Origin of the sequence: Flammeovirga agarivorans (assembly GCF_012641475.1) — a bacterium.
In the GTDB taxonomy this organism is placed as follows: Bacteria; Bacteroidota; Bacteroidia; order Cytophagales; family Flammeovirgaceae; genus Flammeovirga; species Flammeovirga agarivorans.
In genome coordinates this window covers 172,371-230,041 of the sequence record NZ_JABAIL010000008.1, presented here as the reverse complement: position 1 = coordinate 230,041, position 57,671 = coordinate 172,371, and the positions used below count along the sequence as shown (strand labels likewise).

Genomic DNA, 57,671 nt, shown 5'->3' with positions numbered 1-57,671 from the left:
TCACAGTTTACGGTCCTTGGGGACGCCCTGATATGGCACCAATGATTTTTTCAAAAGCTGTGATGAAAAATGACACCATTAAAGTATTTAATAATGGTAATCAATCAAGAGATTTCACTTATATTCGTGACATCGTGAACGGAATTGAAAAAGTTTCTGTTCAAAAAATCGATGGAACTAATTTAGTGTTTAATATCGGAAACGGTAAACCAGTTAATCTATTACATTTTATAGAAACTCTTGAATCAGAATTCAACACAGTAATCGATAAAGATTTTGTTGAAGCTCAGCCTGGAGATGTCACAACCACTTATGCAGACACTTCAAAACTAGTTAAGTATACTAACTATAAGGCACAAACAAGTATACAAGAAGGTATTAGTCAATTCGTTAAATGGTATAAAGAATATTATGGAAATTAAAAATAAAAAAATCGCAGTTATTGGTCTTGGTTATGTAGGTCTTCCTTTAGCCGTAGAATTTGGAAAAAATGGTTTTGACATTGTAGGTTTCGATATTAACCAACCAAGAATTGACGAATTAAATGCAGGTACAGATAGTACTTTAGAAGTTACTTCAGAAGAATTAAAAGAAGCATCAGGATTATCGTATACTTCTAATTTAGAAGACATTAAAGATGCTCAGATATATATTGTAACGGTTCCTACCCCAATCGATAAATACAAAACTCCAGATCTTACTCCTTTGAAAAAAGCATCTGAGACGGTTGGAAAAGTATTATCAAAAGGCGATATCGTTATCTATGAATCTACAGTATACCCTGGTTGTACTGAAGAGGAATGTGTACCTGTACTAGAAAAAGTATCTGGTATGACGTTTAATGAAGACTTCTACGCAGGTTACTCTCCAGAAAGAATTAATCCAGGTGACCATGTTCACCGTGTTCATAATATCATGAAAGTAACTTCGGGATCTACTCCTGAAATTGCTGACGAAGTAGATGCTTTATATGCATCAATCGTTACTGTAGGTACTCACAAAGCATCTTGTATTAAGGTTGCTGAAGCTGCAAAAGTGATCGAAAACTCTCAAAGAGACTTAAACATTGCCTTTGTTAATGAGTTATCCAAAATCTTTGATAAAATCGGTATTGATACGATCGATGTATTGGAAGCTGCAGGTACAAAGTGGAACTTCCTTCCTTTCAGACCAGGTTTAGTGGGTGGTCACTGTATTGGTGTAGACCCTTACTACTTAACATATAAAGCTGAATCACTAGGATATCACCCTGAAGTAATTCTTGCAGGACGTAGAATCAACGATTCTATGGGTTCTCATGTTGCTTCTGAAGTAGTTAAGAAAATGCTTCATAACGGACACACTGTAAAGAACTCTAAGGCATTAATCTTGGGTATTACTTTCAAAGAAAACTGTCCAGATATCAGAAATTCAAAAGTTATTGATGTAATTCGTGAATTACAGGATTATGGTCTAACTGTTGATGTATATGATCCAAATGCAGATAAGGAAGAAGTAATGGAAGAATATGGTATCGAATTAATCGATAGCGTAAAAGGTCCATACGAAAGTGTTGTCGCTGCAGTTGCTCATGATCAGTTCCAAGATATGAACTGGAGCTCATTCACTAACAGTAATACTGTAGTTTATGATGTGAAGCATACGCTTCCTAGAGATATCGTTACTTCAAGATTATAATATTAAAAATACTTGATTTAGGAGTTAAGTAGTCAATATTTAACTCCTAAATCTTCATTCATAACTCAACTAATAATGTCAAGGATAATTGAAAATAGTAATGTTTTAGTGTCCGGAGGTGCCGGATTCATTGGTTCTAACTTAGTTGAGGCATTACTTGGACAAAATAACAAAGTTGTTGTTCTGGATAATTTTGCCACAGGTAAAAGAGAAAATATAGAACCCTTCTTATCTGATAAAAACTTTACTCTAATTGAAGGAGATATCAGAAACCTTGAAGACTGTAAAAGAGCTGTGGAAGGAATGGAGTATGTACTTCATCAGGCAGCCTTAGGCTCTGTTCCTAGATCAATTAACGACCCTATTACTTCTAACGATGTTAACGTAAGTGGTTTCCTTAATATGCTTGTTGCTGTACGCGATGCAGGTGTAAAACGTATGGTTTATGCAGCAAGTTCTTCTACTTACGGTGATCATCCAGGATTACCAAAATTAGAAGAGAAAATTGGAAAACCTCTTTCTCCTTATGCTGTTACAAAATATGTCAATGAGTTATATGCTGATGTATTTGCAAAAACATATGGTATGGAGATCATCGGATTGAGATATTTCAATGTTTTTGGTAAACGACAGGATCCTTTTGGTGCTTATGCAGCAGTAATTCCATTATTCGTAAAAGCACTGATCAACCATGAAAGTCCAATGGTCAATGGTGATGGTACTCATTCTAGAGATTTCACCTACATTGACAATGTGGTTCAGATGAATCAATTGGCAGCTACAACGAAGAATCCTGATGCTATTAATACAGTATACAACACAGCACAAGGTCAAAATACGAACCTTAACGAACTAATTACTGCTTTAAAAGAAAATTTACATCAGTTTGATGCAGAGATCAGTACTGTAGATCCCACTTATAGAGAAGAAAGACAAGGTGATGTAAAACACTCACTGGCTGATATCTCTAAAGCTCAAAACTTGATGGATTACCAGCCTACACATAATGTAGAGCAAGGAATTAAAGAAGCTATAGAATGGTATTGGAATTATTTCAATAAGAAATAAGTTAATACTCCCTTGATAAATTAGGTTTATCTTTTCTTCATGTATCTGAAGAAAAGATAAACCTTTTTTGTTAAAAAAATACACTTCACTTCGAATAAAGAACTGATTACCAATTCATGACAAAAGACGGATTCTGAAACTTTATAACCTTTTCATAAAAGCGTCAGCCCCTCCATTAACAGTATTTATATATGTATTTGAAGAAGTACAATCCATGAAAAAAGTACTTCATTTTTTTGTATCACAAAGTATGATACACCTAGATATTTGATCTATTTTTTATATAAACATATTATTCAATCATGAAGAATTTTGCATTAATCGGAGCAGCAGGTTATATCGCACCTCGTCATATGAAAGCAATTAAAGATACAGGTAATACTTTAATGGCAGCATATGATAAGTTTGATAGCGTTGGTATTATAGACAGCTATTTCCCAAATGCTGATTTCTTTGTAGAATCAGAAAGGTTTGATCGTCACTTAGAGAAATTAAAGTACGAGCAAGACATCAACATGGACTATATTTCTATTTGTACTCCAAATTATCTTCATGATTCTCATATTCGTATGGCATTACGTCGTGGATCTGATGCGATCTGTGAAAAACCATTGGTTCTAAATCCATGGAATATCGATGCATTAAGTAATGTCGAAAAAGATACTGGAAAGAAAATATGGAACATTCTTCAATTAAGAGTACACCCTTCTATTATCGCTCTTAAAAAGAAAATTGAAAATGGCCCTAAAGATAAAATTTATGATGTTGACCTTACTTACTTAACATCAAGAGGTAACTGGTATTATACATCATGGAAAGGCGATATGTCTAAATCAGGCGGTATTGCTACAAACATTGGTGTTCATTTCTACGATATGTTATCATGGGTATTTGGTGATGTAAAGAGAAATGAAGTTCATGTTCATACTCACGACAGAGCAGCTGGCTATTTAGAGTTCAATCAAGCAAGGGTAAGATGGTTCTTATCAATCAATGAAGATGTTCTCCCTCAGGAAATAAAAGAAAAAGGCCAAAGAACATTCCGTTCTATTACAATCGAAGGTGAAGAGTTAGAATTTAGTGGAGGATTTACAGACCTACACACTACTTCTTATACAGAGATTATGAATGGCAACGGTTATGGCATTGAAGATGCTCGTCAAGCTATCGAAATTGTTCACGATATCAGACATGCAGGTATTGTAGGTGTAAGAGGTGAATATCACCCACTAGCAAAAGAGAGCTTAACTGATCACCCATTTGATAAGAAAAAATCAAAACTAATTATATCACATGCTTCATAAATTTAGGAAGAATAAGTTCTTTAAGAATTTTGCCTACCTATTTTCAAGCCAAGTGATTTCGCAATTGATTTCACTACTGAATGCATTTTTTATTCCCCGTTTACTTGGTCCAAGTATTTACGGGGAATATCAACTAGTATTAAATTATATTCTCCTATATAAGGCCTTTACAGTGCCAGGGGTAAATAAGACAAATATTAGAGCATTAAGTCAAAACCAAGATGATATAGACCCAAGAATAAGTGATACTCTAAAGATTAGGCTTGTTGTTTCAACAATCGGAATTGTATTAATGCTAGCCTCTCTATTTATTATTGATTATTCCACTAACGCTAAATACGGAATTCTTTTTTTCTGTTCCTATCTATTGATTTTCTCTGCTTTTGATTCACTAAAGAGCTTATTTATAGTCAAGCAAAATTTTAAAGTCTTTTCTAAGATTGATATTTATAAATCCATTTTCCAATCAGGGGTATCCATTATTGCAGTGCTTATTTCAAAAAGCATTTTCCCACTAATAGCCATTTACTTGATTACAGAAATATTTGGATTACTATTTTTATACAAAAGAGCCGTTAAAGACTTTCAGCTTAAAGTTGATTTTGGTAGAAAGCTCAATTTTAAATTAATAAAAGATTCAGTATACTTTTCATTTATTGACTTCCTAAACATGTTAACCTCAAGAATAGATATTTTTGTGATATCCATTCTAGCAGATCCAAAATCTGTAGGTCTATATGCATTAGCCAATACAATAGCTAGAAAAGGTCTAATCATTAGAAGAGCATTAGCTCAACCATTGTTCCCAGTTTATGCTGCAAAAGAAAAGCTTACTGCAGCGACATTAAATAAACACTGTTTAATGTTAGCAATACCTTCTATACCTATTGTGGGGATTATAATTCTTACCTCACAATATGTCATTCCAGGAATTGCTGGAGAAGAGTACTTAGAAAGTGTTCCTATTTTAAATGCACTTGCCTTCTTTTTACTGTTTCATTATCTGGTACTTCCTTATTCAACAGCGTTGGAAAGTAATTATAATGAGAAGCTTTCATTAATCATTGGAATTTTTAGAGCACTATCAAACCTAATTTTAAATGTAGTATTGTTTAAAGTATACGGTTTGATTGGAATTGCTTATGCTTCAGTCTTAGTCTGGGCACTTAATTTTATTCTTTTTGCCATCATAAGTAATGTCAAATTTAAAAGAAAAATATCTGTTCAACCCACAATGTAATGGTCGAACCAATCGTGGATTAACGGTAGAAAATCAGCCTAAATTAAATTGGAAATTTCAAGTTCCTAGTCATCCTGTATATGGTTTTGAATCGATGCCTGTAAAAGATGAAGATGGTAATATTTATGTTGGGAATCATAATGGTAGTTTATATAAGCTTAATCCAGAAGGACGTTTATTAAATACTTTCCAAACAAAATATAAGATTTTCTCTACCCCTATTACCATTGGCAACCGTTGTTATTTTGCTTCAGGTGATGGTTATGTGTACTCGTTAGATGAGAAAGGAAATTTAGCTTGGAAAACCCAGGTTAGTAATGAACCATTGCTTAAAAAACCCTCCTATTTACAATCTGTGATTCGTCAATACATCAAAAGAGATAAATCTAAATTTAGTATTGGTACAGTCCGTACCTGGGCATCCATGAACTTTGATAGTAAAGGCAGGCTATATATAAATACAGCTGGAACTGGAGTTAATGTGCTTGATATTAATGGTAATATCATTAAGCAATTGTCTACAAAATATAAATTCCCATTATCAGGTGTATCGTTTCTAGAGAATGATGATTTTGTCTTTTGTGATGAAAAAGAAGTTGTTTATGCTTATGATAACAATTTCAAACAAAAATGGACGTACAATATCGATAAAACGTATAATTTATGGTCAAACCCAGTTGTTTGTCTTGAAAAGAAATTAATTTTTTTAGCAGGTTCAAAAAGTGATGAATCCATAATTGTTTGTCTTAATTTCGAAGGAAGAAAAGTCTGGGAAATCAAAATTGATAGTGAAATAAGAGGAACGTCAACTCTTAATCATAAAGGACAATTAATTGTACCTTGTTTTGATGGAAATCTACTTTTTTTAGATCAAGAGAATGGGCAATTACAAGAGAAAGTTAACCTCACTTCTTGTGATCGTGCTTTATGGACCTCTCCCATTGTAGACAAGAATAACAATATTTACGTTACAGTGAAAACTTCAAGAACCGAAGGAAAACTCAATATAATTAATAACGATTTTAAAATAATCCATACCATCGATTGCGGAAAGACGCTCTCTCCTCCTACGATCGATGAACACAACAACTTATTTTTTGGTGACTGGAATGGATATTTATACTCATACAATTTTTTTGATTAGATATGGAAAACTTTATTTATAAAATTACCCCAAGTAAATTAAATGGAACTGTAAATGTAAGTGGAGCTAAGAACTCAGCACTTCGTTTATTGGCTGCTTCTATCCTAACTGATAGAGATGTAACTTTAGAAAATAACCCCAACGAACTATTAGATGTAAAAATCCATGTTGAAATGTTAGAGGCTTTAGGTAAAAACATATCTATTGAAGCCGACCGTATTCTAATCAAAGATGAATCTTTCAATAATGAATTAGTATGGAATAAACGTTCTATTCGTAATACAGTTTTAATTGCAGGTGCTTTATTTGCAAGAAGTGGATATGCTAGTGTGCCTCTTCCTGGTGGATGTCAATTAGGTGACCGTAAAATCGATATTCACCTAGATATTTTCGAAAAATTTGGTGCAAAGATCAACTTTGAAACTGGCGAAACAAATGATACACTTATGCTAACTAAAGAAACTGAGTTAGTAGGACAAGATATCCATTTACCTATCCGTTCAACTGGAGCTACAGAAAACTCTATTCTAATCGGATCTTTAGCAAAAGGAACAACAAGAATTTTCAACCCACACGTTCGTCCAGAGGTACTTGATCTTCTTGATCTTGTTTCTAAAATGGGAGCTAAGGTTGAAGTTTTTGGTCAAGATTATATTCAGATCACAGGTATCGGTGGTCAATCAACTCCAATTACTCCAATTGTGCATGAAGTAGTGCCAGATAATGTTGAAGCGATTACTTGGTTAATGATGGCCATTGTCAATAAGTCAAAAATGGAAATTAAGAATTTCCCATATGCTCATTTGGTAGTGCCTATGCAATTCTTACTGGAAGGTAACTCAGGTATTTCGTTTGATGAAGCTTCACAAACTTTATCTGTGGATGGTAAAAATGCAACTTCTTTTGAAATTGCTACAGGTCCATACCCTGGTATTAATTCAGATATGCATCCAATTTTTGCTGCTTATGGTACATTCGCAATGTCTAACTCGGTTGTTACAGAACTAAGATTTTTCGACCGTTTCCAATATTTAGAAGAAATGGCAAAACTTGGTGCTAACATTGTTCAAGATAAAAACACAATTACGATCTCAGGTAACATTAAAGTAAAATCTGAGACAGTAAGAGCAACGGATTTACGTGGTGGTATGGCTGTACTTATGTTGTTAAACGAAGGTACAGATACAGCAACTATCACAGAGGCTTTTCAAATAGAAAGAGGTTATAATAACTTTGTTACAAAGTTTAATGCTTTAGGTGGTAAACTTGAAAAAGTCTTCCCAGAATCAACAAAAGAGATTAATGTAACTAAAGAAGCATTAGTTGCTTAATCCACAAAAATATAATCAGTTATCTAGGTGTACCCTGCCTAGATAACTTCACTCCTTTCACTTCAAATACTTTTTTAACTCCATGAAATATTATATTGTTATAGCATCAAATGGTATTGGTGGTGCTGAAACCCGCGCATTAAAACTTACCCATTACTTAGTGAATGAGAGCAAACTAGATGTAGAGATTGTACTTAACCAAAAACTTTTAGAAGCCTACCAAAAAAACAGATTTTGTGCCTATATATTAGAACACAATAAAATTAAAAAACATGTAATTTCTGAAAGTGGCAAATTTGATGATACTTTTATCAATAAGGCATTAAAGGACCATCGCCTGTATAAGACGGTTAAATATGCTCCAAAGCCAATTTTAAAGAAATTAAGTTGGTATAATACTCTTAATGATCTGGTGAAATCAGAACAAGATATTGTACATTGTTTCCATGGAGAAAGTGCTCGATTAGGTACATTGTTTTTCTCACAAAATCATAAAAATAGAGTCATTTTTGAGATTACATCTAACAGACACGTTCATAAATGGGCGGAGCAATTAAACCGCTTCGACTTTGATGAAAGCCTTCATGTAAATATCAACTGTGTAAGTCAAACTGTGCACAACAATTTAAAAAAGTATTTGAAAGAGGATCATTTAAAACTTACCAACCATTACAGTGGTCCATTTTTATATTTCCCGAGACTTTATGATATCCCTGAGAAGGAAGACATTATCTGCTTTGCACATCGTTTTGTGTCAACTAAGAATGCTATCCTTTTTGCAGAATCAGTGAAAGAATTTTACTCTAAAGAAGAAAATAAAAAGTGGAAAGTAATTTTCAGAGGTAAAGGTGCTGATGAGGAGCAAATTAACAATATATTAGGTAAGGAAATCGCCGAAGGTTTAGTTGAAGTATCTTATACGGACGACTTACAATATGATTTGAAAAAGACAAAGGTTTTTGCCTCGATCATTACAACAGGCAATTTCCCTTCGAACAGTGTTTTTGAAGCAATGAACTATGAGAATTTATTGCTACTTAGCGATACTGGTATAACGAAAGAAAAATTCAACTTTGATGAAGTTACCTACTGTGACCTTACCAAAGAATCTGTTTTAAAAGCTATAAATGATGCAACCCAGTTAGCAGATTCACAAGATTACATGTCAGCTAGAAAAGCAACTAAAGCCTATTATGATGGTATCGTAAACAGAATGGAATACATTAAAGATTTAGCAATATGAAAAAGAAAAAATTAATATTTATTGGTGGAACAAGTTACTCAGGTTCTACTTTTCTTAACTTAATTCTAGGGAACAATAAAAAAGCAATGTCTTTTGGTGAGATCAATCGATTATTTGATCACTATAAACCACATCATGTTGCAAAAATTAAGGATTTAAGATCTACAGATATCCGTTGGGATATAACCATTGCTGATGGCAAGAAGAAATTATACGAAAATATCAGTACCTTTTTCCCTGAAGCTGATATAATGATTGATAGTTCAAAAGATGTGAACTGGATTAAGCAACAGTATAATTATAATAAAGACAAATTTGACTGTAAGATTATTCTTACATATAAAAGTCCATCACAAATTGCTAGTTCCTATATAAAAAGAGGTAAGGAAGAATGGGAAAGAGTATACAACAGGTATCACAATTTCTTTTTCAACACTTTCAAAAATTTCCATGCCTTACCAAATGATTTCTACGAAACTCCAGAGTTAATCAATGACCTTGAGGATTATGTAGGCTATAATTTCAAATTAAAATCCCCATATAAAGAGCATGAGTTCAACTTCTTTGGAAATAACCATGCGAATACATCCATTAACCGACAAAAGAAAGATACGTTAGTAGATTCAACATACAGTAATCAAACTGGAATTGTTAAAAATACTAACAACATTAAAGTTTCTATATCAAGAGACACAGAGAACACGTATAAAAAGATCGAAGAACAAAATTACAAGGCTAGTTTAAAGTTTGTTATTCTACCTCGTATTAAATCATTTTTTTATGAAGCCAAGGTTTATTTTAAACCTCCTGTATCTGTTCACGTTTAACGGAATATTACAAGAAATAGGCTTACCAATTGTTGCTATTAAATATGCTAGTGAAGCCATCACTTTTTTCTCTCTTATGGTGATCATTAGTAAAATCAATTTAGACGGCATAGATCTTAAAATACTGGGAGCATTTGCTATATATGCTACGGTAGTAACATTTTCTGTTGTTTATAATGGTAGTGACGTAATTGATACTGTGAAATACAGTAGATACACATTTATTGGTATATTATTTTTTATTGCTGCGCGACGGATCGATTTAACGGAGGACCACTCAAGAGAAATATTTAGATTTCTTGCCCTAATAGCTGTTATTCAAGTAGTGGCATCTTTGATCAACTCAAAAATGTTATTACATCCACTCGAAAGAAAAGTAGGTACTTTAGTAAGTACAGGAGGTTCATTAGCTACCATTTATGTAATGTTCATTTCTCCTTATTTCTTATCCTACTATTTATTCACAAAACAAAAAAAATATTTATACCTCACTGTAAGTACCTTATTTATTGGTATTGCCAGTGGAAAAAGAGCAGTAGTTTTCTTCTATATCGTAATCAACCTTATTACATATTTTAGAGCTACCAACAAGAAGTTTTCAGCCCAAACACTATTCTTTATCCTACTAATACTGTTTTGTGGAAACTTTGTAATTCTAAATGTAAGTTCTGGAGTACAAAGTACCGGCTTCTTTAATATTATAGACAACTATAGTCAGGCCATTGAATATGCCAATACATATACCAATAATATCTCCCCAGATAACTATGCCATGGGGCGTATTGGATCTAGTAAAAACATATTCAATTATTCATTGGAAAGTGATGACATAATGGTTCAACTTATTGGATTTGGTCCTAAAGTACTGATGGGAAATATGATCTTCCACCCTTATAAGATTCTTTACGGAATTGTGGGTTGGGGTAATGTGATGATTTGTGTGGGATTCTTAGGTCTCTTCTTTTATGTGAGATTATATAAAAAAATGCACTCTGTATTTAATAGAGAAAGAAGTAAAACATCTAACCCAAATGATCACTTTATGAAGGCATTACAACTTGGTACATCTACAGGATTTATCGTTTGGTTTGTTTCCTTCTTCTTCTACTCGACCACATTTGTCATTTTTAGTGTGCCATTATTTATGTTTATGATTACCCTTGGCTATTCAGTAAATATCAAAAAGAACCATTATGCCTAATTCAATCCTTTTTATCCTAGAAACTCCACTAAATCAAAAGAGTATAAAAGCTAACTTAATTCAGACTTTGCAGATGTGTAAAGCATATAGAGATAACAATTATGATGTTACCTTACTAATGCCTACAACACACTCCAATGAGAAATCTGAAGAAGTAATCAATAATATTATGCCTGATGCGAAAGGTGTAAAATATATCTTCTCGGAGTTTAACTCTAAGTTTAAATTCTCTCAATCTTTGGATAGATTCACTTCGTTAAAGAAGAGTATCTCATTTACGTATGATTATTATTATACAAGATCATATTTTATCTCACAATATATCATGCGTAAAGGTGGTCAGCTTATTTATGAGTCTCATAATGCTTATTTCACTAAACATAAGTTCTTCAACAAGTTGATGACTTCACATATGAAGAAACTTATGAAGAAAGATAATTTCAAACTTTTTGTTACTATCAGTGATAGCTTAAAGAATTACTGGGTAGATCAAACTTTAAATTCTTCTCAAATAGTTGCTTTGCATGATGGAGCAGAGCCCATCTCAGATAATATTGTTGTTCCTGAGCATCTCACTTCTTTCTTTGAAGAAATAGGTGATCGTAAAATTGTACTATATGCTGGAAGTTTATATGCAGATAGAAAAGTAGATAGAGTTATTGAATTAGCAAGAAGAAGTCCAGAAGCATATTTTGTTGTCGTTGGTGGCAACCCAAAAGAAGTTGAAGGATTAAAGGCACAAGCTAAAGGTGTAGAAAACGTAAAATTTTTAGGTAAAATTGAGCATAAGTATATTTCATATATGCTAACTAAAGCTGATATTCTATTAGCTATCTGGTCCTACGATGTACCGACAATGAACTATTGTTCTCCATTAAAGGTATTCGAATATATGAGTGCTGGGAAACTAATTGTTGCTGAAGGTTATTTACCAATCCTTGAGGTATTGAAAGATCAGGAAAATGCATTAATTGCTCAACCTGAAGATATCGATCATTTATCGAGTGCGATTCAGAGTGCTATCGACAATCCTCAATTGATGGAGATTGGAGTAAACAACCCTGCCCTTTTGGAAAAAAAATATACTTGGGATGTGAGAGTAAAAGAGATTATCAAAACACTCGCAGCTTAACTGATTCAACCTAATTCTTGGTGTATTGAGACGCCTTAAAATTTCTCATTATTTTTTAATATCCAGCCAAAGAAAATGAAAAATAAAGTACTGATTATTACAAAAGATCCCAAAAGTAAAGGAGGGGTTGTTAACTATTATAACAACTTTTTCAACTCCTTTTCAGATGATGAAATTCAGCTAGAATGGTTTGTCATTGGTTCAAGAGCAAAAGATTACTACGAACGTCAAAATAGAGGTTTTAAATATTTCATTGAGCTTCTTAGAGATATCTTTGCCTTTATTTCAAAATTGATTGTAGACAAAGAGATCAAGATTGTCCAGGTTAGCCCTTCGTTTTTCACAGTACCAGTGATCAGAGACTTTATATTCCTTTTTATCGCCCAGCTTTTTGGTAAAAAGACCATTACATTCATTAGAGGATGGAATACAAAATATTCTCAGCAAAAGAGCTTCTGGAAAACAGTAATGTTTAGAACCTATAAAAAAGCTGATGAAACGATTGTACTGGCAGGAAAATTTAAAGATCAGTTAGTTAATTTCTTTGGTTTTGATCCCAACAAAGTAAGTATTTCAAGAACAATGTTTAATAAAGAAGATATCGTTCTTAAAGAGAAGTTTGAAGATGAAACACTTAAGATCGTTTTCTTAAGTAGAATCAGTAAAGAAAAAGGAATCTTCCAAATATTAGAAGCTATCAATCTACTTAAAGATCAAAAGCTTAATTATAAAATTAATGTATTTGGTCATTTTGCTAATACTGAGATAGAGAAAGAAATAAAAGAGCTAATTAGCAAACATGGCATTGAGCAGTATATTGAGTTTTGTGGTTTTGCAGATAAAGCTACTAAATTTAAAGCTTATGCTGAAAATGATATTTTTATCTTACCCACAGCACATGATGAAGGCTGTCCCAATAGTGTTATTGAAGCATTAGGAGCTGGTCTATATGTTATGGCTACCCCAGTTGGTGCAATAGATGAAATTGTAAAAAATAAGATAAATGGAGATATTATCTCTATTGATACACATAAAGATCTGATGGATTCTATCAAATACTGTGTAGAAAATAAAGCTACATTAAAACCATTAGCTCATAATAATATCGATTATGCAAATAATAATTTTGAGCAAAATGTGATTGTATCCCAGATCAAAGGTATCTACCGAAAACTATTAAAATAAAAAAGAAACCCCTTCCCATAGAATAAGCAAACTGTGAAGAGGATCTAACACTGTCTATACTTTATCTATTCCTATCTACATTTTAAGAATTTTTTTAAAAGACAAATCATGAAAGTAGTCAATCGTAATGTGAAAGTTCTGTTACGTTGGGTATCGTTTGTCTATGTATAAGTTCAATGGAAGCCCCCATTAAATACTCTGTAATTTTTTAATCTCTCTAATATGAAGAAGAAAATCTATATTATTAGTCAAACAGAAAATCACCTAACGCAAAGAGGTAAAAGACATACTGAACTGGCTGAAGTCTTGTCGAAGAAGCATGATGTTACTTATTATTCTTCTAACTTCTATCATGGTGAAAAAGAATTTCTTACTAGAGAACAAGAGAAAGAAGCCAATAAGGTTTTAGATTATAAATTAAACTTGGTTAGAACAATCCGATACAATAATAATATTAGTATCCATCGAGTGATTTCTAACCTTATTTTTGGTTTAAAGGTTTTCTTAAGTTTAGCCTTTAAAGAAAAGCCAAAAAATGCCATAATTATTGTTCCCTCTCGACCGGTAGAACTTTTATTCTTCATTAGTTTCTTCCACAAGAACAATACATTAGTGATGGATGTAAGAGACATCTGGCCTGATGCATTTGAACACCTATCGAATAAAGCGTTATTAAAAGCATTTACTTTTTACTGTAATTTATGGCTAAAACCATCTGTAAAGAAGTTTGATAAGTTCATAAAAACTATCCCTACATTCCAAGAGTGGATTGATAGATATGCTGCAGATAAAGAATCAAAGTTTATCCCTTTAGGTTTTAGTGAAACTCGCTTCGGTTCGACCTTCCAATATGAGCACTTATTGAAAGAACAAGAAAAAGATGCTCCTATTAGTATTGTCTACCTAGGTATGCTACAAAAAGTGATCGACGTAATGCCATTTGTTAAGGCAATCAACAATAACCCTAAGTACTCATTAGATTTATATGGAGATCCAGGTATTGGTGAAATGTATGGAAAAGTAAAAGCATACTTAGAGGAGACCAAGTCTACCAACATTAAAATAAAAGGAATGCTAGCTCAAGATGAAGTAGGTGGTGTTATTAGTAAATATGATATCGGACTTCAGCCTATGAGAGCAAGACACTCTTTACCTAATAAGACATTTGATTATATCGCCAATTTACTACCAATTATGTCAATCGGTAATCATGATACATCTAAGCTTGTGATTGAAGAAGGCATTGGTTGGGCTACAGTTTTTGACGAGAATAAAATCCAGGAAATTCTTGACACTATTGATCATGAGGTGATCAAAAAGAAACAGGAACAAATGAGAGTAATCAGAAACAAGTACAGTAGAAGTTTCTTCTTCGATGAAGTAGAAAACATTATCAGAGCATAAGCTCATATATATCAGTTATTATATTTAAGATTAAACCCAAGATCATGGTAAGTAATTTCATCGACAGAAATTTCATTAAACATAAAGAATATTGTGAGAATGAAGAATACAAAGGTTGGGACCCTTATGATGGGTTAAACTCTAAAGTATTCCAAGCACTACCTTTTAAAAAATATGATATTGCTCGTTTGGCATGGATACAAGGATTTAAAAGAAGTCCTATCAATTTAAGAAAGGTATTAATGGTTCCTAAAGAGTACAATGCAAAAGGAATTGCTTTATTCTTAAACGGTTATTGTAATTTGTACCATGCAGCAAAAAATGGAAATACAAGTTATGGTAGACCTGTTGAACTGCTTGATAATATCAGATCGTTGGGAGAGTTATTAATCTCCTTAAAAACGGAAGGTTATTCTGGAGCAGCATGGGGCTATAATTTTGATTGGCAAGCCAGAAGGTTATTCTTATTCAAGAAGAATACACCGACAGTTGTAGCTACCAGCTTCGCTGTAGATGCATTAATCAAGGCCTATGAAATCACAAAAGACAGAGAATTCTTGAACACGGCATTAAGTGCTGCTGACTTTGTTATGAATGATCTGAATAGAACAGAGAAAGAAAATGGTTTCCTATTCTCTTACTCTCCATTAAACGGAAACAATACAGTATACAACGCTTCGTTATTAGGTAGTAAAATATTAGCAATATGCTACCACTATACTAAAAATGAAAAGTATTATGAAGCAGCCAAAGCATCTGTACAAGCTTGTGTAGATCAACAAAGAGTAGATGGTTCATGGTTGTATGGTGAGTTAAAAGTTCAAAATTGGATCGATAGCTTCCATACAGGGTATAATCTAGATGCTTTATCATATTTCCAAAAATATACAGGTGATTATACTTATCAGGATAATATTAAAAGAGGGTTTGATTACTATATCAACAACTTCTTTTTAGCTGATGGTACTCCAAAGTATTATCATGACAAAGTTTATCCTATTGATATTCATTGCCCAGGCCAACTTCCAGTTACATTATCCAGCTTAAATAAATTCAATGAGCACAAAGAATTAACAGATAAGGTAATGCAGTGGACATTTGATAATATGCAGGATGAGAAAGGCTTCTTTTATTACCAAATGAAGAAGGGATTATCATCTAAGATTCCATATATGCGTTGGAGTCAAGCTTTTATGTTTTATGGAATTAGCCACTACATTAAAGAAAATTCAAAAAACGCCTAATTAGAAATTTATCCCTATTGAAGGTCTCTGGTTTAATTATATAATCAGAGACCTTTTTTTACTCCAATTATAATAGTCGAAATATGAAAGAATACTATTATATAATGAATAATGAAGCTCAAATAACTACGTATCAATACAATAACAAACAGTAATTTTTTTAACTCAGAATAGTGTTCGTATGTTTTTTTCATACCTTTTTGTAATAAGTTGCCTAGCCTTCTTAATACTTTTAGCAACAGTAGAGATCCGTAAAAGATATTTTAGAGTAGAAGCCATTGCTGCATTAGATAATTTTGCATCCAATACTTTATTTATTGCTCCTACTCCAGAAAGTATTTCAGAAAAAAGAGAACAAGTAAGTTCTTCTTCAAAATCCAATCCTGATGAATACAACAACTATGCATACATCAACGATGTAAAAACGTATGCTTTTGAATCAAGAGATCAGCTGTTGGAAATCATTGATAAGGAGAAAAAGATGTTAGTAGCAATCAATGCTCATAAAATCTTAAATGCCACAGATCAAACAAGAGATATTATCAATAATAATATTGGTTATGCCGATGGTGTTGGTGCTGTTATGGCACTAAAACAAAAAGGATTAAATAGTATCAAAATACCAGGTTGTGAAATTTGGCTAGATTTGATTGCTAAATATGAAACAAGTAAGACATTTTATTTTGTTGGCGGAAAAGATGAAGTCATCAATAAAGTTATTGAACAACTTAAAGAAGATTACCCTCAAATCAATATCGTAGGTTATCGAAACGGTTACCTTAAAGAAGGTGATGAAGAACGTTTATTAGCTGATATTGAAGAGAAAAAACCAGACGTAGTGTTTGTTGCTCAAGGTTCACCTCGTCAGGAGTTATTAATGATGAAAATGCAAGAGGTCCACAAAGCCATTTATCAAGGTTTAGGTGGTAGTTTCGATGTATATACTGGTACTGTTGAACGCGCTCCAGAAATGTGGGTGAATATGAAAATGGAATGGTTATACAGATGGATCAAAGAACCTCAACTAAGAACAAGAAGGAATTTGGAACTTTTTAAGTTCTTTGGATACCTCGCTTTATTCATTTTCTAAACCCAAAATAATTGTTGTATTACGAATAATATACTAATAGCCATTTTTTAAAAAAGTACAACAATTAAATGAATAAAGGCCTCGATAAATTGCCGTAAAACAATAAAGAAATTCAATACAAATAGCCCATTTTTAATAGAATAAATTATGCTTCGTATTAGCTTAGCATTACTTTCTTCTTTGGTTGTTGCCATCCTTGCCGTCCCTGAAGTAAGAAAAGTAGTCATAAAAAATAATGTATTTGATGTTCCAGGTGGGCGAAAAATACATACAGATCTTATCCCATCTATGGGTGGTGTAGGTATCTTCCTTGGATTTTTAATATCATCCTACCTTTGGACTTCAGGAGAACAAGTATTCGATTTAAAATACTTATTCGTAGGCATGTTCATGATCTTCTTTATGGGATTACGTGATGATATGATGCCATTAAACCCAAAGAATAAGCTATTCGTTCAAATTGTCGCAGCTACCTTAGTGGTTGTGATGGGCAATGTACAATTAACTTCATTGTACACTCTATTTCCAGGAATAGAATTTCCACAAGCCATCAGCTATGCATTAACCATTTTTGTTATTGTCGCATTAACTAATTCGTTCAATCTAATAGATGGAATTAACGGATTAGCAGGCGGAGTTGCTGCTTTTATTACAATGACTCTAGGTATTTGGTTTTATCTTATCGGTAACCTTGCTATTGCCACTTTGATGATTTCAATGTTTGGTGCTTGTATCGGGTTCTTGTATTATAACTGGGGAAAGGCAAGCATATTTATGGGTGATACTGGCTCTCTATTTTTAGGGTTCTTTATTGCCACATCATTGGTCATGTTCATCAATACAGATTATGCATTAGCAGCTTCCCATCCTTTTAAAATAGATAACCCTATTAGTGTGGCCATTTTATTATTTGGTTACCCTTTTATTGATACCTTGAGAATATTTACCATTCGTATTATGGGTGGAAGATCGCCATTCTCTCCAGATAAAAAACACATTCACCATGTGTTTGTAAGAACAGGTTTTACTCATTCAAAAACTAGTGCAATTGTAGTAACGGCTACTGCTATTGCATTATTCCTAACACTTGGTCTTGGTACTGTGTTGAATGATGGAATTATCTTGGGAATTATGATCGTTTCTTTTTATTTTATACCTATAGCTTTAAAAATTAGAGTAAAAAGATTTAAAATGAAAAGAGCTTTTAATGTGATTGAAATGGCCACCGTTTCTAATCGCTTCAATGGAAAGTTTACTGTTGAAAAAATTAGAGCCAACAGTTAATAAAGACCCAAATTAAAAAATGATAGCATGCTTACTATCATTTCATAAGAAAATATATACCCACGATTCTATACAAAAGAATCATACTTCATAATCTATTTGTCATGATCAAAACTGTAAACAGAGAAGATGTAGGAAAGATCCAGATGGTAGACCTACAGACTCAATACCAAAACATAAAAGAACAAGTTGATAACAACATCCAAGAAGTAATTAATACTGGTGCATTTATCAATGGTCCTTTTGTCAAAAGGTTTGCTATTGAATTAGCAATATATAACAATGTTCATCATGTAGTACCTTGTGCCAATGGGACTGATGCTTTACAATTAGCAATGATGGCACTAGGATTAAAACCTGGTGATGAAGTTTTGGTACCTGTACATACGTATGTAGCCACTGCAGAAGTGATTGCATTATTACAGTTAGAACCTGTTTTTGTAGATGTTGATCCAGAATTGTTTACCATTGATGTTACTCAACTAGAAGATAAGGTAACTCCAAAAACAAAAGCAATTGTTCCTGTACACTTATATGGACAATGTGCAGATATGGAAAGTATCATGAAATTCGCAAAGAAACATGATATCTACGTTATAGAAGATACTGCACAAGCTATAGGTGCAGATTATACATTCTCTGACGGAACTGAAGTAAAAGCAGGGACCATAGGGCATATTGGCTGTACCTCATTCTTCCCTTCAAAGAACTTAGGTTGCTTTGGAGATGGTGGAGCAATGCTGATTAATGATGATGAATTAGCCAAGAAAGCTCAGATGATTGCAAGTCATGGTCAATCGGTTAAATACCATCATGATGTAGTGGGTTGCAATTCAAGGCTGGACACTATCCAAGCTGGTGTATTGTTAGCAAAACTGCCACATTTGGATACTTACAACGCCAATAGAGCCTATGTAGCAAAAATTTACAATAGAGCTTTTGCAGAAGTTCCACAAATTAAAACTCCTAAAAGAGCAGATTATTCTACCCATGTATTCCATCAATATACTTTAATAGTAGATGGTGTAGATAGAGATGCCTTGAAAGACAAACTTCAAGAAAAAGGTGTTCCTTCTATGATTTATTACCCTGTTCCTCTACACTTCCAAAAGGCATATGTAAAGGAGGAGTTTGGTGAAGGAAGTTTTCCTGTTACTGAAAGTTTATCAAAATCTGTGTTGTCTTTACCTATTCATACAGAAATGAAAGAAGAGCAACAACAATACATTATTCAAAGCGTTTTATCATCAATTGAGGAATTATCATGAGTGAAACAAAATATTTTGCACACGAAACAGCTGTAATAGATGATGGCTGTGAAATTGCGGAAGGTACAAGTATCTGGCATTTTAGCCACATTATGCCGAACTGTAAAATAGGAGAAAAATGTAACATCGGTCAAAACGTTGTGATCTCTCCTGAAGTAGTTTTAGGGAATAATGTTAAAGTTCAGAATAACGTTTCTATATACACAGGTGTTACTTGTGATGATGATGTTTTCCTTGGTCCATCTATGGTGTTTACAAATGTCATTAACCCAAGAAGCGCAGTGAACAGAAGGGGTCAATATGCGAAGACTCATGTGGGAAAAGGTGCTTCTATTGGTGCTAATTCTACAATTGTATGTGGACATGATATTGGAGAATATGCCTTTATCGGTGCCGGTGCAGTCGTAACTAAAAATGTTCCTGCTTATGCTTTATTAGTAGGAAATCCTGCCAAACAAATAGGTTGGATGTCTGAGTATGGACATCGTTTAGAATTTGATAAAAACGGAATTGGAATCTGTCCCGAATCAGGAGATAAATATCAATTCGATGATAATAAAGTAAAAAAAATTAACGATTCAGAGTAAGAGAAATCTTACACTTAAAGATAAAAACTATCGCATTATTTATTTAGGGCAAAATGTGTAGGGGCTAGAGTAATTCTAGTCCCTTTTTTATTTTACTAAAGACCGTAGAATACAGATACTTCTCCCCAACCAAATAAATTTTTGTTCTTAAAATTATCATTCTCTACTACTCTATAATACCTAAACATCCATCGTTTTAAATTGAAATTAATACCATATACCCAATTAAGAATTAAGGGATCGATCTGTTCAACTTTTAAAACATATGGGCTTGGTTGAAACTGAATTAGGCTCCCTTGTGCTGTTCCATCGTAAAACAATGCGCCTACTTGAAACTCAGTAAAAAAATAGATTTGTTTCACTTGGTTCAAGCTATATAACATATCAGAAAATGTATCGCCAATCGACCTTTTCTCATTCATTAAGATTCTTGCTTTACTTCTGTTTTTCGAATCATTAATCACTGGAGGTCTTTTCTGACGAACACCATATTTACTGTAATAAGTATCATTGTATTTACCTATCTTGAACTGTAAACCTGATAGAACATAATTATATATCGTTCCAATATGAGCTTTACCAAATACATTTGTTTCATAGAGTTTACCAACAAACGGTAACATCTTATGAACTGTAATATCCATATCTAAAACTAAACCATTGCCAATTTGATTATCCCAGCCATTAAAGTCTTTGTTTTCTAGAAATAAGCTATGCATGAAATTTTGAGTCTGTCCCGCAAAAGCCGCAGGACCTTGTATCCCAAAATATAAATTAGTTTCGATTCTTAGTGTTCTCCAATAATCAGATGTCACTTTCTTATACGTTGCATATAATAGACCCGCATAAGGTCTATCTGTTGAGTCTACTTCAGACAATTCTGCATTTTCAGGAGTATGCATATCTTGCCCAATCGTTAAACTGAATTCCTTTTGTGTTGATTGTTTTAGGCCAAATAGAATTTTATCCATCACCTTATTATTAAAATGATGACTAGCCCATGTAATATGAATACCATTGGTGAAATTACGATCGGATTGTAGCCAATACTGATAAAAATCGTTTTGAGATGAGATACTTATCGACTCACTTTGCTCTTTAGATAATGAATCCGTTTGAGCTTTAATACAATGAACACTTAAGGATAGTAGAAAAAGAATAGAGAATAGTTTCATTTCTAAATGATTGAAGAAGTATCAATTATTGATTTTTGAATATACTGATAATAGTTTTAATTAATAAAAAAAAAGCGTTGTCCCTTTTCGAAACAACGCTTTCTCAATATTCATAAAGTAAGTGATTAGATCACTCCTAATTCTTTACCTACTTCTGTAAATGCTTTAACGGCCCTCTCTAGATGTTCCCTAGTGTGAGCTGCAGACAATTGAACTCTAATTCTAGCTTGCTCTTTTGGAACAACTGGGAAGAAGAATCCGATCACATAGATTCCTTTTTCTAATAATTTTTCAGCGAACCTTTGTGATAACTCTGCATTATATAACATCACAGCACAAATTGCAGATTCTGTAGGTTTGATATCGAAACCTGCTGCTAACATTTGCTCCTTAAAATAAGCAGTATTTTCATGAAGTTGAGTAGAAAGCTCGTTGGTACTGTCCATCATATCAAACATTTCAATACCCGCTGCAGCAATTGAAGGAGGAATTGAATTAGAGAATAAATATGGACGAGAACGTTGACGAAGCATTTCAATTACTTCTTTTTTACCTGTAGTGAAACCACCGATTGCTCCACCGAAAGCTTTACCTAATGTACCTGTGATGATATCTACTTTTCCACGGATGTCGAAATGTTCAGTAACACCTCTACCCGACTTACCTACAACACCTGCTGAATGGCATTCATCTACCATCACCAATGCATCATATTTGTCTGCTAACTCCACAATTTTATCCATTGGAGCTACATGACCATCCATTGAAAAGACACCATCTGTTACAATAATTCTGAAACGTTGATCCTGAGCAGCAATTAATTGCTTTTCTAAATCCTCCATATCAGCAGTAGCGTAACGGAAACGTTTCGCCTTACATAAACGCACACCATCGATAATAGACGCATGGTTTAATGTATCCGAAATAATTGCATCTTCTGCTGTTAATAATGGTTCAAAAACACCACCGTTAGCATCAAAACAAGCTGCATATAAAATTGTATCTTCAGCACCGAAGAAATCTGCAATTTTTTGTTCTAGTTTCTTATGAAGATCTGTCGCTCCACAGATAAAGCGTACTGAAGACATACCAAAACCATGAGAATCCATTGCATCTTTTGCTGCTTGAATTAATCGTGGATGGTTGGAAAGACCTAAATAATTATTTGCACAAAAGTTTAATACAGATTGTCCAGAATCAAGAGTAATTTCTGCATCTTGTGGACTTACAATAATTCTTTCGCTTTTATACAGGCCATCTGCCTCAATTTGTTTTAAGTCTTCTTTTAGACTTTCATATATTTTTTTGCTCACAATAATGTCTATTTAAAAAGGTTGCCGTAAGTAGTTGCAGTACCATTTATCACTACTCACAAATTATTTAAGAATTAGTCCCAATTAAGGATTACTTTTCCACAATTTCCAGATTCCATAATATCGAAACCTTTTTGGAAATCATCAATTCCAAAACGGTGTGTAATAATTGGAGCGATATCTAAACCAGAAAGTAACATCTGTTCCATTTGGTACCAAGTCTCATACATCTCTCTACCATAGATACCTTTTAAGGTTAGCCCTCTAAATATAATCTTATTCCAATCCACTTGAGCAGAATTAGGCAAAATACCCAATAATGAAACTTTACCTGAATTGTACATATGACTGATCATTTGGTTGAAAGCAATTGGAGAACCAGAGCACTCCAATCCAATATCAAAACCTGTCATTTTTAATTCAGCCATGACATCCTCTAATTTTTCAAATTTAGGGTTAACTACTCTTGTAGCACCCATTTGTTTCGCTAATTCGGCTCTATACTCGTTCATTTCTGTAGCAACGATATTTCTAGCTCCAGCAAATTTAGCTACTTGAATCGCCATACTACCAATTAATCCAGAACCTGTAATTAAAACATCTTCTGCTATTAGAGGAAAAGACAAGGCAGTATGTGTCGCATTACCAAGAGGGTCCATAATTGAGACTACCTCATCTGGAATTGCAGCATTAATCTTCATTACATTAGAAGCAGGTACCTTTACGTATTCCGCAAAAGAACCATTAGTATTCACACCAATACCTATTGTTTTTTCACAGATATGCTGGCGTCCTCTTCTACAGTTACGGCATCTACCACAAGCAATATGGCCTTCACCTGTAACTCTATCACCTTCTTTAAAGTCTTTCACCTCGCTACCAAAAGCAGCAACATGACCAACATATTCGTGTCCAATAGTTTGGCCTATACGAATGGTATTTTGTGCCCACTCGTCCCATAAGTAAATGTGTAAATCGGTACCACAAATAGATGATTTAGATACTTTGATCAAAACATCATTTGGACCTACCTCTGGAATGGCAACGTCCTCCATCCACAAGCCTTTTTCGGCTTTAGATTTAACTAATGCTTTCATGGTTATGTGTAGTATGTGTTATCGTAATTGTATGAATGTTATCCTTTTAAATCGGTTGCAAAATAACCAATTCCAATTGCTTACAAACATAATTGACTTATTTCAAATATCCACCTAAACGAATATTAATAATTTAGAATTATATATTGAATTCTTCATATTTCAAAACACCAATCAGTAGATTAAATCACCAATCACATAATTAGCAATATTTTATTTCGAGTTTAAGTTTTCTTTTAAAACCAAAAAGTACAATATTAAGTATTTAATAAAATGCTTGATTTTTTATCCATGTAACCATCTGTTACCCTACATCTACTTGCTTTTTTGCTACATCTTGACCATCTTGATAAAACCAAATAACTTTTTTCATTAATATACTTATTTATTCCCCGATGGAAAAGATTCAACAGAATACGAAAACAGAATTACTAACTACTGATTTTTGGTCCGTTTATAGACTTGATTCATGGTATTTTATTCAATGGAAAGATGCAGGAAGTGAAATGAATGATGAAGAATTCATGGATCATATTTCTTCCTTTGCAAAGCTTGTTGAAACCGATGGTGTCAACAATCGAATTAGTGGTTTTGTGGTAGATACTAGAGCATACCATTATGTTATGAACTTAGATGTTCAGAAGTGGCATGATGATGTAATTGTTCCAAAATATATTGCCAGTGGAATTACTAAGATTGCATTCTGTCTTAGTGGCGACCTTATTCGAGACTTATCCATTGAACAAACTTTTGATGAAGACAAGGCGCAATCTGGTGAAATTCAAATTCAGTATTTCCAAGATTTAAGAAAAGCTACTGCATGGGTAGAAGGTTGGAAGTAATTTCCTTCGACATTCAAACAACTACTAAATAAAAAATGAAATCAAGCTTCTCTTTGTATGAGACCATCATTACAAAAAAGAGAAGCTTGATTATTTATTCACTAATTGATCTTATAAATAGACCTCATTTTTACCAAAAACAGGTTGGCGTTTGAACCACTTTCCTCTTGTAAAATCTGGGAAGTGTTGCACTGCTCCGCCTTCTTCGATTGACCTTTCTGACAAAGGAGTAATAGCTGACCAAGCAGCCGCATCGTATGCATCCATAGGAGGTGCGACATTATGCTTTATCGACATCACAAACTCATGCATAATAAAGTAATCCATTCCTCCATGGCCTGCTCCTGTTGCTATTTCACCATATTTAGCCCATAATGGATGATCATATTTATCTAACCATTCTTTAGCATCGTCCCACTTATGATCTTCGGTCTTACCAGCAATATGCATTAAATTACCACCTGGAGCTGTATAACCATCTTCATGTTGCCAAAGTCCGTTAGTACCTTGGAAACGGAAACCTAATGAGTAAGGTCTTGGTAAATTAGTATCGTGAGTGACAATGATAGTTTCACCGTTTGCAGTGGAGATTGTCGATGTGACAATATCACCTAATTTCCAATCTAGGTTAGCATTGGGATGATCTTTACCGCCATGCTTAATTACGTAATCATTTAAACCTCTTGCCTTAGTAGCAAAAGATGAAATTGTGTTGAATTTATTTCCGCGGTTGATGTCCATATACATAGCTACTGGTCCAATACCGTGCGTTGGATATAAATCTCCATTTTTATGTAATGAGTGATGTGTTCTCCATCTTGCTTCAGAAGCTCCTTTCTCTCCAAATTCAACTCCACCACCATAAATATCAACACCATTATTGAACTTTACATGTCTTAAATCGTGTTGGTAGCCACATCTAGCATGAATTGATTCACCAAATAACCCCTCACGAACCATTTGCAATACTGCCATTACATCTCTACGGTAACATACATTTTCCAGAATCATTAAATGTGATCCTGTTTCTTCATGTACATTAACTAAATCCCAACATTCCTGTAAAGTCATTGCTGCAGAAACTTCTACTCCAGTAAATTTACCAGCCTTCATAGAATCTACAGACATCGGTGTATGCCATACCCAAGGCGTCGAAATGATTACGCCTTGAACATCCTTAAGTTCTAATAAGTTTCTATAGTCGTATTCGTTCTTACCGAAAACTTGTGGTTTTTTCTTTCCGTGTTTCTCACAGTATTTTAAAGCATTGTCTATTGCTTTATTATCAATATCGCAGATAGCAACTACTTCAGTATCATCTCTCAGTAATGCATTGTTTAAATGCCAAATACCTCTTGCACCTACACCTATGAAAGCAATTTTTACTTTCTCTCCATTTTTATTTTTTCCAAATGCCATTGATGGGGCTATCATTGTACCTAACCCTGCTACTGCTGCTGTTTTTATAAAATCTCTGCGATTGCTCATGTCTATGTTAATTTATTGTTTATCTAAGAGTCTGTAGTAATTGATAATTCAAATATATAATTTTTATTATTTATTGTTTATTAATAAAGAATATGAATTTCTTAATATTTTTAAACCCATGAAACTTTATACTTTTAGTTACTGAATATCTGATATTTGAATCCTCAAAAAATGAATATTAATTCTCTTTCTTTTCAGTTTACGAAACAATTTCATCGAAAAAAGATAATGCATCTTCACTATTTAAAGGGTTAATGCTTTTTAGAATCCCTTTTAGAATTGCTTTTCCCTCTTCTCGAATGTCTTTGTTTATTTGTGATGCTTCATCCCCTTCTGGAGTTGGTAAGATTCCTTCACCACAAGCTTCTATAACACCAATTCCCTCGTATTTATACTTTAATAACTTTGAAGGTGTATTGAATGCTGCGTTTCTTAATACTAAATAAGCCTCATATTGCCCCTCATGGATTCTCAATACCGTATTACAAGTATTTTCAGTAGTTTCTTTTCGCCATAATTCAAGTACTCTTGATAGAGAAACTTCTAACTGAAATCTTGATTTTGTACAAATCTTAATTACCGTCATTGGGTATTTGCAAAGAGTGTAACAAACATCTCCTAGTTGTTTCTCAATAATAGGCTTTGTATCAAAAATTGGTAACCTCAATGATTTAAACACCTGATAATGTAAATGGGATAATATTGAAGCTCCAGCACCTTCCCTATCACTATTTGAACACACCGTATAATTGGGCATTCTATCAAGAAATGTCAATTGCTTTTGGAAACTATTCAGACTCACTTCCATTGGTCTATGTGCTTCTGAAATCAATACAAAGTGATGATGATATAGAGGAAAAGGAGTTAGCTGCAAGAAAAAAGGTTCTCCTTCTAACTCAATTGGCAAATGTTTTAAATTTTCTTTTCCTTCACTACCTACATTCTCAATACAGATGGGACAAAGAGCTCCCTTAGGCAATGGCGGTTTCGATTTACCTGCCATGCTTTTGCTGTATTTCGAGCGAACATGATTGAGTTGGATACGATAATCAATTTCATCCTCTACATCAAAAAAATGTAATCTATCATTTCCTTCTAAAGCTTCTACAGTAATGTATTGACTTTCAAAAGCTTCTTCATAAAGCTGGTTTAGCTTTACATCAAGTTCTTGATCGACCTGATTGATTTTGGTTTTGACCGTTTCCATTTTATTTCAGCCCAATTAGTTTTTAGAGAATAGTTGGCAATAATCAACTTACTGCCAACTACTTAATATTATTGATTGATTAGTGTTGCATTTTCTACGACTGCTTTCATATCTTCAAACTGTCGCTCCATACTTTCCACAAGTTTGAACTGAGCTCTTGCTCGTTGAAGATTATGATGTTCGTGATGAGTTTTAAAATAATTATCACCGTCTAGGTAATCGGTAATAAATCTCAGGCCAATAATGAACGTCATTATACGAGCAGATAGTGGCAAATATTCTATTTCGATTGGAGTTAGTATATCAGCTGTTTTAGACAAGAAACCTTCAGTGTATGCTTTAAATAATAGGATATCCATCTCAACCTTATTCAGATCTATATCATCTTCTGCCCCAGTATTGGTAGATGTTCTTATAGCATCTCCAAAATCATAATGAACAAAGCCTGGCATTACTGTATCTAAGTCAATAACACATAGTGCTTCATCATTTTCATCTAACAATACATTATTAATCTTCGTATCATTATGGGTGACCCTTATCGGTAACTTCCCTTCTTTTCCAAGACGTACCAAAGTCTGCATTAATTCTGCTCTATCTTCCACAAAATCAATTTCCTTTTGAGACAATTTTACTCTACCCGAAACATCGGCTTTGACAGTCTCTCTAAAATTAGCAAGCCTTGTCTCCATATTATGGAAATCTGGGATGATTTCATATAATTTACTCCCATCAAAATCAGACAATAAAGCTTGGAATTCTCCAATTCCAACTCCCGCTTGAAAAGCTTGTGCAGTAGTTTCTACTTGGTCATAAGATTTAGCTGGAGTGATGGTTTCCATTGCTCTCCAATAGTTTCCTTCTTCATCTTGATAGTATAACAAACCTGATGTTGCAGGAAGGAAAGTTAACGTGTTTTTTTTTGGATCTTTATGAGGTAGTTCTTGAAATTTATTTCTTAAGTGTTGCGTAACTCCATCTATATTCCTCATCAACTCAGGAACATTTGGGAAGATTTGATGATTTACTCTTTGAAGTATGTAAGTTGTTTTTTCATCTTCTAAAGTCACTAGGTAGGTATCGTTAATGTGCCCAGAACCGTAAGATATAGCACTTTTTACCTTTACATCAGGTCTAAACTGATGAAAGATTCTTGATAGATTATTCATATAACGAGTGTTTAAGAGGTAATAATCCTTTGTCTTTGTGATTAATTTGTATTGAAAATGGTTCAAAAAAGGTGGGTTTTAAGTTTCACCTTCTTAGTAGTTGACATGTGTTATTACTAAATATTTTTCTATGACACTAAATAACTAATTTTTATTATTTATTCATATTAAACAATTGTTAACCGATCCCAATATTGTCAACATCAAATGTTTGATTTGATTAAAATGAAGAGAAATACTATAAATGTATAAGCAATTTGTAGTAAAATGAATAAATATTATTTGTTAGTTATGTAAAGAAAAATAAAAAAGGGTTACAAATTTTGCAACCCTCTAAGTATAACCCTTCTCTCACACTATAATTATTTATCTTAAATGCGAATCACACATTTTCATCGATGGATGTACCTCTACATTCCCTGTAGCATTTACAATCACTTTATTTCTATCTAATAAGAATTGTAAAGCTTCATCTTTAGGGAATGGTACTCCAGAACAAGATGTAAATTGAATATCAGCTCCCATCTTTTCAGCGATGGTATCAACTAAAGTTTCTGGAGTAAAAACTCCGTCATTGTCTTGTACTAGAAAAATGACTTCGTGAATGTGCGTTGTATTCATTTTCAATATTTTTTATTAACTAACCTACTTATACAAATGTAATAAAAGACTGGTTTATCTTTTATTTGATTAACAATTATTTGATCATATCATGGAAAGAGTATAAGCATCATTAGATGAATGAAATTTTAATAAATAAAAAAGAGAAACCATTGCTGATTTCTCTTCTTATTCTGTATTAATTAGTTCTTTATTCTTTTAATAATTTCATTTTTGTTACTTCCTTTCCATTCTGAATCGAAATATAATACACCCCTTCTGGCAGAGTTTCCATACTCTCTAGAGGGTATATCATATGCTTATCAGATGAATAGAATTGGTCTGTAAAAACCAACTGACCTGTATTATTATATACATAAATAGCAATAGCATTATTATTATTGATATTATTTAATGCAATAAATGAAAAGTCTCTAGTAGGGTTAGGGTATACGTTTGAAGTAAAGCCCAGCTGTTCATTAAAAACTATAGATATAGGTCCAAAGACCTCAGAAGCTCCGTCAAAATCATATTGAACCAACCTATAATATACATTGGAAGAATATTCTGTGTAATCTTTATAATGATACTCTGTTAACTCCGTACTATTTCCTTGGGCTTCCACCATACCTAATGTTTCCCAATTTCTTTGGTCGCTAGAAACTTGGAGTTCGAAAAAATCAGCATTGATTTCTGATGCCGTAGCCCATGTCACATCAACATAGTCTATTTCTAGTTTTGCATCAAAAGAAATCAATTCAACTGGTAAATCTTCTTGAGATTTTTTAATCTGAGCTAATTTATATTCTAGACTTTCTGTAAAATCATTAACATAATCATGAATTCCTAAAAGGTCATCTCCCTCTACAAAGATTCCGCTTCTTCCTTCATTATCAGCTCCGATTCTTATATTTAAATCAATATTATCTGATGTGCCTAATGCATCACCCATTACATAAAATGATCCTGAAGTGAAGATATTTATAGTTGACGTACCATCTGTTGTATTATTGACAAAGTCATCAGTAACAATCAGGTAAGATCCTTTTTTACGTCCACCTTGTCCCACTTCAACAGTACTTCCAGTACCTTCAATAATCAATGACCCAAAAATAGCAAGGTAAGCCTCTCTTTCTACAACTAAAGTTGCTCCAGACAAAAGTTTAACATCAGCATAAATATCAACATATTCCTTGTAACTATCTGTTTTCTGAATGGTTAACGTTACGCCTTCTCCAATAACTAATGTATACCCATCAGGTGCAAAATACTCTATTGGTTCAGGGTCGCCATGTAAGGTGGTATTTTTAGTCACTAAGACTGTTTTATCAGAATCGTTGATTACTGCTTCTTCAAATTGAGCATAAGTGGAATTGACAAAAAATAGTAAAGCAGCTAAAATCAATGAGTAGCACTTTTTCATATTGATAGGTAAAAAAATAGGTTAAAAAAATCTTCACTATCAATAACGTAATCCACTCATTATCATCATTTTTAAATAAATTTATTAACGAATAAATACATTCATTATATAAAACAAAAGCGATCAAAACTCAATTCAATCGCTTTAATTTATATGTATTATCTATTTCTAATTGTAAAAAACACTAATGATGTTCTCCCAATAACGCTAAATAAGAGGCTATATAAAGTGGGAAGTAAAGACACGGCAAACCCACCAGCAAGCAAATCAAGTGGAACACTTCCGACAGCTTCAATCGCTTGCATTACAGAGAAGAGTCCTAGAAACTGAATTAGGATTCCCAAAATGATGACTAATACAGATAGTTCTCGAATAATTTTTTGAGTACGCTCCAACGATAACCACTTGTTATCTACCTTGAGGGTCCTCATAATGATAAAAAAAAGCATAACACCCCCGACTATAGAGATGATATTCATCTCAAAATAGCCGCCCATTTCATATAGTTCGATCATAGTTCTAAAATATAAGTTAGTAATTGCTTAATAGTTCAAACATAAAACGATACAGCTTTCCATTTTTAGTCTGTCGATAGTTTATTAATTTTCGAAGGCAAATAACTCCATTCGATCGCTTTTCTTTCTTTTTCTAATTCATGAAAAATTTCATCGATAAAAGAATGATATCTATCTTCAAGTAATAGAATTTCATCGACTCAAGAAACTTCACTTCTCTATATTTATCATATTTGAATATGAAAATTAATAAACCTTGGCAGAAAATTATTTTTGAATCCCTTTTTTGGGGAGTGATGTTTAGTATTACCATATTGTTTTTGGGACATTTCCACCATGACTATTTTAATACATTTATATTCTGTCTTATTTGGTTCCCATTTAATATAGGTATCACATTATATATTAATAAGGTACTTATCAAGAATTTTCTTCATGCCAAACGATATGTAAAGTTTTTCACATATCTCATCTATTCTTTTATAGTCAGTAGCTGGATTCAAATATTACTTATCTACTTGTTTTTCATTGTGATCGTAGATTTAGAATTTAAATCAATTAACCCAATGATCAATGATTTATCGATGCTCTGGTTTGTTCAGATGTTTATTTCAGTGCTCTATACAGCGATTTATCAACTTAAAGAGGAACAACTAAAAAAAGAAAAAATTCATTTACTTGAAAAGGAAAAGTTACAGATTAGCGTTCAGCTTAAGGAACTGGAATTAAACACTTTAAAAGACCAAATACATCCTCACTTTCTATTTAATACACTGAATAATATCTATGGACTTGCACTGGAAAAATCAGATGAACTACCTCAAATATTATTACAGTTAAGTGGTTTATTAGATTATCTTGTGTATCAGTCTAAAGAAGAAGATGTAGATGTCAAAAAGGAACTTAAGGTGATCCAACAGTATCTAGAATTAGAGAAATTGCGTTTTGATGACAAACTAAATATTGAAACTGAATTTCATGTAAATACAGCAACAATAAAGATTACTCCTTTTCTTCTATTTCCGATGGTTGAAAATGCTTTTAAACATGGTATTCGTTCCAATCAAGATCACTCCTTTTTATCAATAAAAAGTGACTATCATGCTTCTAATTTTTCATTTGAAGTTAAAAATAGTAAGCCACAGAAAATTGTGCCCCCTTTAAAAGGAGGTACAGGTTTAATCAATTTAAAAAAGAGGTTAGAACTTTGCTACCCCAATAAACATGAGCTTATTATTAATGATGAAAAGCTACAGTATTCCATCACATTAAAACTCGAATTATCACATGAATAACCATAAAGTATTAATCATAGATGATGAGCCTATTTCTAGAAGAATTACTAAAAACTTCTTATCACAAATCGAAGGTTACGAAGTAATTGGTGAGGCGTCTAGTGCAAACGAGGGCTTTCCCCTTTTACTTAAACATGATATAGATCTGATCTTTCTTGATATAGAAATGCCTGAAATCAATGGTCTAGATTTTCTTCGCTCAATTGCTAATCCACCAAAAGTGATTATCATTTCTGCTTATAGAGAATATGCCATTGAAGGATATGATCTCAATGTTGTGGATTACCTTTTAAAACCTGTAGCATTAGAGAGGTTTCAACTAGCTATTCAAAAATTTGAAGATGCAGCACCAAACCGTAAACAACTAAAGAAGTATTTAGATGAATTTCTTTTTGTAAGGTCAGACAGAAAGCACTATAAAATCGATTTTGATCAAGTTGTATTTATTGAAAGTAAAGGTGATTACCTCTATATACATCAACAAGATGAAAATATTAAAACAAAAGAAACGATAAGTAGAATCGAACAAAAATTACCAGAACAGTTTATTCGTATACATCGCTCATATATTGTCAATATGAACCATGTCAAAGCATTGAATAAAGAATTTGTTGAAATTGGTGATGAAATGTTACCTGTGAGTAAAAGTTTTAGAGAAAGTATCTGTAAGATATTCGAATAAAAAAGACCAATCCTGTATTCATAGGATTGGTCTTCATATATATACTACGAGTGGTTACTCTGATTATTTTCTTAAATGATCTAGCAAAGCTGCCTCATCAACTTTCGCTAAAAGTTGCTTTTCAGTTTCATGCTCATCTGTTTCCACCTTTGAAATAACCAATTGATGAAGGCCTTTATGGTGATCTTCTAAATATTTAATAAATACATCTCCTTCATTGGCTTTACCTGTACCATGCGATGCTACAACTAAGCCTTTAAATCCTTGAAGATCATTAATGATGTCTTTAAAAAAAGCTGTATCCTCGTTAATATTTTTGCCATTTTTTACTTTTTTGTTGTGCAAATGCCAATGGATATGCTCAGGATCATATGGATGCTCTGAAGCAATTTCACCTTCTGTTTTTCCTCCTAATTTATAAATATCAGCACCGTGATGATCAATTTTTAATAAAGCAATCGAATTTTCCATAATATTGTTAAGTCAGTGATTTTAAATAATTAATCTTTCTATTACATCCACTCTTCGCAGAAACGTAGAAATTTAGTTTTCAATTCATTATAGATTGAATGGAACTTTGCCATCTCTGAATACATGCCTGCCTGATCATCAAATGAAGTTTTTGAAGCTTTCACCTCATTCGCTTCAACTGCAGCAACTAATTCTTCTTCTTGTGACTTAATTTTATGATTTAAAGTATCGATTACTTCATTTTGAACTTTAAACTGATTCATAAACTGCGACAACTGTTCACGAATTCCAGTTTTTGTATTTTTCTCAGTTAGTTCTTCTACTCTATCTGTATATAATTTGATTTGCTCTTTATAAAAGGCTAATTCTTTTACCCAAGAATTATGCTCAAAGTGTAATGTTGAAAGGTCTAACGATTTCATTGTTCTTAATTTTTTAAATTATTTTAAGATGATTTCGATAGTATATACTGACATAATCCATTCAATGTTACAGATTTAGCTTCAAGATGTTGAGATTAGTTAATTTGTTATAGAAAGTGATAAGAATGTGATAGAGATGGAAATAACAGTAAAGGGTAAGTTGTATTATTTATGGATAAAATAAAGTAATGTCAAAAATGATTGACATTACTTTACTGAAATTATTTTTTTATTGGGATACAATACATTCCACTTTGTCCTGTATTTTGAAGTAGTAAATCATTAATTCGAAATGCAGCTCTAACACTTTTATCAGCACCTTCAATTATTGTATATCTAATTCCGTATAAATAATTAAAATTACCATCTACATCAGATTCATATGTTAATAATGAACCATTACCTCCACCATCATATATAGAAATAATATCTCCATTAATGTAAGAATACAAATGATCAAATGATAAATCAGGTATATTTGGGTAATTAATAACTTTTGTATCATTATATACTCCTGTATTTGAATATTCTTCTATTACTAAACTTGTTGTTTTCGCTTCAATTACTTGCAGCTTATTTTTTATAAATCTATACTGTTTTTGAGAATCGTATTTGTCTAAAATAGAGTTAATTTCATTACCATACTTATCAAGCCAAATTAAGTATGGACTATTTGAATGTCCGTAATATAATAGGGTATGTCCTTCCTTCGAATTTGTCAATAAACCGTGGTTTTCAGTACTTGATAATTCATTATTGGAAATTAGTTGAAATGAATCATTGTTGATCTCATAAATTTTCAGACTATACGTATAGTTTTGATAGCTCTTATAGTGTTTAAAAAGTACTGATAAATATTTACCATTTAATTTATAAGAATACATCTCATCAACATCAATTTCATCAATAGAAGTCATCAATAAGACATCTTTCTTAGAATAAAGGCTCAGAGTCATTTCTTCAGGTTCTTTAAAAACTAAATGTGTTTCCGAATATTCTATAGTACAGTGGTTTGCTCCATATCTTACTACTGTTGGATCAGAAATGAAGTTACCATATTTATCAATTCTTACTAAACACCAATTATCATTTACATTAATATATCCTAAACTTTCATCATCGAACATCCCAAAATATGAGGGATATTTATAACCTTCAGGATGTAATTTATACCAAGAATCAGGCATATTATCATAATCGCTCTTTGGCATTTCTATTTGTACCTCAATTGAAGTTCCATCACTAAAATGGTAAATCATATATCCGCTTTCATATTGGATTGATATTATCACAGGTGCTGCTGCTTTTTGTCCAGTATCAGTATCACCGATCCACCAATTACCGTTCTCACCTACATATGGAGTTAAACCATCTTCGCCATTTTCACCATCATTCCCTGCTACAGGGATTCCAGTGTCTGAATCACCTATCCACCAATTGCCGTTCTCACCTACATATGGGGTTAAACCATCTTCCCCGTTTTCACCATCACTCCCGGTTACAGGGATTCCTGTATCTGAATCACCTATCCACCAATTACCATTTTCGCCTACATATGGAGTTAAGCCATCTTGGCCTGAATGACCTGATGCTGGTACTCCTGTATCTTCTCCTCCAATCCACCAGTTTCCATTTTGACCAATGTACGGTGAATCTCCATTTGTACCATTTTCTCCATCATTTCCTGTAGAAGGTACCCCTGTATCTTCGCCATCTATCCACCAGTTTCCATTTTCTCCAATGTAAGGTGATGACCCTTGCTCTCCATCATTTCCTGTAGCGGAAACTCCAGTATCTTCACCATTTATCCACCAATTACCATTTGCACCAATATATGGTGTAGTTGCTTCGGTATTTGGAATAAAGATTTTCGAACCATCTGACATCAATAAAGTTGTCCCATCATTATGGATAATAACATCTTCTATTGTAGAAGCACCTTCATGAGCTTGCAATAAAGCAATCATTGCATCTTGAGTTGCTTCTAACTGTTCTGTTCTCTTTTCAAGGTCATCTAACTGTTTTTGTAACTCAGATATTTCATCTTTTAAACATGATGACAGCAATAAAAGTAAAGTAAAAATGAATAATTTGTTGATATGGTTTCTCATATAATTGATTAATAATGATATGTATACCTACAAACTTATGATTAATAAAGAATATATGTAACACTGTTTCTGTTAACATAATAAAATAAACCTTGCCACCTGAATTCTCTTCAAACAACAAGGATTATTCATTATATAGGAAGGAGTCTTATTCCCAAACTGTATGTAAAATACAAGCAGGTTTTTCTTCTTTCATTATACAAGTAATGATATTAAAACCATTTTCAACTTGATCTATTTCTGAAAGTATTTTCACTTCTTCATCCAAACGGACTTCAGATAGATAATTAGTTTCCACCTGACTGAGTGATTTCTTTTTTACTTCTGCTGGAAGACTATCAATCATCCATTCTAAGTACTTAATGTTATTGACATGGTTTACGGGATCCAAGTCAGAGAATACTGCCTTACGCTGAGAGGAATGATCTACTCGTTCTAAACCTCTTAACTTATCAGGTTTTCCAGTTGTTGTAAGATCTTCTCTAACATGGACAACATCCATAAAATCATCTATATAAGTAGGTTTTCTCTTTTTAAAATCAATCCCGAACCAATTCGAAGAACCTTCTATTAAAACTTCTTCTTTTTGGTTTTTCATGATAAAATTACGTTGTGAAGAAAACTTCTGAACATCAAAAACCCAAGTTTCAATCAATAGATTATCTGACCATTTAGGCCATTGATTGATCTTATATTTTATGGAACCTAACACCCATGCTTTTCCAAGAGCCATCATTTCTCTCATTCCAAACTTTTCTGCATTTGAATGATTACCTGCAGCTTCTTGAAAAAACTCTGCAATTGCAGTAGGTTTTAAAATGTAATTTGGCCCAATTTGAAATGACTTTACCACTTGTTCCTCTTGCCAAACTCCTGTATAATCACTAATCTTCATTATCTATGATCTCTACAGTGAAAGTAGCTGAGAATGTCTCTTCCTTATGTAATACCTGATTAGCATATTTTTCTTTAAAGTCATGGTTCTCATCTCTAAGATCTGCTACACCATACCAAGGTTCAATACATACAAAATCAGCTCTCTTTTGATACGGGGTCCAAATACCTAACAATGGCCAGTCTTTAAAACCAATTCTTAATCTTCTATCTTCATAATGCTTGGCATAAATATCTAAATATTCAGATTTGAAATGGTCAAAGATTAATGCATCATCTTTAAAAGTTTCAAACGTTAATGGAAGAATATGTTCACCTTTTAATGCATCATGTTCAATGGCTCCACTTCTTAAACCGTTATCTAATAATAATCTCTCGAAAGGTTCTTTTTCAGAAAATTCAATTACATAATCCTCAAAACTAGTATTCGGGATAAAATTGGTATTGAAACCAGGATGGGCACCTACAGAAAAATAGATATCTTCCATATCCATATTATCCACTTGATAGGTGATGGATAGTTTACTTCCTTTTATCTCATATATTGTTCTGAATACAAACTTGTAAGGATATTTTTCCATTGTAGAATGGTCAAACTTTAGTTCAAAAATACACCTTAATTCGTCTTGAGTAATCAACTTATGCTCCATATCACGAGCAAAACCATGTTGAGGTAATTTATATTTTACATCATCGACCTCATAGAATCCATCTTCAACCTGACCAACAATTGGAAAAAGAACTGGTGCATGTCTACCCCAAACTTCCTTATCTCCCTGCCATAAATATTCTTGCTGATGTTGTTTATGATATACAGAGTGCAATTCTGCTCCATTTCTTGAAATTTGAACCGATAAATTTGCGTTCTCTAAGGTTACTAATTTACTCATAAATTCTGCTTACATGTGGAGGTTTAATTATGAAGTGAAAATAGAAAATTTAAGCAAGAAGTAAAAAGTAAGGAAAGAAAATGTAACCAATAAATTATAGCTATATAATTACATATTCTTTTTGTCAAATAAATACTTGCATTTACTCTAAAAGTAAAAAGACCAAACTTAGAATAAGTCTAAGCTTGGTCTCAATAAGTTATTTATTAGAGAGGATTAAATACCTCAAAGATATTTCTCTGTTTATAAAAGAACGGTGCCTAACCAACGTCTCATTTCGTGTTCAGGTCTGCCTACTCTTTCAGCATAATCTTTAAGTTGATCCTCATTGATTTTTCCTAAACCAAAGTAACGAGATTCTTTGTTACCAAAGTACCAGCCTGAAACAGCAGCAGCCGGAGTCATTGCATAACTTTCTGTTAATTCTACTCCAATTGAATTTGTTACATCCAACATCTCAAATAACTTGTCTTTTTCTGTATGATCAGGACAAGCTGGATAACCAGGTGCAGGACGAATACCTTCGTATTTTTCATCGATTAAATCTTCATTATTAAAGATTTCATCTTTTGCATAACCCCAAATTTCCTTACGCACTTTTTCATGCATTAATTCTGTAAAGGCTTCTGCTAAACGATCGGCTAAGGCTTTTACCATGATACTGTTATAATCGTCCAAATCCGCTTCATATTTAGCAACTAATTTGTCCAATCCAATACCTGCAGTTACTGCAAAAGCACCGATGTAATCGTTTCGACCAGATTCTACTGGAGCAACAAAATCACTTAAACAGAAGTTAGGCTTGCTTGCTGCTTTTTTATTCTGTTGACGCAAGTGACATAATGTACCTACCTGATTTGTACGATCTTCTCTGTAGAATAACGAATGATGATGTTCTGCATCTGGTAACTCTACATCTTCTTCTTTAAAATCATACAAAGCGATATCATCGTCATTGATACTATTTGCAGGGAAGAATCCAATAACAGCATTGGCCTGAAGTAATTTATTATCAATGATATTTTTCAACATCGCCTTTGCATCATCATATAGATCTGATGCCTGCTTACCCACAATCTCATCTTTTAAGATCGCAGGGAAACGGCCTGCCAATTCCCATGTCTGGAAGAATGGCGTCCAATCCATATACTTTGCAATTTCTTCTAAATCATAATTCTCAAATACTTTTTTACCTAAGAATGATGGTTTAGTGATTGGTGTCGTTGCCCAATCGATATCCACTTTATTATTACGAGCATCTTCAAGAGAAATTAGCTTTTTCGCCCCTTGACGTTTAGCGTGAGTTTCTCTTAAAACTGCATATTCTTCTTTAAATTCTTGGATTACTTCTTCTCTATACTCTTTATTTTCAGATGTATAAGCAGAAGCAATTGGCACTGATTTCGAAGCATCTAAAACGTGAACTACAGAACCTGAATATTGTGGATCAATTTTAACGGCAGTATGGACTCGTGAAGTCGTAGCACCACCAATCAATACCGGGATATTTAATTCCTGACGTTCTAGTTCTTCAGCAACGTATACCATTTCATCTAAAGATGGTGTAATCAAACCACTTAGTCCGATAACATCCACTTTTTCTTCAACGGCAGTTCTTATAATCTTATCCAAAGGCACCATTACACCTAAGTCAATGATTTCGAAATTATTACAAGATAAAACAACACTTACAATATTTTTTCCGATATCATGTACATCACCTTTTACAGTTGCCATCAGAATTTTACCTGCTGATGAGGATGCAGACAACTCTGGATTTTTTGCTTTTTCTTCCTCGATATATGGAATAAGAATCGCTACTGCCTTCTTCATTACACGAGCAGATTTCACTACTTGTGGAAGGAACATTTTACCTTCACCAAATAGGTCACCTACTACATTCATACCATCCATCAAAGGACCTTCAATCACTTCAATTGGACGATCAAACTTCTGGCGAGCTTCCTCAACATCTTCTTCTACAAATTCTACTAAACCTTTTACAAGGGCATGAGAAAGTCTTTCCTCAACTGTTTTCTCTCTCCAAGAAAGGTCTACCTCTTTTTTCTTACCCTTTGATTTTACAGTTTCTGCGAAATCAACTAAACGTTCAGTAGCATCTTCTCTTCTATTTAAAAGAACATCTTCAACATGTTCTAATAAGTCTTTTGGAATCTCTTCATACACCTCAAGCATACCTGGGTTTACAATACCCATATCCATACCTGCTTTACCTGCATGATATAAAAAGACTGAGTGCATGGCTTCCCTAACAGCATTATTACCTCTGAAAGAGAAAGAGATATTAGATACACCACCACTTACTAATGCATGTGGTAAATTTTCTTTGATCCACTGCGTACCTTTAAAGAAATCTACAGCATAATTATTATGCTCTTCGATACCTGTGGCAACCGCTAAAATGTTAGGATCAAAGATGATATCTTGTGGAGGGAACCCTACTTTGTTTACTAGGATATCATAAGAACGAGAACAGATTTCTTTTCTTCTTTCGAAGTTATCTGCTTGTCCTTCTTCATCAAAAGCCATAACAACAGCAGCTGCACCATACTTTTTAATGAGTGTTGCTTTTTGAATAAAATCTTCCTCTCCTTCTTTAAGTGAAATCGAGTTAACAATACCTTTACCTTGCAACGTCTTTAAGCCTGCTTCAATAATCTCCCATTTAGATGAGTCGACCATGATTGGAAGCTTAGCGATATCTGGTTCAGAAGCAATAAGGTTTAAGAAACGTGTCATACACTCCTTAGAGTCTAACATTCCTTCGTCCATATTGACGTCGATCACTTGAGCACCACCTTCCACTTGGTGTCTTACTACTTCAATCGCTTCCTCAAACTCTCCGTTTTCAATTAATCGACGGAATTTTGCTGAACCGGTTACGTTGGCTCTTTCACCTACATTGACAAAGATACTATCTGGCTTGATCGTTACAGGTTCTAAACCACTAAGTCTTTGATAAGGTTCTTTTTTAGTAACCTCTCTAACTTTTGCTTGACTAAATGTTTTAGCAATACCAGCAATATGATCTGGAGTAGTACCACAACATCCACCTACGATATTAACTAATCCATCAAAAGATTTTAAGATATCACTCATTTCTTCTGATGTCTGATCATATTCGCCAAATTCGTTAGGTAGACCAGCATTAGGATATGCAGAAACATTTACGTCCGCTACCCTAGATAACTCTTGAATATATGGACGAAGTAAATCTGCACCCAAAGCACAGTTTAAACCTACACTAAATAAATCGGCATGTCTAATAGAGTTCCAGAATGCCTCTACTACTTGTCCTGAAAGTGTTCTACCAGAAGCATCAGTAATAGTACCAGATACCATCAATGGCAGACGCTTTCCTTTATATTGGTTAGGAAATTCCTCTTCTCTACCTTTTGGGGCAGCGGGAGTAACATTTCCATTTTCTACATCCGTAAAATATTTGTCTGCTGCAAACAGTGCAGCTTTACAGTTTAAGGTATCAAAAACGGTTTCGATAAGAATCGTATCTACACCACCTTCTGCTAAGCCTTGAACTTGTAAATAATAAGCCTCCACAAGATCATCAAATGTAACGGCTCTATAACCAGGATCATTTACATCTGGTGAAATTGAAGCAGTACGGTTGGTAGGACCAATGGCTCCAGCTACAAAACGAGGTTTGTGAGGTTCCTTCTCAGTAAATTCTAATGCAGCTTCTTTTGCCAACTTCGCAGACGCATAGTTTAACTCGTAAACTTCGCTTTCCATTTCATAGTCGGCCATTGCGATTGTAGTACCACTAAATGTATTAGTTTCTACGATATCACAACCTGCTTCAAAATACTGTTTATGAATATCTCTGATAATATTCGGCTGAGTAATAGATAACATATCATTATTACCTTTAACGTCACATGGGTGATCTTTGTAACGCTCGCCTCTGTAATCATCCTCACCTAATTTGTGTCTTTGGATCATAGTACCCATGGCACCGTCCAAAATCAACACTCGTTCTTTTGCTAACTCCTGGAGTTTTTCTGACATCTTAATATTTTGAAAGTTACGTTTCACATACTCAACTATTTTATAAAATAGGAGAGTTAAAACGTGCTTAAAGTTTCTCTGAGACCCTCATTCTAGATCGAATGCTTCTACTCATCTTTCTCGGACACTTCCGAAGCGGGAATTGGCACCTATCGCTGGGAACAACGGTTGCCATGACATCTACGAGCCCGTTCTCTCTGTCATTCTTGATAAGCACGCCGCAAGATAATGACAAAATGAAGAAAAGCCCACAGATTTTGCATGAAAAGGTCCGATTTATTGAAAAATCAGTAATTTTTTTTGATTTTTTTGACAGATGATAAATGATAGAAATATGCAATTTTTAAACGTATTCAGTACATTTTAAATATTTTATCTACCGATTGCGCAACAGGTTTCTAAATAATTTAATTCGTATATTTTATTTCGTTATCATATTAATGCAACCGGTTTAGTTGGTGATTGATTCAGGTGTTGCGCTACAAAACGTTTGTGCTTCCATAAAAAGTGCAATAAAAACGCTTTATCTCAAGAATTAGCACTGCATTTAACATTTGTTTTTAATTCATATTAGCTTTAGAATTGTGATAGACAAACTATAGCCAACACATGAGCGCTCTTGATGAAAATGAAATAAACAATCTATTTAATGCTATACTCTTTTGTCTAACTATTTTTTGAACATGAGATGATCACAACAATTCATGTCTGTCCTATAAACTACAATTTTAACTAATGAAAAGATTATTACAACTCTTCAGTCTGTTGGCGATTCTGTCGTTAGCAACACTGACTTCTACGTATGCTCAAGAACGAAACCTGACGGGTATTATCTATGATGAAACGAATTCCCCAATGCCTGGAGTAAACGTTATTGTAACAGGAACTACAACCGGAACTACAACCAATTTTGAAGGAAAATTCTCACTAAATGTCCCTGAAAGTGCAGAAACATTAACGTTTAGTTATATTGGTTATTTTGACCAATCAATCGCTATTGGAAACACTTCCAACTTCAGTATTTCAATGAAAGTAGATGCTGAACAACTTGAAGAAGTGGTGATAGTTGGATACGGCCAAATGGAAAAGAAAGATGTTACCGGTGCAATGTCATCTGTGAAATCAGAAGATTTTAACCAAGGTGTACTTACATCACCAGATCAATTGATCCAAGGTAAAATTGCTGGTGTACAGATGACGCCTTCTTCTGGTGAACCAGGTGCAGGTGTAAACATTAGAGTTAGAGGTGGTACATCACTTACTGCATCCAATGAGCCTTTGTATGTTATTGATGGTTTCCCTATTGATAATACTGCCTCAGATCCTGGTACAGCAGGAGTATACTCTGCATCTGCTTCAAAAAACCCTTTAGCATCTATCAACCCTGCGGATATTGAATCTTTTGATATCCTAAAGGATGCTTCTGCAACAGCAATTTATGGTGCCAGAGGTGCAAATGGTGTTATTATTATTACAACAAAGAAGGGTAAAGAAGGACAAGCCAAAGTCAATTACGATGCATATGTGGGTATCTCAAACATCGCTAAAAAGCTAGATGTGCTTACTGCATCAGAATACAGAGCAGCCACACAAGCTGAAGGTTCAACTCCTTTAGATTTAGATGCTAATACAGATTGGCAAGAAGTAATGACAAGACAAGCTATCACTCAAAATCACAACTTAGGGGTTTCTGGTGGTACGGCCAATACTCAGTATAGATTCTCAGTAAACTATCTTAACCAAGATGGTATCATGATTAACTCTGGTATGGAAAGAATTGGAGGTAGAATGAACATCACACAAAAGCTATCTAAGAAAGTAACATTAGGTGCTAATATGATGGGTTCATTTACAAAGAACAACAACTTGCCTTATGGTGTGGGTGGTGCTCTTGATGGAGGTGTTATCAACAACATGATCCGTATGTCTCCACTATTACCTCAAGACTATTCGTCACCTAACTTACTAGAGAAAAACCCATACATCATGGCGAATTCTGTACGTGATTTCACAAATACACAAAGAGTTTTAGGTAACGCTTACGTTGAGGCTGAATTTGTTGAAGGATTAACAGGTAAAATTAATATCGGTGGAGATATTACTTCTGCAAAACGTAACGCATACCTTCCAGGTAGTATTGAGTGGGTTGGTGAAGGAAATGGATCTGCTGATGTTAGAAACAACTTCTTACATAACGTACTATTAGAAGGTACTTTAAACTATACAAAGACTTTTGGTGATGTAAAATTAAATGCCTTAGCTGGTTATACTTTCCAAGAGTTTGGTAGAGAGTATAATGGAGCAAATGCTACTGGTTTCCAAATTGATGATATCGCTGAGTATAACTTAAATGCAGCAAGTGGTGATAATATTTTGGTGGATTCATACAAAGAGTCAAGCAAATTAATCTCATGGATTGGTAGAGCTAACTTAAGTTTTAAAGATAAATATGTCTTCACTGGTACAATGCGTGTCGATGGTTCATCTCGATTTGGTGATAATAACAAATGGGGTGTTTTCCCATCAGTTTCTGGTGCTTGGAGAATCTCTGAAGAATTATTCTTATCTGGAAGTGATGTATTAAGCGATTTAAAACTACGCGCTGGATGGGGTATCACAGGTTCTCAAGAAATAGGTAACTACCGTTCTCTTCCAACATTATCTGGAGATAAAAGCTATGGAGCTGTGGGGATTGGTGCTGGTGTAACGTATGACAACTATGCTAACCCAGATCTTAAATGGGAAGAAACTTCTCAGTTGAATATTGGTTTAGACTTTGAATTCTTCAATGGTATTTTATTCGGTACTATTGATGCTTATCAAAAACATACAAAAGACCTTTTATTAGAGTTACAAGCTCCTCAACCTGCTCCTGTTGATGTTTACCTTCAGAATGTTGGTGAATTGAAAAACCATGGTATCGAGATTTCATTAAACACGGTCAACTTCTCAAAAGATAACTTTACATGGCAAACTGGTGTGGTAGCGGCTTTCAATAAAAATGAAGTTGAAAACATCGGTGATTATGAAGAAATCTTTACTGGTGCTGTTGGTGGTCGTGGTCAAGTAGGTCAGTTTGCACAGGTGATTAAACCAGGTCTTCCATACGGTACTTTCTATGGTCCTCGTTTTGAAGGTTTAGATGAAAGTGGAAATGCTATTGAATCGGAAGAAAGCTATGTACTAGGACAAGCTTTACCAAAGTGGACATTAGGTATCAATAACTCAATGACTTTTGGAAGATTTGACCTTAACTTCTTCTTTAACGGATCGTTTGGTCATCAAGTCTTTAACAATACTGCACTTGAGTTCTCTTCTACAAATGACCTTTACGGAGACCAAAGTACTTATAACGTAATGAAATCTGCTGCTGAAGAAGATATCAGAGCGACAAAATACAACTCGAAATTTATCGAAGATGCATCTTTCTTAAGACTATCAAACATGACATTGGGTTACACATTCAATATGTCTAATGTAAAATCAGTGAGCCGTCTTAGATTATATGTTTCGGGACAAAATTTATTTGTGATCACTAACTACTCTGGTTACGATCCTGAGGTGAATGCACCTGCAGGTGGTAGCCAAGTGCCTCCTATTGGTATTGATTATAACAACTACCCTGCTGCTAGAACATTTATGGGTGGTGTATCAGTAGAATTCTAATCAATAAAACTTTCACAAATAACTTCAAAAAGAAATCATCATGATAAAAAATAAATGGATTAAAATCTTTGCTGTTGCAACATTAATCGGTGCCTCAGCATGTACAAACTTAGAAGAGAAACTATATAGTTCTGTTACAGATGAGTATTTCCAAGACCCAGAAAATTTACCTGCAGCTGTTGCCCCTGTATATGCTTCATTAAGAAGTTTCTATCACCATGAAAATTACTGGGGTTTCAACCAAGTTGCTTCAGATGAAACACTAGTTCCATCAAGAGGTGGTGACTGGTATGACGGTGGTAAATGGTTAGAGCTCAATGCTCATACATGGACGTCTAATCACCCCCATTTACCTGGTTTATGGAATGCTCCATATACAGGTATTGCAAGAGCAAATGGATTAATAGAATCACTTGCAGAGTTTGAACAAAATGATGAAATAATTAAAACTCAAGCTGAAATAAGATTCTTGAGAGCTTATTACTATTTCACATTAATGGATATGTTTGGTAATGTGCCATTAGTTCTTGTTTCTCAACATAATGGTGATACTCCAGCAAGTTCAAGACCTGAAGTAACTGAGTTTGTTGTAAGTGAATTAGAAGCTGTAAAAGATATTCTTGATGCTGAACCAGAATATGGTAGAGTGGGTCAAGGTGCGGCTTATTCTTTATTGGCTAAAATTTATCTTAATGCAGGTGTTTATTTCCAAGATGGTTCCACTGTGGTTGCTCCTACTGATGCTCAATTGGACAAAGTGATTGAGTACACTACTAAAGTTGAAAGTATGGGATATGCTGTTTACCCCAACTACTTGGAAACATTTAACTTAGGTAACGAGGAAAGTAACACTGATTATATTTTCTATATCACATATACTGCTGATGACCCTCTTGGAAACCACGGTAACTCTTGGGGTGTTCACTATGACACTCACAAAGTAAAAGGAGTAGAATGGGCAGTTCCTTCGAAATGGAATGGTTTCTCAATCATGACTGATAGATATCAATCTTTCAATGATAATGATTTACGTAAAGAACAATTCTATACGGAATTCGAGAAAGTGGATGGTACTATCGTTCAACATGAAGTGGAATTACCATTATTTGATGCCAACAAAACGCAAGGTGTTCGATTAATGAAATGGGAACCCGATGCAGGTGCTGTTGGAGTTACTTGGGGTGGATGGTCAGGAAATGACTTCCCTATTATCCGTTATGCAGATGTTCTACTTATGCATGCTGAAGCATTGGCAAGAAAAGGCAATACTGGTGATGCTATGGCCTATATCAATAAGTTAAGAACAGAAGGTGAAAGATTTTTGGGCGGTGCTCCTGAAGCAGATGCTGCTACTCATTATGCACAACTATTGGCTGATGGTAAAGTAGAAAATGAGCTTGATTTCATCTTAATGGAAAGAGGATGGGAACTTTGCTGGGAAGGTGTCCGTCGTCAGGACCTTATTCGACATGGCAAATACCTAAGTGCGTGGCAAAACAAGCAAATGGAAAATGATCCAGATGCATTTGAATTAAGAACGAGTGATGATGGTAATGAATATAAATTCTGGTTACCTAGTGAAGGTAAAGCTTCTGATGGTACCCACCGTTTATTATTCCCGATTCCACCTACACAAGTCGCTGCGAATCCAAACTTAAATCAAAATGACGGTTATTAATACCTAACTGAATATAGTGAGGGGAGTCGCTAAGTTTCTTTTCTACTCCCCTATTCAATAAAATACGATAATAAGTTAAATACTTTGATAAGCTAACTGCTACTAACTTCTACTTGGGATTTCGATAAATTTTCAAACTATTGATTAAATAAGTAAACCTAGTTTCGCTTTTCATATAACTAACATTACGTAGACAAGGGCTCCGGTATACATCATTGTATGTAAATCGGGCCCTTTTCTTTTGATGACAACTTGTTGAATTACAAATAAACACCCCTTTCGTTGATACCTTTTTTGTGTTTAATACTTATCACATCTTCATCAAAATGTGACGATTAGAGGTTAGAAAATACAAATTAAACTACGCTTTATGATAACTTATTGAGACTTAACGCTTCTACTCATTTTTTTTCAAAAAAAAATCAAATTTTCTTCAATAAAAAATATCCAAATTAAAAGCGTAATTATTACAAGAAATAGATATAAACACTTCCATTTGCAACCGATTGAAGGGATAGTAATCTTTAAAAAGTGATAATATCAACCGATTGCAAGAGTAAAAACCACAAGAAAACACCTTTATCAAAATAATATTAGAAAAGTACAATTTTCAGTAAAAATCACATAGTTTGTTCGTATTCTAATATTTGTAAAATTTCACAGATTGTACTACTATTGTAATAAGAAAATGAAAATGAAAACAAGAATAACTGTCCTTATTGTACCATTTAGGACAGTAAATATGAAAATTAGATAATTTATAAATTAGAATTATTACATGATAACAATTGTACAGTAATCTACATTAAGTACAATTATTTACAACGATATATGGCGGGTTAAAGTGGAGTTTTTGTCTATGACTCTGCAAAAAAGTCAGAGAGGATTTATGCCTCTCTGACATTCCCTTTCATCTAAAGACTTAAAGGTCTTCATATAAGTAGCACATAAATACATAAAGAAACTCGAATTTGCCTTAAACATGAGGTTAGTTGAGAATTGTTCGCTTAATAAGGTATACGATTCTGTATACCGATTCACAAATGATCTCAAGGAGATCGTCAGTATTTAATGTGGCTCATTTTTGAGCGCGGGGACACTCTCCCGCCATACTTATAGACAAGTCTCCTATACCTTAACGGGTATAGGAGTACTTGTCAAGAATTTAGTTTGTAGTGAGTGATTAGAGTGTGGAAAAAGCTGTTCTTTCTAAAAAGGGCAGCTTTTTTTTAATAATTAAGCTGAAACTCTTTCACCCTCAATTCGCTACCAACACCTCCATTAAAATTTGCTCCATCATAACTAGAAGAGTAAACCACAATAATATGTGTCGGTGATTTAGAGACCTCTGCAAACCCATGTTCAGGCATTCTATCATTATTCGTACTTGGCATCATATACGGAGCCAGATCATTATGATTTCCATAAAGAAGTGGGATACTAATTTCCTGAAACTCATTCATACTCGTATCTGTTCTATACCAACCAGTCGCTAAACGATATCGTTTTTCATCCTCTCCACTACCTTCCCTTACTTGTAATAATACATACACATCGCAGGCATCCATACCTTGATCAAAACGCTTTGGTAAATACTGTATAGATGTTGTAAAACTCTTCGGTTTATCGTTAAATGGAATCCCAAAATCTGTGATCACATTGGTGAGTCCACTTCCTTGAATCTCTCCAGTATATAATGATCCTGCGGCTATCACACCTAACATAGAAGTTGTTCTCAAAATCGTATATTCATACTCTTCTATAGATGGATATGGGAACACTGTTTGGACTCCAGTTGGGATAATTAGATCTGCAGCTCCTACATCTCCTGTTCGCCACGGAGTAGCATCAAAAGTGGAACCTGGTAAATAGAATTTTCTATTGGCATTACTTTCATCTTCTTTTCTACCACCATAATACCAAGTATTAAAATCTGAATATAGAATTTGGTCACCAATTCTTTCTTCATCATTGTCATAATCTACTTGAATCGTCCATTCTATCCCCTCGAAAGAAAAGATAACATCTTCGGAAAAATCATGTGTATCTTGGGGAAGAGGAAAAACTATTGCATCTGCAGGTGAATAGCTAAAGGTCTCAATAAATAAATTTTCTTTATCAAGGTAAAATGGAATTTTTACCTTCACTATTCTATTCATATTATCAATCTCAGCTGCAATCTGTCCTTCTATACTGAAAGAAGTAATATTCACATTAAAATCGGCTTCAATCACATGGACTGTCCACTCATAATCTTGATAAGTAGAAACAGTAAAACGAACCTCTTCACTAAAATCTTTCACTTCATTAAACGAAGGGGTGATCGTCGCATCTTCGGTAAAAGTGAGATCCACAATTTCAAGGTTAGTGATATCTGTCCCAAAAGGAACCAATACTTCAATTCGTTGCTCGTCAGAAGATATCATTGCACCTCCTTCTTGAACTTCCAATTGGAAGCTTAATATCTCTCCAAAGATGTAAGGATAAGGCACATCGTTTTTGATACATGAAGTAAAAAGTAATGATAATAAGATGATGAATTTATATATATTTTTCATGGTTGCAGTAATTTAGATATAGATGGAAAGGCCAATGTTTAATGTGAAAATATCTAAGTTGAAGTTAGCATTACCTGATCTACGCGTTCCTTGATCAACTTGGTTTTCTGTTTGATGTGTCCATTGATAATTAATACCTATCACATCAAGAGATGTTTCGATAGCAATGTTATTATTAATAAAAGCAACCATACCTGGTGATATTCCTAAACTTACTTGATTTGTAGTGGTATAAATTCCTCTTATATCCAATTTATGGTCTCCAACTGCTAATTCTTTAGATTGCCCATAACTGTAGGACAACCTTACTTCATTAAATAGACCAAATCGATTACTTCTCCCTAAACTGATGTAGTTTCTCATAAAAAAAGAAGTACTATATGTATGAGAAACTTGAGATGAACCATTGACTGAAAAAGACAGATCGTCGCCTAAATCCATGTTTAATTGGTCAATATTCAATTGCCCTCTTGTATAACCGAATCTCCCCCCAATTGCAAGGTTATCTTTAATAAAGTAGGCAAAATAAGGACTTACGTTCAGGTTATATCCATCTCCATCCCAATCTTCTAAAATCAAAAATTGGTAGTTATCATTATTATGATGTGAATATTGAAAAGTTGCCCCAGCAAGCCACTGTCCTTTCGGAATAAAAACTCTATTTTTAATGCCTCTATCAAAATCTCTAGTATGTTCATTTTTTTGACTAAATGATGTTGATGAGATAAGCAGGAATAGACAAATAAAATGTAGTGAGGTAGTTCTTTTTTTCATGATATTTTTGATTTGAGATACAGGTTTATGCTTTGACGATTTTTAATGATTTTCTCTTCTCTTTATGATTTTTCTTTAATTCAGACCAATCTTTTCCTTTCAGACAATAATTATAATCCACTTTCTTCATTCTTAGTTTTGCCTGAATCCAAGGCACAGGAGAAACAATTAACACCATTGGTGCAGCAAACACACCCATTGAGAGAGCCCCAACAGTTAGAACTTGTGAGAAACGTGCCTTCTTATGCAATTTGGTATGATGGTACTGAATAGCTTCTTCTTTTAATTCTTGAAGTTCAGCGTATTCTTTCATAAAGTCGGCTGTGGCTTCATGTGTTTTAAAAGACTCATACCTTACATAATCTATATCCGATTTTTGTATAAAGTGAACCTCTTTTTTCCTTACAAAAGCAAAAGTGTTTTCGGTAGATAAATGCTTCCCCTTTTTCCATTCCTTTTTAGTAACAGAAACAACTTCTCCATCATTTAAATGGATATTGATATTGTCCATTTCAGTTGGAAGTGATATAGCAGAAGCGACAGCTTGAATAACAATGATTGACATAAGATATAATTAAGTTTAAAAGTTAATGATCAATTTAGTTTCTTCATATGGAAACATTTTTTATAAAGTTTTAGCCAAAAAGTGGCGGTTATTTAATACATCATTTTCTATTATTTATCCATTACTTTTTAAGTGCCTCCAGCTGTTCTGGAGTATAATTCACCTTAAAAAGAATACTGTAATATGATGGTACAAAGATTAGGGTAATGACTGTTCCGAATAATAATCCTACCATGATAGTCACTGCCATTGGTTCCCAAATCGCTCCTCCTCCTAAATAAAGAGGTACTAAGCCTAACACTGTTGTGAATGTTGCTAATATGATAGGTCGGAATCTTTGAAGACAAGCTGAAACGATGGCTTCTTGTGGTGATTTTTTCAATTCTTTTTCCTCTACCTCTATTCTTTCTACCAATACAATGGCATTATTGATCACAATACCTGCTAGTGAAATCACCCCTAAAAAGGCCATAAATCCGAATGGTACTTGAAAGATTAAAAGACCTAACACCATACCTATAACACCCAATGGAATAGTTAACACAATCAGTGACATCTTTCTGAATGAATTGAACTGGATTATCAATAACATCACGATGATAAAAGCTGACAATGGTAAGTATTTAAATACAGCTCCCATGTTTTCAGCACTTTCTTGTTCATCACCTCCTAAACTATAAGTATACCCTTTACCCCAAGTTTGTTGTTGCTCTTCTAACCAAGGTTTCAATTCTACCATAATCTCATTGGCATTACCACTTGCTGTCAATTCACTTTCGACATTGATAGATCTTTTAAGGTTTTCTCTTTTGATCTGTGTGTATTGCCAATGAGGTATCACTTTCGCTACTTGACTTAAAGGAACACTCTTTCCTGAATTTTGACTGTAAACATTGGTTGTTTTTAAAGTAGATAATGATTGAGAAGAGTTCTCTTTACTTTGTAATATAATTGGAATCGATTTCTCGTCTTCTCTATATTCCCCAGTTTTAAAGCCTTCCAAAATCGTTTGCAATGAAATAGCAATATCCTGATTGGTTATACCTGCAGCTTGTGCTTTATTCTGATCAATTTCAACAATAAATTTCAAGCCTTTTGGCCCCCAATTGTCTTTTACATTTTTAGTTCCTGAAATTGAAGTCAACCTCTCTTTTATTGTATTTGAAATTTCTGTTAAACGTTCTGGGTTTTTACCTGACACTTTCACTTCTATTGGTGCTCCTCCGCCACCAGCTCCAAGTAAAACCGTTTTTATATCTGCATTAGGAAACTCTTTAAAGCAGTAGCTATCAATTTGTTCTATCAAATTAGAGTTCACTAGGTGGTGGGTAGTATTGACTAAAATATGTGCATAGTTGGCATTAGGTTCGTCTGCACTGTATCCTAAATCATATGCAGATGGGCCTTCCCCAATATAAGAAGTCCAAGAAACAATACCCTCTTCTCTGTCATCATTTACTAATAAGTGACTTCTAAAGTATTCTTCCATAGTTGATACCACCTCTTGTGTTTTTTCAATTTTTGTTCCTTGAGGTAAATTAATATCAATCGTAATCATATTTCTATCACTCTTTGGAAAGAATAATACATCCAAAAGACCAAAGCCAAAAATTGACATGACAAACAAAACAGCTACGCCAGATACCACTGTTCTCTTATATTTTAAAGCAATAAGAATAACCTTTTGATACCCGTTTTTTAACGCATCAATCATCTTATCCAAAAGCTTTTGCTTTTCTACTTTATTGACTGGTTTTACTTTTAAGAAATAAACACATAAGAGTGAAATAATACTCAAAGAAATCACCCAAGAAGAAAGTAAAGCTATAGTAATCACGACGAAGATAGGTCCCATGATATCTCCCATTACTGATTCAGCCATATAGAATGATAAGAAAGCAGCAGAGGTAGTTAGTGTTGAAATCAATAAAGGATTAAATAATTCCTGTACTGAATCGATGGCTGCTTTTTTGACTTCAATGCCTTCTTCCATTTTAACCATAATCGATTCTGCAACCACAATGGCATTATCTACCATCATTCCTAGTGCCATGATCAATGCGGCTAATGAAATCTGATTGATACCAACATCTAGCAATCCCATTACCATAAAAGTTGTGATAGTTACAATAGGTATTAAACTCGCAATGACTAAACCTGTTCTAAAACCTAAGAAGATGATCATTACTGCTAGTACAATTACAATAGATTGTAAAAGGTTGACTTCAAAATCACTTACTTTGTTTTCTATATATTCATCCAATGATGAAATTCTTGACACCTCTAAACCAATGGGCAACATTTCATTGTACTCTTCAATTACATGATCTACTTCATTTCCAAGAGTCAAAATATTGCTACCCTCCTTCAAAGAGATATGTAATGAAACTCCTTTTTTACCACTCACTTTTACGATCTGTGATTCTGGGTAGATATATCCTTTTTCAATAACAGCAACATCCGACAGCTTGATCACATTTCCTTTACTTCCGACTGAGATTAACATGTTTCTAATGTCCGACAGTTCGTCAAAGTTTCCTGTAGGTTCCAATACAATTCTTGTGTCATCAACATTAATTTCTCCTCCAGAGTTTAAAATATTAGTCGCACTAATAATTGATTGCAAACCATTGGATGTCAAACCATATCTCTTCAATTTTACATTATCAAACTTAATAAAGACTCTTTCCTCTTGTAAGCCGTTTATTTCTACTTTTGCGGCATCATTCAAGCTGATAAGATCATTTCTTAGGTCATCTGCTACTTCCTTTACTTCTGCATAAGAAAATCCATCACTTGAAATCCCCAATACAATTCCGAAAACCTCTCCAATTCCTTCATCTTGCAACTGAGGGTGAACATTCCCCGGAAGGTCATTCATCATTTCCAATTTTCTTCTTAGTCTGTCCCATACATCCTGTAAGTCCTCAGGAGCAACTTCCATTTTTAGCTCAACATTAATTATTGACAGTCCTGTTCTAGAATCACTAGTTACCTCTTTTAATTCTGGTAATTCCTGTACAACTTTCTCTATTTTATCTGTAACTAAGTCTTCGACTCTATTGGGACTCGCTCCAGGAAATGAAGTAACAATTGACGCAACTCGCACCGTATAAGGGGGCATACTATCTCTAGATAAAGTATCATAAAACATTACGCCCATTAGCATTACTACGCCTAAAATACTTAATACAATACGGTTTTTCTCGATTGAAAATTTGGCTAAATTTATCATGGCTTTTTTGAAATAGATGGAGAAGAATAAGAAATTAAAGTTTTACAGTTTGTCCAGTTAATAAAGTTTGAAGGCCTGCAGTAACAATCATATCGCCTTCAGTTAGTCCTGACTCAATGATGATACCGTGATCCAGTAGGTCTCCTACTTGAATTTTTCTTTTGTGCACAGTAGCAGTATCGCCTTGATCTTTGGTGATGTAATAGACAAAGTTTCCTTCCTGATCTTCACCTACTGCACTTAAAGGCAACACAATTGATGTATGGACTTCTTGGTCTGATGAAAAATTGAAAGTGACTTCAGCAACCATACCTGAATATATCGATGATGCTATTTCCTCTAACTCTATTTTCACTGGGAAAGTCGCACTTTCGTTATCGATAATCGGTGATATCTCAGTTACTCTACCACTTAGAATTTCATCGCTGGAAGTGAAATTCAGTGCTACTGTTTCATGCTGATGAATTTGAGAAATTACATTTTCAGGTACACCCACCATTACATTTATACCGTCGCCTTCATTCAGTTTGATCACAGTTTGACCATTGCTTACTGTTTCATTTAGATTGGCTTCGACAGCTGCAATAGTACCATCCTTAGGGGCGTAGATGTAACCAAATCTAATTTGTTCTTTATCTATTGCAAGCTTTCTCTCAGCTGAGGCGTATTGATTAATAGCATTCTCAAATGTGTTTTTTAGTGTCTCGTATTTACTTAAAGTAAAGTTGCCTTTTTCGTACAACACTTTACCTCTAATGTATTCTGACTTCGCCGTAAGCATATCTGATTTTGCAGCGTTTAATGCAGATAATGATTGCTCAAATGATAATTTTGCTTTTACGTTATCCAGTCTCATTAGTAAATCTCCTTTCTTTACTTTCTGTCCTACTTTCACTAATTTTTCTGTTACGATTCCATTATTCCTAAAACTCAATTCAACTTCCTGGCTTGCGACTGCATAACCACTGTATGTTCTCTTGTCGTCGATATTTTGCTTTTCAATTTTTAAATAACGTACACTTCTAATCGCTTTTTCTTCTTCATATTGTTCGTTTGTACATGAAATAGAAATCATTAGAACAGCTAAAAAAGGATATAAAAACTTTATATTTTTCATAATTAGTATTTTATGTTTCCTAAAAAGGAAACCAATGTTTTATAATTTTGTCAATCTTCATATGGATAATAACAATTGACATTAATGATTTTACAAATTGAATTAAAATGTTTCCTTACCTAGAAACCAATTAGATTCAGAAGATTAAATTTTAGTAATCGAGAAACATAATAAAAATTGATAGATGAATAGATTATATGTTTCCTTTATTGGAAACTTATGACACAAACATAACAGTTTGTTTCCTAAATAGGAAACATGATTCAAGTCCATTAACAATATTAATTCGACTTCTTTCATTTTATTAAATTTCACAGCACCAGTCACTGAATTTCAATAGATTACTACAACAAACATTCATACTATTGACGAATATATTGCATTGCTCTAGCCATAAATGCAGTGTTCTTTTCTTCACTACTAATAATAAAGAAATGACCAATTGCTCTTTGTAATTGTAGAGACACCATAAAATAATTATACTGTGCTGTGGTTAATGCTAGTTGTGTTTCTAGAAAATCATTTTGTGCATCAATCAATTGTATCACAGGGATAATTCCATTAGCATACTCGTCTTGAGACAATGCTACATTTTCTTGAGAGACTTCTAGATTTGATTTAGAGATTTCGATGTTAGCGATCTCATTCGTTAGTGCCAATATTATTTCATGAATATATTTATCAATTCCTACTTCAAATTGGTTCTTTTGTACCAATAATTGATCGTATTGAATTTTAGTTTTTTGTTGATTGACATTTCTAGTATTCTGTTGGAATATTGGTATGGATACATTAACTCCAACAGTATAATTATTAAGTGGTACTTCTGGGAACCCTGCCGGCAAATTCATCCCTGCTCCATCACGATACAAAAACTGATTGTACTGTCCCTGAAGAGCAACCGTCGGAAGAAAACGACCATTTTTCTGCAGTTTATAATTTCTGTTTATAGCCTCCTTACTGTATTCTATTCCTTTCAATTCTGGGGCATTTACTTTTGCCTCATCAATTAAAAAATCAATCAGCAACATACGGTCTCTAGGATTATCCAAAAGGGAAATTAAGCCATTATATTCACTCAATGTTTTCTCATTAAATAACATCAAACTATCTTTTAATGCAATATTTTCTTCCATCGGCAAATTCAAAAGTTGGTTTAATACTAAGTGTGATTGTGCCTCCGCATTCTTAGCTTCTATCATAGATTGAGTATTCTGAGCCAGTTGACTTCTAAACCTTAGTAGATCCGATTTTCCTCCAACACCTAATTCGATATTTTGTTCCGATAACTTTAAGTTTTCTTTGGTTAAGCTCAAATTTTGAAACTGAATATGCTTATTAGCATCAAAGATTAACGTATTGAAATAAGCGGTTCCTATCTCTAAAAGTGCATCCAGCTCTTTTGCATTGTACTCTTCTTTTTGAGCCTTTAAATTAGATTTTGAAATAGAAATATTAGCTGAAGCAGCAGCAGAATAAATAATCTGATTTAATTGTACATTCCCATTGACCATATATTCAGGATTTTGTCCAAATGATAACTCTGCCATTTCCGGGTTTAAATAATTTCCTCCAGCATTCACAGCTACTTCTGGTAAGTAATTTGACTTGGAAAGTTTCACTTCCTGATTTTTCAACTCGATATTCTTCCTTTCTACATCCAATTCAAGGTTTTGATTGACCATTAAATTCATGAGTTGCTTTAGAGAGAATTGCTCCTGATTTAAATTAATTTTCTCATCCACTAAATTATATTGCACTAATTCACTGTTTGTCACATTCAAACCCAACCAATCTGCTACTTGAAGATTAATTGTCAGTTCTTTATCATAATTTACCTCCACAGGTAATGTTGCAGCATCTTCACCTGAAGAAATTGCTTCTATTGTTAGTGCGATTCTTCTGAAAATCTGATCAATATTTACTTTTGGTTGATTTGTCGCCAATATCCCCATTTCTACTTCTTTAACTCCATAGGCAGAAAATGAAGGTAATTTTTTGGTATTGATTTCTGTTATTAAGTCTAACAGTTCTGACTTAGATAATTGGGATACACTATTCACATATACCGCATCAATATCCGAAGGCAAATCTACTTTTTGCCCTTTTTGAACAGGTATTAAAGTGTATTTAAAATCTTCAGTTGCTAAAGCATGTTCTAAAAATGAAACAATTGGTGTTAACTCTAAAACATAATCATCAACTACA

The 57,671-nt window shown here is 33.7% G+C and carries 44 protein-coding genes and 1 riboswitch (2 of these 45 cut by a window edge); of the genes, 23 read left to right on the top strand and 21 right to left on the bottom strand.

Translation table 11 applies throughout. The annotated features are described in order from the left end of the window. The 18 genes from HGP29_RS22265 to HGP29_RS22180 all read left to right on the top strand — a co-directional run. A protein-coding gene (locus HGP29_RS22265; RefSeq protein WP_168884648.1) for an NAD-dependent epimerase/dehydratase family protein crosses the window boundary here: on the top strand, positions 1 to 422 show its end. The gene continues 583 nt to the left of window position 1, outside the view; only the last 422 of its 1,005 coding nucleotides appear in the window; its start codon lies beyond the left edge, outside the window; the stop codon is at positions 420 to 422. Next, on the top strand, positions 412 to 1,677 hold the full coding sequence (tviB, locus tag HGP29_RS22260) for a Vi polysaccharide biosynthesis UDP-N-acetylglucosamine C-6 dehydrogenase TviB (protein WP_168884647.1): 1,266 nt from the start codon (positions 412 to 414) through the stop codon (positions 1,675 to 1,677). Before HGP29_RS22265 ends, tviB begins: the two co-directional genes overlap by 11 nt. 75 nt (positions 1,678 to 1,752) lie before the next feature. Continuing rightward, positions 1,753 to 2,745, top strand: a complete 993-nt coding sequence (locus HGP29_RS22255) for an SDR family oxidoreductase (protein WP_168884646.1) — start codon at positions 1,753 to 1,755, stop codon at positions 2,743 to 2,745. 302 nt (positions 2,746 to 3,047) lie between these two features. Further along, complete coding sequence (locus HGP29_RS22250) at positions 3,048 to 4,049, top strand: Gfo/Idh/MocA family protein (protein ID WP_168884645.1); 1,002 nt, start codon at positions 3,048 to 3,050, stop codon at positions 4,047 to 4,049. Then, positions 4,039 to 5,289 (top strand): oligosaccharide flippase family protein, encoded by a 1,251-nt coding sequence (locus HGP29_RS22245; protein WP_168884644.1) that lies wholly within the window; start codon positions 4,039 to 4,041, stop codon positions 5,287 to 5,289. The genes HGP29_RS22250 and HGP29_RS22245 overlap by 11 nt, the downstream gene beginning before the upstream one ends. Beyond that, positions 5,246 to 6,433, top strand: coding sequence for an outer membrane protein assembly factor BamB family protein (locus HGP29_RS22240; protein ID WP_168884643.1), 1,188 nt, complete (start codon positions 5,246 to 5,248; stop codon positions 6,431 to 6,433). The genes HGP29_RS22245 and HGP29_RS22240 overlap by 44 nt, the downstream gene beginning before the upstream one ends. A gap of 2 nt (positions 6,434 to 6,435) precedes the next feature. Next, positions 6,436 to 7,764, top strand: coding sequence for a UDP-N-acetylglucosamine 1-carboxyvinyltransferase (locus HGP29_RS22235; protein ID WP_168884642.1), 1,329 nt, complete (start codon positions 6,436 to 6,438; stop codon positions 7,762 to 7,764). An 82-nt stretch (positions 7,765 to 7,846) separates the two neighbouring features. After that, on the top strand, positions 7,847 to 9,007 hold the full coding sequence (locus HGP29_RS22230; RefSeq protein WP_168884641.1) for a glycosyltransferase family 4 protein: 1,161 nt from the start codon (positions 7,847 to 7,849) through the stop codon (positions 9,005 to 9,007). Beyond that, entirely contained in the window at positions 9,004 to 9,834 is an 831-nt protein-coding gene (locus HGP29_RS22225) for a hypothetical protein (RefSeq protein ID WP_168884640.1), read from the top strand. Before HGP29_RS22230 ends, HGP29_RS22225 begins: the two co-directional genes overlap by 4 nt. After that, complete coding sequence (locus tag HGP29_RS22220; RefSeq protein ID WP_168884639.1) at positions 9,788 to 11,035, top strand: hypothetical protein; 1,248 nt, start codon at positions 9,788 to 9,790, stop codon at positions 11,033 to 11,035. Before HGP29_RS22225 ends, HGP29_RS22220 begins: the two co-directional genes overlap by 47 nt. After that, positions 11,028 to 12,167 (top strand): glycosyltransferase, encoded by a 1,140-nt coding sequence (locus HGP29_RS22215; RefSeq protein ID WP_168884638.1) that lies wholly within the window; start codon positions 11,028 to 11,030, stop codon positions 12,165 to 12,167. The genes HGP29_RS22220 and HGP29_RS22215 overlap by 8 nt, the downstream gene beginning before the upstream one ends. A gap of 75 nt (positions 12,168 to 12,242) precedes the next feature. Beyond that, a complete protein-coding gene (locus HGP29_RS22210; protein ID WP_168884637.1) occupies positions 12,243 to 13,352 on the top strand; it encodes a glycosyltransferase family 4 protein in 1,110 nt (369 codons plus the stop codon). Between the two features lie 222 nt (positions 13,353 to 13,574). After that, a complete protein-coding gene (locus tag HGP29_RS22205) occupies positions 13,575 to 14,756 on the top strand; it encodes a glycosyltransferase family 4 protein (RefSeq protein ID WP_168884636.1) in 1,182 nt (393 codons plus the stop codon). Positions 14,757 to 14,800: 44 nt separating this feature from the next. Further along, positions 14,801 to 16,000, top strand: a complete 1,200-nt coding sequence (locus HGP29_RS22200; protein WP_168884635.1) for a glycoside hydrolase family protein — start codon at positions 14,801 to 14,803, stop codon at positions 15,998 to 16,000. A 181-nt stretch (positions 16,001 to 16,181) separates the two neighbouring features. Then, the gene (locus HGP29_RS22195) at positions 16,182 to 17,090 is read left to right on the top strand and encodes a WecB/TagA/CpsF family glycosyltransferase (RefSeq protein WP_211093383.1); all 909 of its coding nucleotides are present in this window, start codon (positions 16,182 to 16,184) and stop codon (positions 17,088 to 17,090) included. A 147-nt stretch (positions 17,091 to 17,237) separates the two neighbouring features. After that, positions 17,238 to 18,374 (top strand): glycosyltransferase family 4 protein, encoded by a 1,137-nt coding sequence (locus tag HGP29_RS22190; RefSeq protein WP_168884634.1) that lies wholly within the window; start codon positions 17,238 to 17,240, stop codon positions 18,372 to 18,374. 104 nt (positions 18,375 to 18,478) lie between these two features. Continuing rightward, the gene (locus HGP29_RS22185; protein WP_235958333.1) at positions 18,479 to 19,642 is read left to right on the top strand and encodes a DegT/DnrJ/EryC1/StrS family aminotransferase; all 1,164 of its coding nucleotides are present in this window, start codon (positions 18,479 to 18,481) and stop codon (positions 19,640 to 19,642) included. Continuing rightward, positions 19,639 to 20,229, top strand: coding sequence for an acyltransferase (locus HGP29_RS22180; protein WP_168884633.1), 591 nt, complete (start codon positions 19,639 to 19,641; stop codon positions 20,227 to 20,229). The genes HGP29_RS22185 and HGP29_RS22180 overlap by 4 nt, the downstream gene beginning before the upstream one ends. 95 nt (positions 20,230 to 20,324) lie before the next feature. Here HGP29_RS22180 and HGP29_RS22175 read toward each other — a convergent pair whose 3' ends face one another. The 3 genes from HGP29_RS22175 to tdh all read right to left on the bottom strand — a co-directional run bounded on the left by HGP29_RS22175 (position 20,325) and on the right by tdh (position 23,814). Further along, the gene (locus HGP29_RS22175; protein ID WP_168884632.1) at positions 20,325 to 21,404 is read right to left on the bottom strand and encodes a lipid A deacylase LpxR family protein; all 1,080 of its coding nucleotides are present in this window, start codon (positions 21,402 to 21,404) and stop codon (positions 20,325 to 20,327) included. 125 nt (positions 21,405 to 21,529) lie between these two features. After that, entirely contained in the window at positions 21,530 to 22,717 is a 1,188-nt protein-coding gene (kbl, locus tag HGP29_RS22170; protein ID WP_168884631.1) for a glycine C-acetyltransferase, read from the bottom strand. 74 nt (positions 22,718 to 22,791) lie between these two features. After that, entirely contained in the window at positions 22,792 to 23,814 is a 1,023-nt protein-coding gene (gene tdh, locus HGP29_RS22165; RefSeq protein ID WP_168884630.1) for an L-threonine 3-dehydrogenase, read from the bottom strand. Positions 23,815 to 24,209: 395 nt separating this feature from the next. Between tdh and HGP29_RS22160 the strand changes: the two genes are divergently transcribed. After that, positions 24,210 to 24,656, top strand: coding sequence for a hypothetical protein (locus HGP29_RS22160; protein WP_168884629.1), 447 nt, complete (start codon positions 24,210 to 24,212; stop codon positions 24,654 to 24,656). Positions 24,657 to 24,767: 111 nt separating this feature from the next. On the opposite strand, the gene HGP29_RS22155 is transcribed toward HGP29_RS22160, so the two are convergent. The 6 genes from HGP29_RS22155 to HGP29_RS22130 form a co-directional block, all read right to left on the bottom strand. Further along, positions 24,768 to 26,144, bottom strand: coding sequence for a Gfo/Idh/MocA family protein (locus HGP29_RS22155; protein WP_168884628.1), 1,377 nt, complete (start codon positions 26,142 to 26,144; stop codon positions 24,768 to 24,770). Positions 26,145 to 26,343: 199 nt separating this feature from the next. Further along, complete coding sequence (locus tag HGP29_RS22150) at positions 26,344 to 27,351, bottom strand: DUF4922 domain-containing protein (protein WP_168884627.1); 1,008 nt, start codon at positions 27,349 to 27,351, stop codon at positions 26,344 to 26,346. A gap of 68 nt (positions 27,352 to 27,419) precedes the next feature. After that, positions 27,420 to 28,520: a phosphotransferase enzyme family protein gene (locus HGP29_RS22145; RefSeq protein WP_168884626.1), complete on the bottom strand. Its 1,101-nt coding sequence runs from the start codon at positions 28,518 to 28,520 to the stop codon at positions 27,420 to 27,422. Positions 28,521 to 28,886: 366 nt separating this feature from the next. Next, positions 28,887 to 29,141 carry a DUF2492 family protein gene (locus HGP29_RS22140; protein WP_168884625.1) on the bottom strand — a complete coding sequence of 85 codons (255 nt, stop codon included), beginning with the start codon at positions 29,139 to 29,141 and terminating at the stop codon, positions 28,887 to 28,889. Positions 29,142 to 29,331: 190 nt separating this feature from the next. Next, positions 29,332 to 30,543 carry a T9SS type A sorting domain-containing protein gene (locus HGP29_RS22135; RefSeq protein ID WP_168884624.1) on the bottom strand — a complete coding sequence of 404 codons (1,212 nt, stop codon included), beginning with the start codon at positions 30,541 to 30,543 and terminating at the stop codon, positions 29,332 to 29,334. Positions 30,544 to 30,701: 158 nt separating this feature from the next. Continuing rightward, positions 30,702 to 30,974: a hypothetical protein gene (locus HGP29_RS22130; RefSeq protein ID WP_168884623.1), complete on the bottom strand. Its 273-nt coding sequence runs from the start codon at positions 30,972 to 30,974 to the stop codon at positions 30,702 to 30,704. A gap of 323 nt (positions 30,975 to 31,297) precedes the next feature. On the opposite strand from HGP29_RS22130, the gene HGP29_RS22125 reads away from it, so the two are divergent. Further along, positions 31,298 to 32,353: a sensor histidine kinase gene (locus HGP29_RS22125; RefSeq protein WP_168884622.1), complete on the top strand. Its 1,056-nt coding sequence runs from the start codon at positions 31,298 to 31,300 to the stop codon at positions 32,351 to 32,353. Continuing rightward, positions 32,346 to 33,035 (top strand): LytR/AlgR family response regulator transcription factor, encoded by a 690-nt coding sequence (locus HGP29_RS22120; RefSeq protein ID WP_168884621.1) that lies wholly within the window; start codon positions 32,346 to 32,348, stop codon positions 33,033 to 33,035. Before HGP29_RS22125 ends, HGP29_RS22120 begins: the two co-directional genes overlap by 8 nt. A 63-nt stretch (positions 33,036 to 33,098) precedes the next feature. Here the strand turns inward: HGP29_RS22120 and HGP29_RS22115 are convergent, their stop codons facing one another. From HGP29_RS22115 to metH, 6 genes are all read right to left on the bottom strand, one after another. After that, positions 33,099 to 33,506 carry a hypothetical protein gene (locus HGP29_RS22115; RefSeq protein WP_168884620.1) on the bottom strand — a complete coding sequence of 136 codons (408 nt, stop codon included), beginning with the start codon at positions 33,504 to 33,506 and terminating at the stop codon, positions 33,099 to 33,101. Between the two features lie 41 nt (positions 33,507 to 33,547). Next, the gene (locus HGP29_RS22110) at positions 33,548 to 33,928 is read right to left on the bottom strand and encodes a hypothetical protein (RefSeq protein WP_168884619.1); all 381 of its coding nucleotides are present in this window, start codon (positions 33,926 to 33,928) and stop codon (positions 33,548 to 33,550) included. A gap of 221 nt (positions 33,929 to 34,149) precedes the next feature. Beyond that, positions 34,150 to 36,039 carry a collagen-like domain-containing protein gene (locus HGP29_RS22105; RefSeq protein ID WP_168884618.1) on the bottom strand — a complete coding sequence of 630 codons (1,890 nt, stop codon included), beginning with the start codon at positions 36,037 to 36,039 and terminating at the stop codon, positions 34,150 to 34,152. A gap of 148 nt (positions 36,040 to 36,187) precedes the next feature. Then, the gene (locus HGP29_RS22100; protein ID WP_168884617.1) at positions 36,188 to 36,934 is read right to left on the bottom strand and encodes an acyl-[acyl-carrier-protein] thioesterase; all 747 of its coding nucleotides are present in this window, start codon (positions 36,932 to 36,934) and stop codon (positions 36,188 to 36,190) included. Continuing rightward, positions 36,924 to 37,823 (bottom strand): aldose 1-epimerase family protein, encoded by a 900-nt coding sequence (locus HGP29_RS22095; RefSeq protein ID WP_168884616.1) that lies wholly within the window; start codon positions 37,821 to 37,823, stop codon positions 36,924 to 36,926. The genes HGP29_RS22100 and HGP29_RS22095 overlap by 11 nt, the downstream gene beginning before the upstream one ends. Positions 37,824 to 38,066: 243 nt before the next feature. After that, entirely contained in the window at positions 38,067 to 41,870 is a 3,804-nt protein-coding gene (metH, locus tag HGP29_RS22090) for a methionine synthase (protein ID WP_168884615.1), read from the bottom strand. Positions 41,871 to 41,978: 108 nt separating this feature from the next. Beyond that, positions 41,979 to 42,086: riboswitch (SAM riboswitch) on the bottom strand. A gap of 519 nt (positions 42,087 to 42,605) precedes the next feature. Between metH and HGP29_RS22085 the strand changes: the two genes are divergently transcribed. Both HGP29_RS22085 and HGP29_RS22080 read left to right on the top strand, forming a co-directional pair. Continuing rightward, positions 42,606 to 45,536 (top strand): SusC/RagA family TonB-linked outer membrane protein, encoded by a 2,931-nt coding sequence (locus HGP29_RS22085; protein ID WP_168884614.1) that lies wholly within the window; start codon positions 42,606 to 42,608, stop codon positions 45,534 to 45,536. 40 nt (positions 45,537 to 45,576) lie between these two features. After that, positions 45,577 to 47,214 (top strand): RagB/SusD family nutrient uptake outer membrane protein, encoded by a 1,638-nt coding sequence (locus HGP29_RS22080; protein ID WP_168884613.1) that lies wholly within the window; start codon positions 45,577 to 45,579, stop codon positions 47,212 to 47,214. 1,229 nt (positions 47,215 to 48,443) lie between these two features. Here HGP29_RS22080 and HGP29_RS22075 read toward each other — a convergent pair. The 6 genes from HGP29_RS22075 to HGP29_RS22050 all read right to left on the bottom strand — a co-directional run. Beyond that, positions 48,444 to 49,772: a PCMD domain-containing protein gene (locus HGP29_RS22075; protein ID WP_168884612.1), complete on the bottom strand. Its 1,329-nt coding sequence runs from the start codon at positions 49,770 to 49,772 to the stop codon at positions 48,444 to 48,446. Between the two features lie 12 nt (positions 49,773 to 49,784). Continuing rightward, on the bottom strand, positions 49,785 to 50,546 hold the full coding sequence (locus HGP29_RS22070; protein ID WP_168884611.1) for an autotransporter outer membrane beta-barrel domain-containing protein: 762 nt from the start codon (positions 50,544 to 50,546) through the stop codon (positions 49,785 to 49,787). A gap of 25 nt (positions 50,547 to 50,571) precedes the next feature. After that, the gene (locus HGP29_RS22065) at positions 50,572 to 51,111 is read right to left on the bottom strand and encodes a hypothetical protein (protein WP_168884610.1); all 540 of its coding nucleotides are present in this window, start codon (positions 51,109 to 51,111) and stop codon (positions 50,572 to 50,574) included. Positions 51,112 to 51,232: 121 nt separating this feature from the next. Further along, positions 51,233 to 54,346, bottom strand: coding sequence for an efflux RND transporter permease subunit (locus HGP29_RS22060; RefSeq protein ID WP_211093382.1), 3,114 nt, complete (start codon positions 54,344 to 54,346; stop codon positions 51,233 to 51,235). Positions 54,347 to 54,380: 34 nt separating this feature from the next. After that, positions 54,381 to 55,463, bottom strand: coding sequence for an efflux RND transporter periplasmic adaptor subunit (locus HGP29_RS22055; RefSeq protein ID WP_168884609.1), 1,083 nt, complete (start codon positions 55,461 to 55,463; stop codon positions 54,381 to 54,383). A gap of 362 nt (positions 55,464 to 55,825) precedes the next feature. Then, positions 55,826 to 57,671, bottom strand: partial view of a TolC family protein gene (locus HGP29_RS22050; protein WP_168884608.1) — the 3' portion only. The gene runs 488 nt beyond the window's last position; 1,846 of the gene's 2,334 nt are visible here — the last part of the coding sequence; its start codon lies beyond the right edge, outside the window; the stop codon is at positions 55,826 to 55,828.

Bases quoted from the DNA above. Each gene is read 5' to 3' on its own strand.
- HGP29_RS22180 (WP_168884633.1), top strand. From the start codon at position 19,639: ATGAGTGAAACAAAATATTTTGCACACGAAACAGCTGTAATAGATGAT.
- HGP29_RS22080 (WP_168884613.1), top strand. From the start codon at position 45,577: ATGATAAAAAATAAATGGATTAAAATCTTTGCTGTTGCAACATTAATC.
- HGP29_RS22175 (WP_168884632.1), bottom strand. From the start codon at position 21,404: ATGAAACTATTCTCTATTCTTTTTCTACTATCCTTAAGTGTTCATTGT.
- HGP29_RS22125 (WP_168884622.1), top strand. From the start codon at position 31,298: ATGAAAATTAATAAACCTTGGCAGAAAATTATTTTTGAATCCCTTTTT.
- HGP29_RS22210 (WP_168884637.1), top strand. From the start codon at position 12,243: ATGAAAAATAAAGTACTGATTATTACAAAAGATCCCAAAAGTAAAGGA.
- HGP29_RS22185 (WP_235958333.1), top strand. From the start codon at position 18,479: ATGATCAAAACTGTAAACAGAGAAGATGTAGGAAAGATCCAGATGGTA.
- HGP29_RS22095 (WP_168884616.1), bottom strand. From the start codon at position 37,823: ATGAGTAAATTAGTAACCTTAGAGAACGCAAATTTATCGGTTCAAATT.
- HGP29_RS22105 (WP_168884618.1), bottom strand. From the start codon at position 36,039: ATGAGAAACCATATCAACAAATTATTCATTTTTACTTTACTTTTATTG.
- HGP29_RS22110 (WP_168884619.1), bottom strand. From the start codon at position 33,928: ATGAAATCGTTAGACCTTTCAACATTACACTTTGAGCATAATTCTTGG.
- HGP29_RS22225 (WP_168884640.1), top strand. From the start codon at position 9,004: ATGAAAAAGAAAAAATTAATATTTATTGGTGGAACAAGTTACTCAGGT.
- HGP29_RS22240 (WP_168884643.1), top strand. From the start codon at position 5,246: ATGTCAAATTTAAAAGAAAAATATCTGTTCAACCCACAATGTAATGGT.
- HGP29_RS22200 (WP_168884635.1), top strand. From the start codon at position 14,801: ATGGTAAGTAATTTCATCGACAGAAATTTCATTAAACATAAAGAATAT.
- tviB (WP_168884647.1), top strand. From the start codon at position 412: ATGGAAATTAAAAATAAAAAAATCGCAGTTATTGGTCTTGGTTATGTA.
- HGP29_RS22060 (WP_211093382.1), bottom strand. From the start codon at position 54,346: ATGATAAATTTAGCCAAATTTTCAATCGAGAAAAACCGTATTGTATTA.
- HGP29_RS22150 (WP_168884627.1), bottom strand. From the start codon at position 27,351: ATGGAAACGGTCAAAACCAAAATCAATCAGGTCGATCAAGAACTTGAT.
- HGP29_RS22160 (WP_168884629.1), top strand. From the start codon at position 24,210: ATGGAAAAGATTCAACAGAATACGAAAACAGAATTACTAACTACTGAT.
- HGP29_RS22155 (WP_168884628.1), bottom strand. From the start codon at position 26,144: ATGAGCAATCGCAGAGATTTTATAAAAACAGCAGCAGTAGCAGGGTTA.
- HGP29_RS22115 (WP_168884620.1), bottom strand. From the start codon at position 33,506: ATGGAAAATTCGATTGCTTTATTAAAAATTGATCATCACGGTGCTGAT.
- HGP29_RS22220 (WP_168884639.1), top strand. From the start codon at position 9,788: ATGAAGCCAAGGTTTATTTTAAACCTCCTGTATCTGTTCACGTTTAAC.
- HGP29_RS22140 (WP_168884625.1), bottom strand. From the start codon at position 29,141: ATGAATACAACGCACATTCACGAAGTCATTTTTCTAGTACAAGACAAT.
- HGP29_RS22255 (WP_168884646.1), top strand. From the start codon at position 1,753: ATGTCAAGGATAATTGAAAATAGTAATGTTTTAGTGTCCGGAGGTGCC.
- HGP29_RS22130 (WP_168884623.1), bottom strand. From the start codon at position 30,974: ATGAGGACCCTCAAGGTAGATAACAAGTGGTTATCGTTGGAGCGTACT.
- metH (WP_168884615.1), bottom strand. From the start codon at position 41,870: ATGTCAGAAAAACTCCAGGAGTTAGCAAAAGAACGAGTGTTGATTTTG.
- HGP29_RS22075 (WP_168884612.1), bottom strand. From the start codon at position 49,772: ATGAAAAATATATATAAATTCATCATCTTATTATCATTACTTTTTACT.
- HGP29_RS22205 (WP_168884636.1), top strand. From the start codon at position 13,575: ATGAAGAAGAAAATCTATATTATTAGTCAAACAGAAAATCACCTAACG.
- HGP29_RS22190 (WP_168884634.1), top strand. From the start codon at position 17,238: ATGCTTCGTATTAGCTTAGCATTACTTTCTTCTTTGGTTGTTGCCATC.
- HGP29_RS22120 (WP_168884621.1), top strand. From the start codon at position 32,346: ATGAATAACCATAAAGTATTAATCATAGATGATGAGCCTATTTCTAGA.
- tdh (WP_168884630.1), bottom strand. From the start codon at position 23,814: ATGAAAGCATTAGTTAAATCTAAAGCCGAAAAAGGCTTGTGGATGGAG.
- HGP29_RS22065 (WP_168884610.1), bottom strand. From the start codon at position 51,111: ATGTCAATCATTGTTATTCAAGCTGTCGCTTCTGCTATATCACTTCCA.
- HGP29_RS22135 (WP_168884624.1), bottom strand. From the start codon at position 30,543: ATGAAAAAGTGCTACTCATTGATTTTAGCTGCTTTACTATTTTTTGTC.
- HGP29_RS22070 (WP_168884611.1), bottom strand. From the start codon at position 50,546: ATGAAAAAAAGAACTACCTCACTACATTTTATTTGTCTATTCCTGCTT.
- HGP29_RS22230 (WP_168884641.1), top strand. From the start codon at position 7,847: ATGAAATATTATATTGTTATAGCATCAAATGGTATTGGTGGTGCTGAA.
- HGP29_RS22055 (WP_168884609.1), bottom strand. From the start codon at position 55,463: ATGAAAAATATAAAGTTTTTATATCCTTTTTTAGCTGTTCTAATGATT.
- HGP29_RS22145 (WP_168884626.1), bottom strand. From the start codon at position 28,520: ATGAATAATCTATCAAGAATCTTTCATCAGTTTAGACCTGATGTAAAG.
- HGP29_RS22235 (WP_168884642.1), top strand. From the start codon at position 6,436: ATGGAAAACTTTATTTATAAAATTACCCCAAGTAAATTAAATGGAACT.
- HGP29_RS22215 (WP_168884638.1), top strand. From the start codon at position 11,028: ATGCCTAATTCAATCCTTTTTATCCTAGAAACTCCACTAAATCAAAAG.
- HGP29_RS22195 (WP_211093383.1), top strand. From the start codon at position 16,182: ATGTTTTTTTCATACCTTTTTGTAATAAGTTGCCTAGCCTTCTTAATA.
- HGP29_RS22085 (WP_168884614.1), top strand. From the start codon at position 42,606: ATGAAAAGATTATTACAACTCTTCAGTCTGTTGGCGATTCTGTCGTTA.
- HGP29_RS22250 (WP_168884645.1), top strand. From the start codon at position 3,048: ATGAAGAATTTTGCATTAATCGGAGCAGCAGGTTATATCGCACCTCGT.
- HGP29_RS22100 (WP_168884617.1), bottom strand. From the start codon at position 36,934: ATGAAGATTAGTGATTATACAGGAGTTTGGCAAGAGGAACAAGTGGTA.
- HGP29_RS22245 (WP_168884644.1), top strand. From the start codon at position 4,039: ATGCTTCATAAATTTAGGAAGAATAAGTTCTTTAAGAATTTTGCCTAC.